Below are 55210 nucleotides of genomic sequence, written 5' to 3'. Positions count from 1 at the left end.
AGTTCCGCCGTCAGGGCTTCCGTGCCTGCACCGGTCCCGGATTCGGCCCCGGATGCGCTGGCGGCTGCTGAGCCGGCGAGCTCGACGACTGAGAAACGCCCGCTGGCCAGTTCCAGCACCGCGACACCGAAGCGGTTCCCGTCCTCGGCCACGGCGCACAGCAGGTTCTCGCGGCGTTCATCCAGCAATGCCTCATCGGTGAGGGTGCCGGGGGTCACCACCCGGACCACCTCACGGGCGACGGGACCCTTGCTCTTTGCCGGGTCGCCGATCTGCTCGCAGATCGCCACCGACACACCCAGGCGTACCAGTCGCGCCAGATAGCCCTCGGCGGCGTGATAGGGGATGCCCGCCATGGGGATCGGCTTGCCCGCGGACTGCCCGCGCCGGGTCAGCGTGATGTCCAGCAGTCGCGCGGCCTGCTCGGCATCGCCGAAGAACAGTTCGTAGAAGTCTCCCATGCGGTAGAACAGCAGCTTGTCCGGATGATCCGCCTTGATCCGGAGGTATTGCTGCATCATTGGCGTGTGCGATTTTTCGCCGTCAGCGGGCGACCGACGTTGCTTGCCTGGGGTGTCCTTGTTCATGGGCGCAGTATACGGCAGGGCCGCGCTGCGCTTTAAGTAGACGCTGATTTATTGGCCTCCTGGCCAAAAATCAGCACGAAACCTGAAAACGTGGTTTCCAGGTTTCTTCATTTTCAGCGGCTTAGGCCGCTGAAAATGGCGGGGCGTCCTGCCCCGCGCAGCAAACGCTAGCTAAATCAGCGTGACCCTAAGGGGCGGGGAGAGGCGCTCTTCGTGTTGATGGGGGTGCGGGTTTGGCGGACAACGGCGGCCGCTGCGTCTACAATGCACCCATGATGAATCTCAAGATCCCACGCAGCTACAAGTTGATCCTGTCACTGGCCCTGGTGGCGGGCCCCTTTACCTGGCTGGTGCTCACGGAGGACGGTCAGCGCCGCAGTGACCTGTTCCTGCTGCAGGTGACGGGGCATCCCAGCTTCAACATCGCCTACGACCACCTGAATCAGCATGTGACCCAGAGCGACTTCGAGACCTTGTTCCCGAAGGTCCGGTTCCAGTGCGAGGCGCGCGAAACCGCATTCGGCGAGCGCGTCTGCGCCGCTGAGATCGCGTCCTTCAACGGCATGCCCGCCCGCACCGTGCGGTTGTACTACCGCGGCGATCTGCTGACCTCGATGCATCTCAACTACCGCGAGCGCTACCACGAATTGCTGGAGGCCAGCCTGCGCAACGGCCTGGGCGATCCGTTGCAGCCGGTGGGTGCTGGCGTGCTGCTCTGGCGGCTGCCCGAAGGGGTTGTGATGCTGGCGGCGGCGCCACCCGAAACCCCCGGCGATGCGGCGTTGCTCTGGTTGTCGCCGGGCATGGCCGTGCGCTACGGGGCCACCTGATTCCGTCCTGCCAAGACCGGTCGACGCACAGACGCACAGAGCCCTATGGACACCGAGTCCGTCGCCGCAGAGGCCATACGCATCCTGGTGGTGGAGCAGGACGCCACCACCCGGAGCTGCCTTTCCGGCCTGCTGCGGGAGCAGGGCTATGCCGTCGTGGCCTGCGCCCGGGCCGCCGATCTGGCGGATGTGGCCCGGTCTGCAGACCTGGTGCTGCTGGATGCGGCAGCGCCGGACGATGCTGGCTTCGAGGCCTGCCAAAGCCTGTGCGCCGGGACCGATACCCGCAGGGTGCCGGTACTGCTGCTGATTGCCGACGCCGAGCCCAGGCGGGTGGCCCGCTGTTTCGACGTCGGCGCACAGGACTATCTGGTCAAGCCGGTGGACCCGGCGCTGCTGCTGGTACGGGTGCGGACCCAGGCGCAACTGGCGTGGCTGTCGCGGCAACTGGAAGAGCAGACCGAGCTGTTGCGTCAGGCCAATCACCGGCTGCGCGGGCTGTCGGTGGAGATGGCGCGGGTTGAAGAGCAGCAGCGGCGCCTGTTTGCGCGTCAATTGCACGACACCACGCTGCAGCAACTGGCGCTGTCGCGCATCCTGCTGCAGGGTCATGCGCCTTCGGCAGAGCGCGATCAACGGGTGCTGGCGTTGCTGGACGAGTCCATGGGCCAGTTGCGAACCCTGCTGTTCGAACTCAGTCCGCCGATCCTGGAACAGGAGGGCCTGTGCGTTGCCCTGGAATGGCTGGGTGCACGGCTGGGCGCGCAATGGACGCTGCAGGTGGTCTGCGACTGCATCGGCGACATCCGACCGTTGCCTGAACTGCTGGAGCAGATCCTGTTCCAGGGCGCCAGGGAGCTGCTGGTCAATGTCGGCAAGCACGCCGACGCCGCCAGCGCCCTCATCACCGTGCGCTTCGGCCCGGATTGGGTTGCCCTGTCGGTCAGCGATGACGGATGCGGCTTCCATGCGCCGATGCCGACGCCGTCGCTGCAATGCGAGCCGGCATCTGAGCAGGCGTCCGAGCAAGAACGGGAACAGGAACAGACCGGTCCCCAGCCTGGGATCGGCGATCCGGCGGCACTGACAGGCGGCGGATTCGGCTTGCGTCAGTTGCAATCTCGGGTGGAACTGCTGGGAGGTGTGTTCAGACGCGAGAACCAGCCGAACGGCGGCGCTCTGGTGACGCTGGAATTGCCGGTGCGGGCGGTGCCCTTGCGGGAGCCGCTTCAGGAATCGATGCAGGAACCGCTCAAGGAGCCGGCGCAGGAGTGCAGGTATCGCGCCGGCGGATCCTGTAGAGCTGGCGGACGGGCTGACGAGCGATCCCGTGTCCGGAATATGTCCGTCAGGCGTTGAGGAGATGCCGACGGCGGGCTTTGGCGGGTCGGAAGAGGATTATCTGGAGAAACAATGCATATCGAAGTCAGCGGTCTGTTCGGGCTGATCTGGTTGGTTCTGATTGTCTACGCCATGATTCGCATCGTGCAGAGCAACGCCGGCACGGGCAGCAAGGTGATCTGGGTGGTGCTGATCCTGTTGCTGCCGGTGGTGGGGTTGATCCTGTGGTTGCTGTTCGGGCCAAAGGGCTGACCGGAAGGCGGCCGACAAGAGATGTTCGATGAAAATAACGTGCCCCGGCGCTGGCGTGGGCGGTCTCCGGCTGCCTGTTCCGCGATCAGAAAGTGCACGAAGGGCGGAGGAGCGACAACATGCGGATTACACAACGGCTGGTGGCCATTCTGACGACACTGCTCGTCTGGGGGCTGGCCGGCACCGTCTTCGGAGGGCTGTTCATCGGTCTTTACCAGGTCTTGTCGGTGCTCGGGCTGGCGGGCTGGCAGCCCGTGCTGCTGGGCGCCGTTGCGGCGGCCATGACCACGGCGGCCTTCTACAGCGCCATGCAGCTTGCACTGGTGGGCGCCACCGCGGGCGTGGTGGCCTCGGTGGCCTATCTCATCGTGTTCGGCCCTCAGATCGAACTGGCCCTGATCGCCGGCCTGGCAGGGGTGGCGGGGATCGTGGCGGGTGCCGCATTTGCCTGGATCGGGCGTCGCAATGCGCGACCGCTCGCGGAGACCCTGACCGGCCTCATTGCCGGTCTCGGCGCAGGCATCGTCCTGATGGTGCTGCTGCAGGTCTATCCGCAGCCCATCGGCCCCCTGGTCATGGCCGCCGGGGTGGTGGCCCTGGTGGGCGCGCTGTTCCAGCTCAATGAGCATTGGATGTTGCAGGCCTGTCACGGCTGGCTGCCGGCCGGCCTTGCGGCACCGCTGGTGGCGGGGCTGATCGCCGCGGTGGTGGGTGCGGGCATCTGGGTGATCAGCGGTACCACCATTGCGGCGCTGGACATGGCCACGCGCGGGGCGGTCGACCAGGTGCTGGGGGATGTCCCCTACGGCATGCTGGGCGGCTTGCTCGGCGGTGCGGTGACAGGGCTGGTGCTGGAACTGCTGGGCTTTCGCATCGAAGAACGGGCGGCGGACTGATCGCGGCAGGTACCAAGGATGACCTGCCGCTCGCGCAGGTCCAGCAGCAGCCTGGCGCCGGCGCTGACGACCGCATCCGGGTCGGGGTGGTCCAGTTCGGCGGCGATCTGCTCCAGCAGCGCACGGCCGTTTGTGGTTGTGGGTTCCTGCAGCAGCTGGATCAGGCGCTGGGTGAGCGCGTTGATCTGCAGAAAACGGACCCGATCTCCCTGATCGCGCCAGACGAGCAGGCGCGTGGGCGGGGTGCCCGGTGCGCCGTCCGGGGTTGCATCAGCTGCCCTGCCTGGCGCCGGGTCTGGCGAAGGGCTTGGCGGCAGCCGGTAGTCCGGGCCGATGCGGTGGACCGGGAAGCGATAGCACAGGTTCCATAGCAGCGGCGTCAGCAACGGGCGGCCAGACAGCAGATCACCCTGCGCATCCGCCAGTGCCGGGTCTGGGTCCTCGTCACTGACGCTCAGGGCCAGTTCCACCCACTCGTAGTGCGCCAGTTCCAGCAGAAAGGGCGGATCCTCCGCTGCCGGTGTGCGCTCGTTGCCCAGGTAGTCCAGAAACTCCTGCGCCAGCTCCAGGAACAGGGGGGTGTGACAGCGGTGGCAAGACAGGAAGTCGCGCACCAGGGCCTGCCACTGTGACGCCGACAGCAGGCGCCGGAGCACCGGAAAGCTGCCTGCCAGCAAGCCCGACAGGGTGTTGAGCACCAGATCGCGGTAGACGGCCATCCGTTGCGCGTCGATTCCGTCCGGCGCTGGGCAGTGCGCCGGATCGCGCAGATGGCGCGCGAACTCACGCTGAGTCTGTGCAAGCCCGGCTTTGTCCATGTCTGCCCCGAAAACTGTCCCGGAGGCTGTTCCGAACGACGCCCCCGAGCACATGGCCGGGTCAACCGCGGGCGCGGCCATGGACTGGGGCAGGGTCATGGGCTGATGCGTGCGGGGTGGCGTCATGGCCGCAGGCTGGAACGGACCAGGGGTCAGCATCCGGCATCATGTCGGACTGGAAACCCGCCGCTTCGCCGGACGGCCGTGCATGGCGTTGCTGCAACTGCGCGATGCGCGCGACCTCAGGGACCAGTTGCGCCAGGGGCGGGATGTTGAAGTCGCGTTCCAGCAGGGTAGGCAGCGGACCGAAGCGGCTGTAGGCGAGGTCCAGCAACTGCCAGACGGGTTCGATGACATCGGCGCCATGGGTGTCGATGCGCAGATCCGGCGCCTCGACGCGATGGCCGGCCACGTGGCAGTAGGCGATGCGCTCGCCGGGCAGGCGTTGCAGGAAATCGGCGGCATCGTAGCCGTGGTTGACGCTGTTGACGAAGAGGTTGTTGACATCCAGCAACAGGTCGCAATCCGCCTCGTCCAGCACCGCCAGCAGAAAGTCGAGCTCCGTCATGTCGCGGGTCGGTACGGCGTAATACGAGGCGTTTTCCAGCGCAATGCGCCGGCCGAGCAATTCTTGTACCTGGCGCACGCGCCCGGCCACATGCCGCACGGCCTCGGCGGTGAAGGGGAGCGGCAACAGGTCGTACAGGTGTCCGCTGTCCGAGCACCAGCTGAGGTGCTCGCTGTAGTGGTGGATGCCGTGCCGCTCGAGAAAGGCCCTGATATTCCTCACCAGATCGAGATCCAGCGGGTCTGTCGAGCCGATCGATAGCGACAGCCCGTGGCAGACGAACGGATGCCGCTCTGTCATGGCACGCAACAGCCGGCCGAACCGGCCGCCAACATCGATCCAGTTTTCGGGGGCGACTTCGTAGAAATCGACCTCCGGCGGGGGGTGCCCGGCCGCGGCGGCGATGAAGCTGCGCCGCAGACCGAGTCCGGCGCCACTGACGCAGCGATTGGACGGATTCATGGTGTGTCGCACCACGTGAAACCCTTTGGCAGCCGGGTGGTTGCCAAGATGCTGCCAGGTCTGGTGGGTGGCGGCCGGAGGCCGGGTGCTCGTCAGCTGCTGCTGCCGCAGGTCCCTTCGCCGCACTTGCCCTCGCCGCATTTTCCTTCGCCGTCCTTGCCGTCGTCACCCTGACCACCACCGCACTTGCCTTCGGTATCGCCGGTGGCCAGCAGCATGTAGCCAGATGCAAGGGGGGTTGCCTCGAAGAGGTCGTCGCGGACCAGTTCTGTGCCGGACAGCGCTGCTTGAGAGGCTTCCGGCTGGAACAGATCTGTCGACCGTTCTGCGGCCAGGGCGGCGGACAGGCTGCCCGCCAGGGTGGCCCCGACCAGGGTTGCAACGGGTGTAATCGGTTTCTTTGTCATGCGAGAATCTCCTCCGGGAGGATGGTGATCGATCATCGGCGCCCCGGGCCACGGACAGGGGTCCGGGTGAGGTCCGTACGCATACCGAAGCAGGCGTTGGGCGTTTAATGGAGACGCCCCGGTTAAAACCAACCGTTCAAAATCTGCTGGATTGATTGGTCTTGGTGGACGAACAACTGGTGGCCGCCGTCTGCCGGCATGATCAGTCGCGCTGGCGCTTGCCGCCGCCGCGTTTGCGGATGCATTTGAGCAGGGCCTTGCTGTTGAACGCACGGCCGTGGCGCTGCACCTGCCAGATGGCCTCGGCCAGGCATTCCAGCATCCGGTGCTCGGCGTCGTGCACGTCGCCCAGGCAGTTCTCGATCATCTGTCGGTACAGCTTGCGCATGCCTGGTGGATTGTCGGTGGTGACCTGTTCGTACAGGGCCAGGTGCAGTCCCATGTGCAGGAAGGGATTGGTCTCGCCGCCTTCGGGCAGCCAGTCGCGGTCGAGCATGTCGCTGTTGTCGACGATGGCGTGGTACTCGGGATGCTGGCTGATGATCTGGACGATCTGCTGTTCCAGGGGTTGCAGCGGTTCGCCGGTCTTGCTCTTGCGCCAGGCCTCCAGGAAAGCCTGGCGGAATGAATCTCGGTCTGTGGTGTACATGGACTGGTTCTGGAATATCCGTTCTAGGAAATGCTGATTTATTTAGCATTTCTCGCGCAGGGCAGGATGCTCCGCCATTTTTAGCGGCGTAAGCCGCTGGCAATGAAGCGATTCGGAAACCGCGTTTTCGAATCGCGCACTGATTTTGGCCAGGATCGGATCAGGCAGGCCAATCAATCAGCGTCTCCCCGGGCGAGACTGTGGTCGATGGCTGATCGTGGTTGACGCTACTCGTTGTCAGGCCGTGCTGTCCTCATGGGGCAGGCGCTGCGGTTGCCTCCGGCGCGGCCTTTGGTACGGCCTCTGGTGCTGCAGCCGCTGCTGTCTTGTCCGGATATTCGCACAGATCGGCGATGGGGCACTGGCCGCAGCGCGGCTTGCGTGCCGTGCAGATGTAGCGCCCATGCAGGATCAGCCAGTGGTGAGCATCCTGCAGGAATGCCTTGGGCACCAGCCTCAGCAGGGCCTTTTCCACCGCCAGTGGGGTCTTGCCCCGGGCGATGCGGGTCCGGTTGGACACCCGGAAGATGTGAGTGTCCACGGCCATGGTTGGTTCACCAAAGGCGGTGTTCAACACGACATTGGCGGTCTTGCGGCCGACCCCGGGCAGGGCCTCGAGTGCTTCGCGCGCCCGTGGCACCTGACTGCCGTGCTGCTCCACCAGGATGCGGCAGGTCTGCATGATGTTGCTGGCCTTGCTGTTGAACAGGCCGATGGTGCGGATGTGCTGCTTGAGTCCGTCTTCACCCAGGTCGAGGATGGCCTGGGGGGTGTTTGCCTGCGCGAACAGGCCGGCGGTGGCGCGGTTCACGCCCTTGTCGGTGGCCTGGGCGGACAGGATCACGGCGATCAGGAGCTCGAACGGGCTGCTGAAGTGCAGTTCCGTGGTGGGGTTGGGGTTGATCGCCTGCAGGCGGCTGAAGATCTGGGTGCGCTTGTCCTTGTTCATCGGCGATAGCGTACAGCGCAGGGCATTTGGCTGCCAGCGGTCGGCAAACTTCTGCCGGCCGGCTTTCATTGAGTCCGGCATTGCACGGGCTCGCCGGTTCGCGTCGGTTGGCCGTCGATCGAGACGAAGCGCCCGGCCTACGGCTTGCTTGTCTGCAATAGCTGTCTATAATGACAGTTTTTCAGTGAGGCAGCATCAAGGCGCGTCGGGGCGAGCAGCATGTCCAATAAGTCCAGAGCACGGTTGACGGGGCAGCCCACAGGCGGTTCGACTGCCCAGCTGACACACCGGCAACAGCAGATCCTGGACCTGATCCGGCGTCACATCCGCGAGACCGGTTATCCGCCCACCCGGGCGGAGATTGCCGAGGCCTTCGGCTTCAGGTCGGTGAATGCGGCGGTGGATCATCTGAAGGCGCTGGAACGGCAGGGTGTGATCACCTTGCAGCCAGGGGCCTCGCGGGGCATCCGGCTGCTGGAGCAAGTGGAGGATACGGCGTTGCTGCCGGTGATCGGCCGGGTTGCCGCCGGTAGTCCGATCCTGGCGGAGGAGCATGTCGAGGACCGCTATGCGGTGGATCCGTCACTGTTTCGGCCGCGGGCGGATTATCTGTTGCGGGTGCAGGGCGCAAGCATGCGTGACGCGGGCATCCTGGATGGCGACCTGTTGGCGGTACACCGTTGCCAGGAGGCCCGGAACGGGCAGATCGTCGTGGTGCGTATCGATGACGAGGTGACGGTGAAGCGCTTTCGTCGCCATGCCCGTTGGCCCTATCGCGTGCAGTTGTTGCCGGAGAATCCGGACTTCCAGCCCATCGCTGTGGATCTGCGCCGGCAGCCGCTGGTGGTGGAGGGGCTGGGTGTAGGGGTGTTGCGGCTGACGGCGACCGGGTCATGCAGCTCGAGCAACTGCTGAGCCGGCGCCCGGATATCCGGAGAGGGTCGGGTCTCAGGTCGGGCGGCGCGCGTTCCGGAGCGCTGGCTGGCGCTGCTGCGCGAGCGCAAGGAGCGCGTGCCGTTACCCGCCCAGTGCTGGCCATCGGGCTGCTCAGCGAGGGGGCCGTGGCCCGCGACTACTCCGTGGCCATTACCGTGGAGGGGGGGCGGTTGTGGATCTGTCGCGACATGCGGGGAGAGCGCCGCTGGTATCTGCATAGTGTGTAAGATGCCTGATGCAAGGCGTCCGTGACCGGCAAGCACCATGGTTTCCATGCAACAGACTCGCACAAAACCTGTCGCGGTTGCGGTATTCTGCCGCAGGCCCGGCAGACGGACACCGACACTTGCCTGCATGGAAACCGCTGGATCGTCAGCGTTGCATTTATTAAAAGTACACACCATGAAGAGGCTCCGAATGAAGCTACTCCCCTTTGCCGCCCTCGGTCTGGCAGCTGCCATCTCGGCCCCGGTTGCGCTGGCCGACGATCCCGTCGTGATCAAGTTCTCCCACGTCGTGGCGGAAAACACCCCCAAGGGCCAGATGGCCAACCGGTTCAAGGAACTGGTTGCCGAGAAGACGGGGGGCGCTGTCGTGGTCGAGGTCTACCCCAACTCGCAGCTGTTCGGCGACGACAAGGTGCTGGAGGCCATGCTGCTGGGCGATGTGCAGATGGCCGCCCCGGCACTGTCGAAGTTCAGCCGCTACACCGATGTGCTGGCGCTCTATGACCTGCCCTTCCTGTTCCAGGACCTGGATGCCGTGGACCGCTTCCAGCAGAGCGAACAGGGACAGGCGATGCTCGACTCCATCAGCCGCAAGGGTCTGATCGGACTGGGATATCTGCACAACGGCATGAAGCAGTTGTCGTCCAGCAAGCCGCTGCGCACGCCGGAAGATGCCGCCGGGCTCAAGTTCCGCATCATGTCCTCCGAGGTACTCGAGGCTCAGTTCAAGGCGGTTGACGCGGCGCCACTGAAAAAGCCCTTCTCCGAGGTCTTCACGCTGCTGCAGACCCGCGCCATCGATGGTCAGGAGAACACCTGGTCGAACATCTACTCGAAGAAGTTCTTCGAGGTGCAGCCCTACATCACCGAGTCCAACCACGGCCTGCTGGACTACATGGTGGTCACCTCCAAGGAGTTCTGGATGGGCCTGCCCGACGAGCAACGCGCCCAGGTCAACGCGGCCCTGCGCGAGGCGCTGGACTTCGGCAACCAGATCGCGCGAGACAAGGCCATCGAGGACAAGGGCCTGATCGCCGAATCCGGTCGCAGTGAGATCCTGGAACTGACCCCGGAGCAGCGGGCGCAATGGGTCGAGGCGATGAAGCCGGTGTGGAAGAAGTTCGAGAAGGAGATCGGCGCAGACCTCATCGACGCAGCCTATGCGGCCAACACGACCGACAACCAGGTGGCAAGCGCGACCGACGGCCAGTAACCCAAGGCCAATAGAACAGGCAATCCCGGCCTCCGGTATCGCCGGAGGTCCGGGGGACAGCGGAGAGGGGAGCGGATGTTCTTTCGAATCGTCAATCGGGTGGAGGAGGCGATCATCTCGTTGCTGCTGGTGGCCATGACGCTGCTGGTGTTCTGGGAGGTGATTCTGCGTTTCGGCTTCAGCACCGGCGTCAGCTGGGGGCAGGAGGCCACCCTGCATCTGTCCGCCTGGTTCGTGCTGTTCGGCGCGTCCTACGGGCTCAAGGTCGGCGCCCATATCGGCGTCGATGCCTTCCTGCGGCTGTTCGCGCCCCTGGGTCAGCGGCTGCTGACCGGGGTTGCGCTGATCCTGTCCCTGGCCTATTGCGGCCTGTTCATCTACGGCTCCTGGGTGTACCTGGCCAAGATGCACATGATCGGCATCGAACTGGAAGACATCCCGGTGCCGGCCTGGCTTGCCCACGGCATTCTGCTGGTGGGTTTCGTATTTTTGGGTATTCGGCTGCTGGAACTGTTCTGGCGGGTCATCGTTGGCCGCGCGACAGGTTTCGCGATGGTGGATGAGGCCAAGGAGAGCATGCAACTGGCCGATGAACTGCGTGCCGAGTCCGCGCCTGCGGCAACCGACGGAGGTGCCCGATGACCACGGCGGTCCTGTTCCTGCTGTTGTTTGGCTGCATGCTGCTGGGCATGCCCATCGCCATCGCGCTGGGTTTTTCCAGCATCGTGACCATCCTGCTGTTTTCCAGCGACTCCCTGGCCTCCGTGGCGCTGAAGCTGTTCGAGGCGGTGTCGGCGCACTACACGTTGCTGGCCATCCCGTTTTTCATCCTGTCATCCCAGTTCCTGTCCACCGGTGGCGTCGCCAAACGGCTGATCCGCTTCGCCGTCGACGTGGTCGGACACATCAAGGGCGGCCTGGCCATGGCCTCGGTGCTGGCCTGCATGCTGTTTGCGGCGGTGTCCGGCTCGTCTCCCGCCACCGTGGCGGCCATCGGTACCATCGTCATTGCCGGCATGGTGCGCTCTGGGTATCCCAAGGCCTTTGCCGCCGGCGTCATTGCCAATGCCGGCACCCTGGGCATCCTGATACCGCCGTCCATCGTCATGCTCGTCTATGCTGCGGCAACGGAGGTCTCGGCGGCGCGGATGTTCATGGCCGGCTTCATCCCGGGCATCATGATGGGGGGGTTGCTGATGCTGGCCATCTATGTGGTGGCGCGGATCAAGCAACTGCCGTCGCAGCCCTGGCCGGGCCTGCGCGAGGTGATGTCCGCCGGTTTCAGCGCCTCCGGCGGGATCCTGCTGATCGTCATCGTCCTGGGCTCCATCTATGGCGGCATTGCCAGCCCGACCGAGGCGGCGGCGGTGTCCGCGGTCTACGCCTTCCTGGTGTCGGTGATCGGCTATCGCGACATGGGGCCGCTGAAGGCGACGCCCTGGCGCAAGACGGGCGAGGGTGCTGCGGCCATGCTGGTGCGCAACGGCTGGCAGGTGCCGCTGGCCATCATGCGCAGCGTTGGTGACGACGAGGTGCGCAAGACCGTGCTCGACGGCGCCAAGGTCAGCATCATGCTGCTGTTCATCATCGCCAACGCGATGCTGTTTGCGCATGTATTGACCACCGAGCGCATCCCGCACCAGATCGCGGAGACCATCGTCGCCTACGGCATGGAGCCCTGGATGTTCCTGATCGTGGTCAACCTGCTGCTGCTGGCGGCGGGGAATTTCATGGAGCCATCCGCGATCCTGCTGATCATGGCGCCGATCCTGTTCCCGATCGCCACCCAGCTCGGTATTGACCCCATTCACCTGGGCATCATCATGGTGGTGAACATGGAGATCGGCATGCTGACGCCCCCGGTTGGGCTGAACCTGTTCGTCACCTCCGGCATCACCGGCGAGTCCATGGGCTGGGTGATCCGCGCAGTACTGCCCTGGATGCTGCTGTTGCTGGTGTTCCTGCTGCTGATCACTTATGTCCCGCAGATCTCGCTGTTCCTGCCAGAATACCTGGACAAGCTCCAGGGATACCGTTGAACACCAATCTTGACCGATCACGCATGGCACCCAGAGACCAGAGCGCATGTCAGACGAACTGAAAAAAAACGCCCTTGAATATCACCGCTTTCCGAAGCCGGGAAAACTCGAGATCAAGGCCACCAAGCCGCTGGCGAACCAGCGTGACCTGGCGTTGGCCTACTCCCCCGGTGTGGCGGCCGCCTGCGAGGAGATCGTTGCCGATCCGCTGACGGCGGCGCACTACACCGCCCGCGGCAACCTGGTGGCGGTGATCAGCAACGGCACCGCCGTGCTGGGGCTGGGCGCCATCGGCGGGCTGGCCTCGAAACCGGTCATGGAAGGCAAGGCGGTGCTATTCAAGGAGTTTGCCGATATCGATGTGTTCGATATCGAGATCGACGAGCGCGATCCGCAGCGGCTGATCGACATCATCGCCGGGCTGGAGCCGACCTTCGGCGGCATCAACCTTGAAGACATCAAGGCGCCGGACTGCTTCATCGTCGAACAGGCGCTGAAGGAACGCATGGGCATCCCGGTGTTCCACGACGACCAGCACGGCACGGCCATCGTCGTTTCGGCGGCCATCCTCAACGGGTTGCGCGTGGTGGGCAAGGACCTGTCGGAGATCCGGCTGGTGACCGCCGGCGCCGGTGCCGCGGCCCTGGCCTGCCTGGACCTGCTGGTCTCGCTGGGATTGCCCCGGGAGAACATCCTGGTCACCGACATCGCGGGCGTCGTCCACGTCGGGCGCACCGAGGAAATGGACCCCTACAAGGCAAAATATGCCGCCGATACACCGCATCGGACCCTGGAGCAGGCCCTGGACGGGGCGGACGTCTTTCTCGGCCTGTCTGCGGCCGGGGTGCTCAAGGCCGACTGGCTGCCGCGGATGGCCGACCGGCCGCTGATCATGGCACTGGCCAATCCGGTGCCTGAGATCCTGCCGGAACTGGCGAAGGCCGCCCGACCGGACGCCATCCTGGCCACCGGACGCACGGATTATCCCAACCAGGTCAACAATGTCCTGTGCTTTCCGTTCCTGTTCCGCGGCGCGCTGGATTGCGGTGCCACGGAGATCAACGAGCCCATGAAGCGGGCCTGCGTGGAGGCCATCGCCGATCTGGCGCGGCAACAGCCCTCGGACATCGTGCGCCAGGCCTATGGTGGCCAGGAATTGCGCTTCGGCGAGAACTACCTGATCCCCAAGCCGTTCGATCCGCGCCTGATGGAGCATGTGGCGCCGGCCATCGCCAAGGCGGCCGCGGAATCCGGCGTCGCCACCCGGCCCATCGCCGATCTGCAGGCCTACCGGCAATCGTTGCACCACCGCGTGTTCCGCACCGGCATGACCATGAAGCCGGTGTTCGATCAGGCGCGCACCGCGCTGCAGCGAGTGGCCTTCGCCGAGGGCGAGGACGATCGCGTGCTGCAGGCGGCGCAGCAGGCGGTGGAGCAGGGCATTGCGCGGCCGTTGCTGATCGGGCGTCGCGAGGTCATCGAGGCGCGCATCCGGGCGCTGGGCCTGTCGGTCTCGCCGGAGCGTGATCTGTCGATCCTGGATCCGCACCACAATCCCCGGCACGAGACCCATGTGGCGGCCTTCCTGCAGCGCGCCAAGCGGCGGGGCTATGCGCCGTCCGAGGCGCGGGAGCATCTGCGCAACAACAGCACGGCGCTGGGCGCCGTGCTGTTGCGCACCGGTGACACGGATGCCCTGATCTGCGGCGCGGTCGGGCGCTACAACCACCACCTCGAGCAGATCGAGACCGTGATCGGGGCCGCCACCGGCATCCATCGGCTGGCGGCCATGAACGGGGTGGTGCTGCATCAGGGCACGCTGTTCATCGCCGACACCCATGTGCAGGTAGAGCCTGATGCCGAGGCCATTGCCGAGATCACGCTGTTGTGCGCGCGGGAGGTCCGGCGCTTTGGCATCGAGCCCCGGGTGGCCTTGCTGTCGCACTCCAATTTCGGCACCCACCAGGACGCGGAGGCCAGCAAGATGCACCAGGCGGTCCGGCTGATCCGGCTTGCCGAGCCGGAGCTGGAGGTGGACGGCGAGATGCGTGCGGATCTTGCGCTGTTGGAGTCGGTGCGCGACGAACGTTTTCCGGGCTCCCTGCTGAATGGCAGTGCCAATCTGCTGATCATGCCCAACCAGGGCGCCGCCAATATCGCTTTCAACCTGCTCAAGGTGCTTGGCAATGCCGGGGGCGGCGGCACCACCATCGGTCCGCTGCTGGTGGGCGCGGCCCGCTCCGCCCATATCCTGACCCCCGGCACCACCGTGCGCGGCCTGTTGAATATGACCGCACTGGCTGCGGTGCGGGCTCAGTGATTCCTGCCGGGGCCCTGCGGTGAACCTCAATGACCCCTTCGGGCGCCTGCACCGGCGTGACGCATCGGCATATCAGCACCCGGGCCGGGAGCAACCCGAGCAGGAGCCATCCGGTGGCACACATCCCTGATGGCGTGCTCAGCGCACCGGTGCTGGTCACCGGCGCCGCGGTGTCCGTCGGACTGCTGGCACTGGCCTTGCGCCGGCTGGACGACCGCCACATCCCGCAGGCGGCGGTGCTGTCGGCGGCCTTTTTTGTCTCGTCCCTGGTGACGGTGCCGGTGGGACCGAGCAGCGTGCATCTGCTGCTGAACGGGCTGATGGGGCTCATCCTGGGCGTCACTGTGGTGCCGGCGCTGGCGGTGGCCCTGTTGCTGCAGGCCCTGATGTTCGGCTACGGCGGCGTGACGGTGCTGGGTGTCAACCTGATGAATCTGGCGCTGCCGGCGCTGCTGTGTGCCTTCCTGCTGCGGCCCTGGCTGGCGCGTGTGCCACCGCGTCGGGGCTGGCTGCCGGGGGCGGCGGCCGGTGCCCTGGGGGTGCTGGGTACCGGCGCGCTGGTGGCCGGCAGCCTGGCGCTCAGTGGTGAGGCCTTCGTGCCGGCGGCGGGGATCATCGCCATCAGCATGGTTCCGCTGGCGGTGGTGGAGGCGTTGATCAGCGCCGTCATCGTCGGCTTCCTGTTGCGGGTGGAACCGGGGCTGCTGCGGCCGGAGCACATGTAACGGTTCGGGCTGCCCGGGCCACGGCAGCCCTGGTCCGAAAATCGACGGACGCCGGGTCTATACTGGAAAGGCCGATTGCCGGTTCATGCTCCAGCCCCACACGAGTCCGCCATGACAGACACCGCCCTCCGCCCGGATCAGCTCTATCAGCGTTGCGATCCGCAGGATCTGGATTTCGACACCACGGCGGAGCTGACCCCACTGGACGGGTTCATGGGTCAGCAGCGTGCGGTGGATGCCTTGCAGTTCGGCATCGGCATGCGCCACAAGGGCTACAACCTGTTCGTGCTTGGCCCGTCGGGGATGGGCAAGCATGCGCTTGTGCGGCGCGAGGTGGAACGGCGCGCGGCAGAGGAGAAGGTGCCGGCGGACTGGTGCTATGTGTTCAATTTCGACGACATGCACCGACCCCGGGCGCTGCGTCTGCCACCGGGGCAGGGCGTCGAGCTGCAGCGTGACAGCGAGCAGCTGATCCGCGACCTCGGCGACGCCATCGTCGGCGTGTTCGAAAGCGACGAGTACCGCACTCGCGTGCAGTCCATGCACGAGGCCCTGGAAGAGCAGCAGGAGCAGGCCTTTTCCGAGATCCAGCAGCACGCCGAGGAAAAGGACATCGCGTTGTTGCGCACCCCCACGGGCATCACCCTGGCGCCACTGCAGAAGGGCAAGCCGCTGGGGCCACAGGAGTTCCACAAGCTGCCGGAGGAGGACCGCAAGCGCATCGAGCAGGACATCACCGCGCTGCAGGAAGACCTGCGCAGGGTGCTGCACCAGCTGCCGTTGTGGAAGAAACGCACCGACGAGCAGGTGGAGGCGCTGAACCACGAGCTGGCGAGCACGGCCATCGCGCACTTGTTCGAGGTCCTGGCGGAGAAATATGCCGAGCTGGAACCGGTGACCGCGCACCTGCAACAGGTGCAGGCCGATGTCATCGAGCACTATCGCGCCTTTCTGCCTGACCAGGACAACAAGCCGGCACTGCTCGGCCTGCAGCTGCAGCGCAACGAGGGGCCGCCCTGGCAGCGCCGGTATCAGGTGAACCTGTTGCTGGCGCACGACCGTGACGGCGGCGCCCCGGTGGTCTATGAGGACCTGCCGTCGTACAACAACCTGGTCGGGCGGGTCGAACACCGGGCCAACATGGGTGCCCTGGAGACGGACTTCACCCTGGTGCGCGCCGGTGCCCTGCACCGTGCCAACGGCGGCTATCTGGTGCTGGATGCGCTCAAGCTGCTGCTGCAGCCGTTTGCGTGGGACGGCCTGAAGCGCGCCCTGCAGGCGGGCGAGATCCGCATCGAGTCTCTCGGCCAGATCACCAGCCTGATCAGCACCCTGTCGCTGGAGCCGGAGCCGATCCCGCTGACGGTGAAGGTGGTGCTGATCGGTGATCGGCGCATCTACTATCTGCTGTCCATGCTCGATCCTGAACTGGACACCCTGTTCAAGGTGGCGGTGGACTTCGAGGACCGTTTCGAGCGCGATGCCGAGAGCACGCACCTGTATGCGCGGCTGATCGCGTCGCTGGTGCAGCAGGAGCGACTGCGGCCGTTCGACCGCGCCGGCGTGGCACGCATCGTCGAGCAGGGCGCCCGCCTGGCGGAGGACAATCAGCGCCTGAGCGGACACATGCGCTCGCTGGCGGATCTGGCACGGGAGGCTGATTACTGGGCCGGCCAGCACGGGCGGGCGCAGGTGGGCGCGGCGGAGGTGCAGCGGGCCATCGATGCGCAGATCGGCCGCGCCGATCGCATCCGTCGCCGTATCCAGGAGGAAATCGAGCGCGGCACCATCCTGATCGACATCGACGGCAGCCAGGTGGGCCAGGTGAACGGACTGGCGGTGATCGCCCTGGGCGGCTTCCGTTTCGGCCATCCGTCGCGCATCACCGCGCGCACCCGCCTGGGCGACGGCGAGGTGCTGGACATCGAGCGCGAGGCCAAGCTGGGCGGGCCGATCCACTCGAAGGGGGTGCTGATCCTGCAGGGCTTCCTGTCCGGTCGCTACGTGCCGCAACATCCGCTGTCACTGTCCGCCAGCCTCGTGTTCGAGCAGAGCTATGGCGGCGTGGAAGGTGACAGTGCCTCGTCGGCGGAACTCTACGCCCTGTTGTCGTCCCTGGCCCAGACCCCGATCCGGCAGGACCTGGCGGTGACCGGGTCGGTGAACCAGCAGGGCCAGATCCAGGCCATCGGCGGCGTAAACGAGAAGATCGAGGGCTTCTTCGACATCTGCGCCGCCCGGGGGCTGACCGGCACCCAGGGGGTCATCATCCCCAGCGCCAACGTCAAGCATCTGATGCTGCGGCAGGACGTGGTGGAGGCGGTGGCGCAGGGGCGGTTCAGCGTCCACGCCGTCTCCAGCGTCGATCAGGGCATCGCCCTGCTCACCGGGCTGCCGGCGGGCCAACGGGACGCCGACGGCGGCTTTCCACCGGACAGCCTGAACGGTCGGGTCGAGGCCCGGCTGATCGGCTATGCCGAGCGTTTGCAGGCGCTGGCGGCGGCGCGGAACGGGCGGTTGTCGGACCAGGCCCCGAATGATGCCCCGCATCAGGCGCCAGCCCTGGGGCGGCGCGGCAGTGGCGGTGAAGAGACGCCGTCGTGAACACCACCACCGCCCGCGTGCTGCCACGCCGGATCAGCGTGGTGCTGGATGCCGATGACCAGGACCCGCGGCTGCTGGGGCTGATCGCCGGCATGGCCGCCGCCCTCGAGGCCGAACTGGAGGGGGTGTTCGTCGAAAACGACCTGCTGTTGCGGGCCGTCGGTCTGCCGTTCGTGCGCGAATTCCGGCTCACCACACGCGCCGAAGCGGGGCTGGACGCCGCACGGCTGCAACAGGAATTGCGTGCGGTGGCGCGACGGGCGCGGGCATCGCTGCAGGCGTCCGCCCAGCACATCGGTTGCGCCTGGTCGTTCCGGGTCTGGCGCGGCGATGTGGAGGGAGAGATCCTCAGCGCCGTGAGCACGGCGGAGATGTTCCTGCTGACGCCGCGAGGGCGCTTTGCGCCGTCTGTCCGCGGGGCGGTGCCCCCGTTGCGCTTGCGGCCGGATTGGCGGTTGGGCCCGCGATCCGGATCACGGGCGGGCGCCATGGCTGGCGCGCAGGCAGAGTGGCCGGACCCGCGTGGACCACGCATCGGTGTGCTCTTCGATGGCTCCGCGGGGGCGACGCGGGCGCTGTCTGCGGCGGCGCAGATGGCCCGGCAACGTCCGGTGCGGCTCGAGGTGTTGCAGCAGGCGCAGGACGCCGAAGACGCCGAACGCCAGCGCCGGCAGGCCCGCACCACCTTGGGTGAACTGGCGGATGACGTGGAGATGGTGCCGCTGGTGTCTGCCGACACGGCCTCCATCCCGGGCGGCGGCACGGGGCGGAACTACGATCTGCTGATGCTCGACGCCGACAGTCAGCTGCTGCAGCGCGAGCCGCTGTGGCAGAGCCTGGCGCGGCTGCATTGTCCGCTGCTGATCGTGCGTTGAGGTCGCCGGGAGACAGCCTGATGCGTATCGCCTCGACCCTGGCCCGGTTGCGCAACCTGTTCCTGCAGGGCATTGCGCTACTGGCGCCGCTGGCCATCACCCTGGCGCTGCTGGTCTGGCTCGGCCGGTCCGCCGAGCAATGGATGGGTCAGCTGTTGCGGCAGCTGTTGCCGGAGGCCTGGTATCTGCCGGGCATGGGGCTGGCCGTCGGCATCGGCATCACCCTGGCGGCGGGGCTGTTGGCCAATCTGTTCCTGGTGCGCTGGCTGCTGGGACTGGCGGAACGTGTCATCGACCGCATCCCGCTGATCAAGACCTTGTTCCAGGGGCTGAAGGACGTGGCACGGTTTTTTGGCCGAAACGGCGATCGGCAGACCCTGGGGCGGCCGGTGGTGGTGGAGTTGCAGGGGGCGCGCCTGGTGGGCTTCGTCATGCAGGAGCCGGCACACCTGCCGCTGTCGGGGCAGGAGCAGGACGCGGACCACGGGCAAGGCTGCATCGCCGTCTACCTGCCCATGAGTTACCAGGTAGGCGGCTACACCCTGTATCTACGCCCCGACCAGGTCAGCCGGCTGGATGTACCCACGGACCAGGCCATGCGGGCGGTGCTGACCGGCGGGCCCCTGAGCGGTTCGCGTACGGCCCGGCGCGCCGGTTCGGCGAAGGATCAACCGGGGTCTTGAGCCTGCCGGACCTGCGGCGAGGCCAGCAGCACGTAGAAGGCCGGCACCACGAACAGGGTGAACAGGGTGCCGATGCCGAGACCGGTGGCAATGACCAGCCCGATGTCGAAGCGGCTGACCGCCCCCGGTCCGCTGGCGGTGAGTAGTGGGATCATCGCCACCAGCATGGCCAGCGTGGTCATCAGGATCGGGCGCAGGCGGATCCGGGCGGCGCGTTCCACTGCGGCACGCCTGTCCAGTTGCTCGTGCTGGCGCACCTGATTGGCGAATTCCACGATCAGGATGCCGTTCTTCGCAATCAGGCCCACCAGGGTGATCAGCCCCACCTGGGTGTAGATGTTGATGCTGGAAAAGCCGAGGAACAGGAATACCAGCGCCCCGGCAATGGACAAAGGCACCGACATCAGGATCACGAACGGATCGCGCCAGCTCTCGAACTGGGCGGCCAGGACCAGATAGATCACCAGGATGGAGAGGAAGAAGGTGGCCTCCAGCGCGCCGCCCTCGGCGCGGAACTGGCGCGATTCGCCCATGTAGTCCCAGCGCACGTTGCGCGGAAACAGCTCACCGCTGGTCTGCTCCAGGTAGTCCAGGGCCTCGCCCAGGGCCAGGCCTGGCGTCATGACGCCGCTCAGGGTGATGGAGTTCAGCTGCTGGAACTGGGTGCGCTTGGACGGGACAACGTCCTGCCGGATCTGCACCAGGGTCGACAGCGGCACCAGTTCGCCCTCGGCATTGCGCACGTGGTACTGCTCGATGGCGGTCATGTCGTTGCGCGCGCTCTGGTCCACCTGGGGGATCACCTGGTAGCTGCGCCCCGCCAGGCTGAACCAGTTCACCCGGTCCTGGTTCAGCATCACCCCCAGGCTGCGGCCCAGGTCCTGCATGTCGATGCCGAGGTCACCGGCCAGATCGCGGTTGATGTCGATGGTGATGCGCGGACGGGTGTAATCGATGTCTTTTTTCAGGAACAGGAACTTGCCGCTGGCCATGGCGGTGCCGACCAGCTGGTCGGCATAGCCGTCGAGCTCCTCGATCTCGAGGTCGGACACCAGCACGAACTCCACCGGCATGCCGCGCCCCGGCGATGGCAGGCTCGGCCGCGGGAAGACCACGGTCTGCAGCCCTGGTACCTGGTCCAGGGCCACCTGCAGCTGTGGCTGGATCTCCGTCTGCGAGCGCTCACGCTCGGACGGCTGGGCCATCTTGAAGCCACCGAAGGTCGCGGTTGTGTCGCCGCCCATGCCGGCGACGATGAAGCTCTCCTGGTATTCGGGAAACTGCTCGAACACCTGCTGCAGCTGCTGCACCGCCTCGACGCTGTAGTCGATGCTGGCGGTCTGCGGCGCGGTGCCGATGAAGAACAACACGCTCTGGTCCTCGGTGGGTGCCAGCTCCTTCTTGGTCATCCCGTACATGGCATAGATGCTGCCGATGACCACCACCGCCAGCAGGAGGGTGATGCCGGGGTACCTCAGCCAGCCGTGCAGGGCCTTGCCGTAGATGGTCGCCAGGCGTTGGAAGAACCGCTCCACGGCCTGCTCGAAGCGGCCCTGCTCCTTGCCGGCGTGCAGCACGCGCGCAGAGATCATCGGCGACAGGGTCAGTGCCACGATGCCGGAGATCAGCACCGCGGCGGCCAGGGTGAAGGCGAATTCCACGAACAGCGAGCCCACCAGCCCGCCCATGAAACCGATGGGGGCATAGACGGCCACCAGGGTCGTGGTCATGGCCAGGATAGGCAGACTGAGCTCGCGGGCAGCGTCGATGGCCGCCTCCAGGCCGGACTTGCCCATCTCGAGGTGACGGTGGACGTTCTCCACCACAACGATGGCATCGTCGACCACGACGCCGATGGCCAGCACCATGGCGAGCAGTGTCAGCAGGTTGATGGAGAAGCCCATCCACAGCATCAGAAAGCCGGCGCCGACGATGGACAGCGGCACCGCCACCGACGGCACCACCGCGGCGCGGATGGAGCCCAGGGACAGAAACACCACCAGCAGCACGATCAGCACCGCCTCGGCCAGGGTCTGGAATACCTCGCGGATGGATTCGGCGATGAATTCGCTGGCATCGTAGGGGATGTTTACCTCCAGACCTTCGGGGAACTGCCCGCGCAGGTCTGGCATCAGCGCATGCACGCGCTTGGCCACGTCCAGCGGGTTGGCACCCGGTGTCTGTTCCACCGCCAGGAAGATGGCGGGGATACCCTTGTACAGCGTGGCGGAGTCGTAATCCGCGGCGCCGAGTTCCACGTCCGCGATGTCGCTGAGGCGCACCAGGATGTCGTCCTCGGTGCGCACTACCAGGTTTTCGAAATCCCGGACGCTGCTGACATCCGTGGTGGTTTTGAGATCGATCTGAACCCGGTCGCCGCGCAGCTGGCCGATGCCGGCCAGGTAGTTGTTCGCCTCCAGTGCGCGGGAGACGTCGTCACCGGAGACCCCCAGCGAGGCCATGCGCGCCGGGTCGAGCCAGATGCGCATGGCAAAGGTCTGGTTGCCGAACAGCTCCGCCTTGGCCACCCCTTCCAGTGCCTGCAGTTGCGGCTGCACCACCCGGATCAGGTAGTCGGTGATCTGCGGCAGCGCCATGTCGCGGCTGTAGAAGGCCAAGTACATCAGCGCCGTGGCATCGCCGGTGGTGGAGTCGATGACCGGGTTCTGGGCCGCCTCCGGCAGCACGTTGAGCCGGCTGGCCACCTTGGCCTGGATCTCGGCGACGGCGGCATTGGGGTCGTAGTTGAGGCGCATGTTGGCCTCGATGACCGAGACCCCCTGGCTGCTGGTGGCGGTCAGATAGTCGATGCCGTCGGCCTCGGCGATGGCCTGCTGCAGCGGGGTGGTGATGAAGCCCTTGACCAGTTCGCTGCTGGCGCCGGGATAGACGGTGGTGATGGTGACCACCGTGTTCCTGGTCTCGGGATATTGGCGGACCTCCATACCGGCCAGGGCACGCAGGCCGAGGATGAAGATGAGCAGGCTGATGACGCTGGCCAGTACCGGCCGGCGGACGAAGATATCGGTGAACCTCATGGTGCCGGCGCCCCGGCGGGGGCCGGCGCCTGGTCGGCCGGTTTGTCGTCCTCGGCGATGCGCACCTGGTCACCGTTGCGGAGCTTCACATGACCCACTGCCACCACCCGTTCGCCGGCCTCCAGGCCGTCCAGGATCTCGATGCGGTCGGCGTGCACCTCGCCGGTGCGGATCTGCCGCCGCTGGACCTGCAGTTGGGGTTCCGTGTCGGTGTCCTTCTGCTGGATGACGAAGACGCTGTCGCCATAGGTGTTGAAGGTGATGGCCTCGCGCGGCAGGGTCAGCACCTGGTCGCGCGCGGGCAGCAGCGTCTCCACCTGGGCGAACATGCCCGGGCGCAGCTGCCGCTCGGGGTTCTGCAGCAGTGCGCGTACCCGGACATTTCGGGTGTTGCGATCGAGCGTCGGATTGATGGCCTGGATCTGCCCCTCGAACATCTGCCCCGGGTAGGCGGTGACGGTGATCCGGACCGTCTGGCCGGTGTGCAGCCTGGCCAGGTGCCGCTCCGGCAGCGCGAAGTCGACGTACACCGGGTCCAGGGCCTCGAGTTCGACGATGGCGGACCCGGCGGGCAGGAACTGGCCCAGGTCCACGCGCCGGATGCCCAGCTGGCCGTCGAACGGGGCGCGGATGGTCTTCTTCTCGATCAGGGCGCGCTTGGCCTGCACCTGGGCCTTGGCCTGGGACACCTGGGCACTGATCTCGTCGAAGTCGTCCTGGGACACGGCGCGGTCACGCAGCAGCTTCTGGTTGCGCTTGAGCTGGGTCTCGGCCAGCTCCAGCGACGCCATCAGGCCCGCCAGATCGGCCGCATCCACCTCGGTATCCAGTTGCACCAGGGGCTGTCCGGCCTGCACCAGGTCACCGGACTCGAACAGGATGTTCTGCACCTGTCCGGCGACCTGGTTGTTAACCAGCACGCCCTGGGCGCCCTGCACATCGCCGACGGAGTGCAGCCGCGGTTGCCAAGTGCTGGTCTCGACCCGGGTCGCCAGCACGGTCTTGGGCGGTGCCGGTTGCGAGAACAGGGCAATCTGTCCCTGGATCTGCTGGAACTTGAGGTAGCCGAGACCGGCGAGCAAGGCGGCGAGAAACAGCAGGACGAGGAGAAGGCGCTTGATCATGGTGTGTCGGTTCGAGACTGGGTTCTAGACGGGGTTCGAGACGGTATGACCGACAGGGGGTTGAGTGTCGCAAAATCTCATATTGTGACATGAGCCGCACCAGTACGACGCGACATGGATCAACCCGACAGTACTGAGGCAGCGCTTGGCCAGTTCGAGTCCAGTTCTGGGCGGCCGCCGCCCCGGTGGCTGGGCGGGCCTTGTTACCGATGGGCGCGGGGTCAGCGGGCGGCGGGATCCGGTTCCAGCGGAGCGAAGCGGGTGAATGTCGGCGGCTGGTCGATCAGGCCGGCCGCACGCAGGGTGCGGACGCTGTCGTCGAAGGCGTCCGGGTCCAGCGCGCCGGCCTGTTGTGCCGAGGCCCTTGGCGGGAAGATCGCCTTCAGCATGTGCGTGAGCATCCAGCGCTCATGCGGGCGATTGGCCGGAATGCCGGCATCCCGGGCCTGTGCCAGCACGAGGTCGATGGCCTCTTCGGGGTGCGTCCGGGCATGGGCCCAGCCCGCCAACGTTGCCTGGCGCAGGGCGAGCGCCTGCTCCGGATGCCGTGCGATCCAGTCGGCGCGTGCGTACAGGCCGTCTTCCGGAAAGCCGAAGCCGAAGTCGCGCATGCGAAAGCGGGTAAGCTTGTCGTAGTCCACGCCCGCCTGCCAGATGTGGTGCAGCTCGTTGTATTCCATGGCCGCGCAGGCGGCTACGCCCTGATCGAGAAACAGGTTGATGGAGCCATGTTGGGGGATCACCTTCGGCTCGACGCCCTGAGCGTCGAAAAAGGCCGCGAAGCTGGCGGAAAAGGCGCCCTGCCAGTGGCTGACCAGCCGGCCGTCGAGGTCCTCGGCCTGTTCGATGCCCAGCCCTTTCCAGGCCACCAGCATCAGGTTGGAGTACTGCACCAGTTGCGCCACCTGCGCCAGGCCATTGGTGTCCGGCGTGTCAGCGGCGGCGATCAGGGCGTCGGCGAGAAAGGCGGTAGCCAGGTCCGCGTCACCGGACTGCAGCAGTTGCAGCGAGGAGCGCTCGCTGTCGGCGTGCAGCAACCGGACGTCGAGCCCGGCCTTGGCATACAGGCCCCGGGCCTGGGCGACATAGAATCCGGCAAACTGACTCTGCGGTGTCCACTGAAGGGCCAGTTGCAGGGGCGGGGGTGAATTCGATGGTGAACCCGATGCAGCGGTGTCGGCGAGGACCGCCGGCCAGCCCGGTATGAGCAGCAGTAGCAACAGCAGCAGTTTCATCGTGGTTTCGGCAATCGGAACCGCCAAAATGAAAAGGCCAGCGTAGCCTGTGGCTGCGCTGGCCTTGGTGGCCGCACGAGCACGGGGTCGGTCGGATCCCGGGCCAGGCAAGCTGGCCACGGGACCCGGGCGGCCCCGGCCTTTCAGTGCTTACCAGCGGCGACCGCCGCCGCCACCACCGCTGCGCGGACCGCGGTCGCTGCGCGGCTTGGCCTGGTTGACGCGGATCGGGCGGCCTTTCAGCGGCTGCTCGTTCAGGGCCTTGATGGCCGCGTCGGCCTCGCTGTTGTTCGGCATCTCGACGAAGCCGAAGCCTTTGGACTCGCCAGTGAACTTGTCGGTGATCAGATTGGCGCTCTCGACTTCGCCGAAGGCGGCAAAGGCCTCGCGTAATTCGTCCTGGGTAACGCCGTAGGCCAAATTGCCAACATAGATATTCATCAGATTAAGGTCTCTCTAGGAAAGCACGCATCGTAGGAACAGTGAAGTCCCAGCCCGACCGATGCGCCAATCGGGCATGGGATTTGCGGAGGCGACGAATCGCCTGCCGAAATCGGGAATAAAACCGTGGGGATGTCCTCGATTATTCTTGCCGTGACGTCTGGTTCACGCCACCTTGATTTTCGTACAGCATACAGACATGACGGCGGCAGTGAAAGCGAAATCATCAACACCGTTTGATTTTTTTTGATCGCGCATCGCTGGCGTCTTTCCGTCAAGCCAGATGCGGCCGCGCGAGATACTGCCGCGACTGCATCTCGATCAGGCGGCTGCGGGTACGCTGGAATTCGAACGCCAGATCGCGGCCCTGGTACAGGGTCTCGGGCGGTGCCTCGGCGCTCAGTATCAGCTTGACGTTGCAGTCGTAGACCGCGTCGATGAGGCTGATGAGCCGATGCGCGATATTGGTGTGCTCGTCGCCGAGCCGGCGCACATGCGACAGCAGCAGGGTATGAAAACAGCGCGCGACTTCCACATAGTCCAGCTTCGAGCGCGGGATATGGCAGATGACGTCGAAGTCGAACCAGACCACGCCGTCGTCCCAGGCGACCGCGGGAATCGCCCGATCATTGATGGTGACCGGCTCCCCACGCCGGCGGCGTGGCGTGCTGAGGGCGTCGAACTGCCGCGCCAGCGCCTGCTCGGCGGCGTCGTTCAGCGGGCTGAGGTAGGTGGAGGCCTGCTCCAGCTGACGCAACCGATAATCCGTGGGGCTGGCCAGTTCCAGCACCTCGCAATGGCGCTGCATGAGGTCGATGGCCGGCAGGAAACGGTCGCGCTGGAGTCCGGCCCGGTAGAGGCCGTCCGGCGGGATGTTGGATGTGGTCACCAGAGTGACTCCATGGTCGAACAGGGCCTTCAGCAGTCCGGCCATGATCATGGCGTCGGTGATGTCATTGACCTGCATCTCGTCCAGGCACAGTACCCGACAGCGGCTGGCGGTCTCGGCGCCGATGATGCGCAGCGGGTCGGGCTGGCCCTTGAGCCGGTTGAGGTCCGCGTGAACCCCCTGCATGAAGCGGTGGAAATGGACCCGTCGCCTGTCCGCTGAGGGCAGGGCGGCGACGAACAGATCCATCAGCCAGGTCTTGCCGCGACCGACGCCGCCCCAGAGGTACAGCCCCCGGACGCCGGATGGCTCGTCGGCCTGCCGGCGGCGCAGCAGGCGCGCGAGCCGACCGGGCGTTGCCCTCGATGCCGACGGCTGCTTCAGCAGTGCGTCATAGAGCCGGCTCAGACGCTGCGCCGCCGCAGCCTGGGCCGGATCCGGCTGAAATGCCCCGTCGGCGATGGCCGCCTGGTAAGCGGATGCCGGATCAATGGCCGCGGAGGGCCCGACCGCTGACGTCATGGCCGGCTGGCCGGGTTGCTTGGCGAGGCGCCTGGCGTCGGTGCAGCGGCGTTGCTGTCGCCGCTGCTGCTGTCGCCGGTGCGACAATCCGGCGGCAGGCCGTTGGCCAGTCGCTCGTTACGGGCCACATCGAGGAACAGGCGGATGTCCCGCTCCCGGCGCTCTTCGGTCAGCGGGCGCCCCTTTACCGACTCCCAGGCGGCCGCGATGCGCGGATAGAGCACCTCCGCCGCGGCGATGTCGCCCTGATCGCGCAGAATGGCCGCCTGCAGCAGCAGCGCCTTCTGGGCGTTGTGTTCGGTGCCCCGGGCGATGGCGTTGTCGGTCATCTGCAGGGCTTGGTCGTGACGGCATTTTCCCAGGGCCAGCAGGGCCATGCGGTTGTCGGCGCCCAGGGGGTCATCGCCGCAGCCTGTCAGCAGCAGGCTGCCGCCAAGACCGAGGCCGATGACAAGGAGCAAGGATCGGGTGGGGGAGTGCATGGGGTTCGGGTCCTTTGGCTTGGAGTCCTTCGGCAAATGGGCGGGCGCGACGGGATCGGCTCGGGTCAGTCCAGTTGCGAGGCGGCCCAGAGCCGGCCGCGAAGGCCGGCGCCGGTGCTGTAGCCGGGGCTGGTGAAGCGGATCTCGCCGGCGCCGTCGAGGATGAAGCTCGCCGGCACGGCATGCACGCCCCAGGCGCTGGCGATGGCGCCGGACGGGTCCGGGATGGTGGCGAACCGGAGTCCCTGCTGCTGCAGGTAGGCATCCACCTCCGTCCGGCTGCCGGACTGCATCGCCACGGTGATCACGGCATGGTCCTGGCTCACCGCCTCGATGGCGCCGGCCTGGAGCTTGCAGACCGGACACCAGACGGCCCAGAAGTGCACCAGCACCGGCTGCCCGCGCCAGTTGCGCAGGTCGAACGACTCGCCGGCCAGCGTGGTCCCGCGCAAATCCGGGGCGTCATCACTGGCCATCGAGCGTGACTGATACCATTGTATGCCGAAGTAGACGACGATGACGATCAGCAGATTGATGAGCCATCCGCGGGCGCGCTGCCAGCGCCGCGGGGTGGGTGTGGTGCTGGAAGGGGTCATCGGCCGGCTGCCATTCCATTTGGCGGAGCGGAGAACAAAACAGGAGGAGGGGCATGAAACGCATACATGATGTCTGGCTGCTGTCGCTGCTGATGGGCGGCTGGACCGCCGCGGTGCAGGCGGCGGATCCGTCGGATGGCGTGTTCGATCTGGAGCGGCTGGATGTTCGCATTACCGAGTCGCTGTCGCATCTGACCGTCGAGCATGCCGGCGAATCGGTGCTGTTGATGCGTCATCAGGACCCGGGGCACACCATCCAGCCGCCCTACGGCCTGACCTCGCGGGCCTGCCCGCCGTTCTGCATCCAGCCGATGCAATTGGCGCCGGGGGTCGAAACCATCGGCGAGCTGGAGCTGATCGGCTTCCTGCGCCGCGCCGGCGACGGGGATCAGGGCGTGCTGGTCATCGACTCACGCAGTGCCGAAGAGGTGGCCCGGGGCACCATTCCCGGCAGTGTCAACATCCCCTATAGCAGTCTGGACCCGGCCTATGCGAGCGCAGAGCAGATCGCCGAGTTGCTGCAATTGGAGTTCGGTGCCGCCCGTGGCGATGGTATCTGGAACTTCGACGGCGTCAAGACGCTGGTGTTCTTTTGCAACGGCCCCTGGTGTGGTCAGTCGCCCACCAACATCAAGGCCCTGACGGGCATGGGCTACCCGGCCCATCGGCTGAAATGGTATCGGGGCGGCCTGCAGGCCTGGGAGTCCCTAGGATTGACCACGGTGCGCGCGGGGGCAAACGCAGCGCAGTAGATCGCCGCCCGGCCCGGGCACGCCCCGCCGGGGCTTCAGGCCCCCGGCAGCACCGGCGTGGTGGCGCCTTGGGCGGGGTCGCGGGTGGTGGTGAACCAGCCCAGCTTCTCCCGTAGCTTCACCACCTCGCCCACGATCACCAGCGTCGGCGGCTCCGGCGGGTCTGCCTGCACCCGTTCGATGATGTTCGACAGGGTGCCGGCGTAGATCTTCTGCATGTGCGTGGTGCCTTGCTGGATCAGGGCCACGGGCATGTCCGGCGACACGCCGTGCTGCTGCAGTCGGTCGACGATGATCGGCAGGCCGACCAGACCCATGTAGAAGACCACGGTCTGGTTGGGCTGGGCGAGCTGCGGCCAGTTCAGGTTCATGCTGCCATCCTTGAGATGGCCGGTGACGAAGGTGACCGACTGCGCATGGTCGCGATGGGTCAGCGGGATGCCGCCATAGCAGGCGCAGCCGCTGGCGGCGGTGATGCCGGGGACCACCTGGAACGGAATGCCCTCCGCAGCCAGGGTGTCGATCTCCTCGCCGCCCCGACCGAAGATGAAGGGATCGCCGCCCTTGAGCCGTAGCACCCGATGTCCCTGTTTCGCCAGGCGTGCCAGCAGCCGATTGATCTCTTCCTGGCGCATGGTGTGCTGGTTGCGCTGCTTGCCGACATAGATGTGCTCGGCGTCGCGCCGCACCATGTCGATGATCGGCTTGGCCACCAGGCGGTCGTACACCACCACGTCGGCCTGCTGCATCAGGCGCAGGGCGCGGAAGGTCAGCAGGTCCGGATCGCCGGGGCCGGCGCCGACCAGGTAGACCTCGCCCATGTCGGTTGGATCACCGTCCGCGGCCAGGGCCCGCTCCATGGCTGCATCGGCCTCTTCGAGATGGCCGGAGAAGACGCGCTCGGCGACCCCGCCTTGCAGCACTTGGTCCCAGAATCGGCGCCGGTCACGCTGGCGCACGAAGCGGTCCTTGACGCGATCGCGATAGCGGCTGCACAGGTCCGCCAGCCGGCCATAGCCCGCCGGCACCAGGGACTCGAGCCGGGCCCGGATCATGCGCGCCAGCACTGGCGATGCACTGCCGGTGGACACTGCCACCACCACCGGCGAGCGGTCGATGACCGAGGGCATGATGAAGGTGCAGTCGGCGGGCTGATCGGCCACGTTCACCGGCACGTTGGCGGCCCGCGCCAGGGCGCCGATGCGCCGATTCACGTCGCGGTCATCGGTGGCGGCAACAGCCAGGCGGACGTCGTCGAGGTCGCTGTCCTCGAACGGCCGTTGATGCCAGTCGATCTGCGGCAGTCCCACCAGCGGCTCCAGTTCCGGCACCAGCCGGGGCGACACCAGGCGGATGTGCGCGCCGGCCCGGCGCAGGTTCTCCAGCTTGCGATGCGCAATCGGGCCACCGCCGGCCACCAGGCAGGGCTGATTCTTCACGTCGAGGAAAATGGGTAGGTATTCCATGGGTTCGGGTCACCGATTTCGGGCAATGGGGCAATCGGCCCCGCCGCACTGGTGCGGGGCATGGCGCGGGAGCCTGGGCGCGAGGCCCGGGAGCGAGGCTGGGCGCGAGGCCGAGGGGTGTTTTCTCGCCGCCGCGACGATGCCACGCTTGCCGTCTCTGTCACGACTCATTAATATACTGAAATACTTGGCTAAGGGGTAGTTCATCTAGTGGTCAACGAGATCGATTCCGAAACCCTTCAGGCGCGGCTCGCGGCGGGCGAGGATCTGCTGCTGGTGGATGTGCGGACCGCGGCCGAGGTCGCCCAGGGCGCGATCCCGGGGGCGATGCACATCGAGATGCATCTGCTCCCCCTGCGGGCCGCGGAACTGCCGAAGGACAAGGACGTGGTGCTGTACTGTCGCAGCGGCGCGCGATCCCATCACTGTTGCCAGTTCCTGGAGCAGCAGGGCATCGGCAACAGTCTGAATCTGCGCGGCGGCATCATCGCCTGGGCGCGGCACGGCTACCAGATCGGCCGGCTTGACGCGGCCTGAGCAGACGTCGCCCCACGCTGGCAATGGGCTCATCGCACGAGCCCGGCTTGCGCCCATGTTGCGCCCGCCTTGCACTCGGCTTCCGTTTGGCCTATAACCCAGACCCTTTGCCGATGCCCCGCTGACGGCGTGGTGTCGGCGTCTTTCCACAAAAACGCCGGAGGTTACACGACATGGCAGACTTCGATCAGGAACTGGATGCAAGCGGTCTGAATTGCCCACTGCCCATTCTGCGGGCCAAGAAGACCCTCAACGGCATGGAGGGCGGTCAGGTGCTGCACGTCATCGCCACTGATCCCGGGTCGGTGAAGGACTTCGACGCCTTTGCCAAGCAGACCGGCAACGAGCTCATGGAGTCGAAGGAAGAGGGCGGCAAGTTCCACTTCCTGATCAAGAAGAGCTGATCCAGAAGGGCTGATCAAGAAAAAAGCCGATCAGGACACTCTGACCAGGCGCTGGAACATAATAACCGGACTCCGCCCGGTCGGGGTCCATCAGGAGGCACCGATGGATGAAAAGAAACTGGCGATCATCGCCACCAAGGGCTCGCTGGACTGGGCCTATCCGCCATTCATTCTGGCGTCCACGGCCGCGGCCCTGGGCTACCAGACGCAGATCTTCTTCACCTTCTACGGCCTGCAACTGCTGAAGAAGGATCTCACGCTGGAGGTCTCGCCGCTGGGCAATCCCGGCATGCCCATGCCCATGGGCATGGACAAGTGGTTCCCGGTGCTCGGCACGGCGCTGCCTGGCATGCAGTCCGTGATGACCAAGATGATGAAGCAGAAGATGAAGTCAAAGGGCGTCGCCAGCGTCGAGGAGCTGCGCGAGCTCTGCCAGGAGGCCGAGGTGAAGTTCATCGCCTGCCAGATGACGGTGGACCTGTTCGACATGGACACCTCGGCCTTCATCGACGGCATCGAGTATGCCGGAGCGGCGGCCTTCTTCGAGTTCGCCGGCGACAGCGATATCTGCCTCTACATCTGAACAGGCGCGTTGGTTCGGTCTGCACGGTCGGTCTGCTTCAACCGTCAGAGCGATCCGACAGCATGCCCCGCCTGATCGATTGGTCCTGCTCGAAATCATTCGGGCGCCTGCCGCTGATTGGTCGTCGCCGAGCGCAGAAAAAAAGGCCGCCCAATGGGCGGCCTTGAAGGTTGCGCGACGGGCGTCGCGCGTTGGGGGAATCGGGGCCGGCGTCAGAACAGATCGAACCGCTTGCTCACCTCGAGGCCGACCAGGTGGGCATGGGCCTCGTACTTGCCGGCCACGGCATCGGTGCCGTTGATCTCAGGGCCCGCGCCGGCATAGGGCCGGCTGCCGCGGACGTCTCGCTCCGAGATCATCACGTACATATAGCCGGCCTCCACCTGCCAGCCATCCTGCAGCGCGTGGCTGACGCCAAGGCTGAACAGGTGACGATCGTTGTCCGGGATGCGGGGGCTGAAGTAGTCGTCTTCTTGTCCGGTCTCGTCGTAGGAGTAACCAAATCGCAGCTGCGTCTGGTCGGTGAGCTGATAGGTGGCACCCAGACGGTAGGCGTTGGCGTCGCTCCAGTCGTTGGTGTCCTGCACGATGGTGTCGCCGTTCAGGTCGCCGATGACCTTGATCTCCTTGAACTCGCTCCAGCCGGTGCGGGTCCAGTCCACTTCAACCGCCAGTTGTGGCGTGACCTCGTAGCGGATGCCGAGCTGCAGCCGCCAGGGCAGGTCCAGGTCCAGTTCGCCGCTCTGGCTGGGGGCGCTGAACTGGGTGGCGACCAGGTTCGAATCGAGCACGGAATAGGTGCCGTCCAGTTCGACGGTGGCGGCGGAATGGAAATTGATGCCAAGGCTCAGGGCATCCTTGACATACAGGGCGCTGACATTGAAGCCCAGGCCCGTGCCGTCACCCTCGAGCTGAGTGATGGACGAGTTGAGCTGCGCCGACTTGCCCCAGTAGATGTCCGCGCCGGCGGACAGCGCAAGATGCTGGTTGACCCGGTAGGTGGCGGTTGGGTTGATGTCCACGATCTCCAGCTCGCTGGCAGTGGGTTGCGGGCTCAGCGGGATCGTGTTGCCAGCAGGGAAGGGCGGACTCGGCAGTGGCGCGGAGTTGGTCAGCGCCGGAAAGGTGCCTGTCTCCCAGCGCGTCTCCAGGCCGAAGGGGGCGGTGACGCCCAGGCCCACCGACCATTGATCGTTGATGCGCAGGGCGGCCTGCAACATGGGGGCGGCCAGCCAGTCGGCGCCGGCGCTGTCGTGGCTGCCGCTGTCGGTGCGCACGCTGAAGTCCGGGCCGATCATCAGGGCACCGACGGCCAGGGAGCTCTGGTCGTGGAACGCCATGGCGGCGGGGTTGTAGACAAAGGCGCCGATCTCGTCCGGGTTGGCGACCATGGCATTGGCGGTGCCGAGGCCGGCGACCGAGGATTCAGGCACCGCAAACCCGGACGCCTGTGCCGCGGGACCGGCTGCGAGGGCGGTGAGCAGAGCCGCCGGAAGAGCGGCGCGGCGAAAGCGTCGATGCGTTGTCAAGGGAGGTCCTCCTCGTCGTGGTCGGGCTGGTCGCTGCGGCCCGGGGCCTGCCGCGTCCGACGGTTGTTCTGGTGCTCACGCTGGAGCTCGCTCTCGGGCGTGGTAACTATACGCCAGTTTGTTGTTGATTTTCAAGCGATGTGGTGCTTTTCAACAAAAGGCGTTGTATTTGCGACATTTCTGCCGTCACAGGCCAGCAGCACCCTGCGGGAGCTGAACGGGTCCTGGGCTAAACCCGCGTGAAAGTCGATGAAACCCCCCGGAGGTCTGGGCGTTGTGCTATAAGCTCCGCTTATCGAGACCAAGGCGAGGGGGTGGTGCATGGCAGACCGCAGACTGCAGGTGTTCTATACCGTGGCGCGGCTGTTGAGTTTCACCAAGGCGGCCGAGACCTTGCACATGACGCAGCCGGCGGTGACCTTTCAGGTGCGCCAGCTCGAGGAGCACTTCAACACGCGGCTGTTCGACCGGACGCACAACCGGATTAGCCTGACGGATGCCGGGCGGCGGGTGTTCGAGTACGCCGATCGCATCTTCGAGCTCTATGCCGAGATGGAAAACGGCGTGCGCGAGCTCACCGGCGAGATCAGCGGCGCGCTGACCATCGGCGCCAGCACCACCATTGCCGAATACATGCTGCCGACGCTGCTGGGCGACTTCAACAACCGCTACCCGGAGGTGTCGATCCACCTCAAGGTGTCCAACAGTGAGGGCATCGTGTCGATGGTCGAGAACAACGCCATCGACCTGGGCGTGGTGGAGTCGCCGGTGGGCAACAAGAACCTCGTCGTCGAGCCCTGCAAGCAGGATCAGCTGGTGGCCATCGTGCCGCCGGGGCATCCGTTGTCCGGGCGCGGCCAGATCCCCTTCCACGATCTGCTGGAATACCCGTTCATCTGCCGCGAGGAGGGGTCTGGCACCCGCGAGGTCATCAACGACTACCTGGGGGCGCTGCCAGACTGCGCCGCCGGTCTGAAGGTGGCGATGGAACTGGGCAGCCCGGAGGCGGTCAAGGGGGCGGTGGAGGCCGGTATGGGCGTGTCCGTGGTCTCCCGGGCGACGGTTCAGAAGGAACTGCGACTGCAGACGCTGAGTATCCTGACGCTGGACCCGCCGCTGTTCCGCCCGTTCTCTTTCGTGCATCAGAAGCAGAAGTTCAAGCTGCGGGTGATGGAGGAACTGCTGGAATTCGCCCGCGCCTACTGCAAGTTGCAGACAGACTAGCCCGCCCGCCGGGGTCGATGCGACGCCCCGCGCGCCCGCCAGTCGGTGTCCCGCGACGGCCGACACCGAAGCCGCGAAAACCGACATCGCATTTGCACCACTCATGAGCTTCTGCAGGCCAGGCCATGCTTCCTGACATCCGCTCCAACGCCGAGCGCAGGCTCGGCAAGCTGTTCCGCGCCCTGGACGGGCCGAATCGCGAGACCCTGTTGGCGTTCGCCGAGTTTCTGGCACAGCGTGCGTCCGCCTCGTCCCCGGTAGAGGTGCAGCCCACCACGCCGCGGCCGGAATCGCGGCCGGCGGAGGAAACCGTGATCGCCGCCATCAAGCGCCTGCGGCGCACCTACCCGATGCTCGACGGGGGTACAATGCTCAGCGAGACCTCGACGCTGATGGCGGCGCATGTGCTGCACGGGCGAGACGCCCAGGCCGTGATCGATGAACTGGAGCAGCTGTTCGCGTCGCGCTTCGATGCGCACGACAGCGGCAACGGCGCGCCGGACGACCCGTCGGGGACCTGAACAAACCGGAGTGCGGAAACCGCGCCGATGCAGATCCTGACCCAGTGGTTCCGTCGTTACTTCTCGGATCCGCAGATCGTCTTTCTGGCAGTCTTCCTGCTGATCCTGTTCGCCGTGCTCGCCACCATGGGGCGCATGCTCACGCCGGTCCTGGCCAGCGTCGTCATCGCCTACCTGCTGGAGGGCATCGTCGGGCTGCTGCAGCGGCGGGGCCTGCCGCGACTGCTCAGCGTGACCGTCGTGTTCGTGCTGTTCCTGCTGTTCGTGGCGTCCGTGTTGCTTGGGGTGCTGCCGCTGGTGTCGCGCCAGGTGTCGGAACTTGTGCAGCAATTGCCGTCGATGCTGGCGGAGGGGCAGAAGGCGCTGGTGGCGTTGCCGGAGCGCTATCCGGAGCTGATCACGCTGGAACAGATCGACGAGGTCATCGGCGCCATCCGGCGTGAGATCGGCAACTTCGGACAGCAGCTGCTGTCGGTCTCCCTGTCGTCCGTGGTGGGCATCATCACCATGCTGGTCTATCTGGTGCTGATGCCGCTGCTGGTGTTCTTCTTTCTCAAGGACAAGGACCTGATCATCGCCTGGTTCCGCCGCTACCTGCCCCGGCACCGGGGCATCGCCGGGACCGTCTGGCGTGATGTGGACCGGCAGATTTCGAACTATGTGCGCGGCAAGTTCTGGGAGATCCTGATCGTCTGGGCGGTCAGCTTCGTGGCCTTCACCCTGTTCGGGCTCAATTACGCGATGCTGCTGGCGCTGCTGGTGGGGTTCTCGGTGATCATCCCGTACATCGGTGCCTCGGTGGTCACCATCCCGGTGGTGCTGATTGCCTGGTTCCAGTGGGGCTGGGGTCCGCAGTTCGTCTGGCTAACCATCACCTACCTGATCATCCAGATGCTGGACGGCAATGTTCTGGTACCCTTGCTGTTTTCCGAAGTGGTGGATCTGCATCCGGTGGCCATCATCGTCGCCATCCTGGTCTTCGGCGGCATCTGGGGCTTCTGGGGCATCTTCTTTGCCATTCCGCTGGCGACCCTGGTGCAGGCCATCCTCGGCGCCTGGCCGCGGAAGGCGCCGGATGACGCGCCCCGGGATGCGTCGGAAGACACGGTCGCGTCGCAGGCCTGAAAACCCTGCAGCCGCTGATCTATTGGGCTTCCTGATTGGAACCAGGGTCCGGACCAGGGCCAATAATCAGCACGCCACCATCCGTTATTGTTCAAAACTGAGCGGGAGATTCTTCGATGCTGCTCCTCGTCCTTGGGCTGGTCCTGTTTCTGGGCTCGCATTCCGTGTCGATCTTTGCGCCTTCCGTGCGCGCGCAGCTGGTGGGGCGCATCGGCGTGCTGCCGTGGCAGCTGCTGTATGGCGTCGTCGCGCTGGTTGGGCTGATCCTGATCGTGCAGGGCTATGCTGCGGCACGACAGGTGGCGGATCCGGTGGTGCTGTATTCGGCGCCGACCTGGATGCGGCATGTCGCCCTGTTGCTGTTGTTGCCGGTGTTTCCGCTGCTGCTGGCCACCTATCTGCCGGGCCGGATCGCGCGTGCGGCCAGGCATCCGATGCTGCTTGCGGTCAAGTTCTGGGCGCTGGCCCACCTGCTGGCAAACGGCACCCTGGCAGACGTGCTGCTGTTCGGCGGCTTCCTGGCCTGGGCGGTGGCGGATCGCATCTCGCTGAAACGGCGGGCGGGGCCGCCGGTGCCCGGTGCACCGGCGGGGCGCTGGAACGACCTGCTGGCACTGGTGCTTGGCCTTGGGATCTATGTGGCGTTCATCCTCGGCCTGCACCAGTGGCTGATGGGGGTGGCGCCGATCGGCTGACGGAGTGCGATGGGCCCTGCGCCAGCCTCTGCGCAGGCCTCGATTGCTTCAGCGCCGGCCGCGAAAGCGGTCCAGGCGCTGCAGCAGATCGAGCAGCGGATGCCGCAGGGTCAGGCGGGGGCGGGCGAAGTCCAGCACCGCGTTGATCTGCGTGCGCATGGACTTGCTGTAGCAGTCATTGTCGCATTCGTCGCAGCAGGACTTGAGCTCGCCGATGACGCAATTATCGAGTCGCTGAAGGGCGTACTGCAGCAGGTGCGTGCACTGCGCACACAGGCGCTTGCCCGTACTGTCCCCCGGACCCGAGAGCGGGGCGTGGTGATGCCGACAGTAGATGCCGAGCATCGCCTCCATGGTGCGCTTTTCACGGCGAATGCGCGGCCCGTTGTTGGGCGGTCGCAGGCGCCGAGCCCGCGCAGGTTCTGTTGGCATTTGCATGCGGGTATTATGCGGACCCGGATCAGATTTGGGTTGATGATTGTCAATTGAATCCGGCAAGAATCCATGGACCATGCTGTCACATGATCCGTCGCCTGCTGTCCGCCCTGTGTGTCGTCCCGGGTGCCGTGCTCGTGGTTGCAGGATGCGCCCAAAAGTCGGCCCTGTCGGTGCCCGAGGACAGGCCGCAGGACGCGAATGGATACCAGAATAGCCTGCAGCCTGGTGTTTCCGCGTTCGGGGCAGCAACGCCGATGCCGGAAGCGCTGCAGCCCGGTGGCGACGAGCCACCACCGGTGTCGCAGGCGGTGATCCCGCCGCCGCCGGAGCCCAGGCAACTGCCGCCGGCGGAACAGCGCCACCTGGAGCTGCATCTGGCGGCGCAGCGTTTCGTCTACTTTGAAGACGGACGGCCGGTCTGGAGCGGTCGGATCTCGTCGGGCGCCGACGCCCATCCGACTCCTCGGGGCCGGTTCCGGATCACCGCCAAGGATGCGGACAAGCGCTCGGGCAGCTACACGAATTACTTTGACCGACCCACGCCGATGCCCTATGCCATGCAGTTCCACGGCCCGTACTGGCTGCATGAGGGCTATGTCCCGCACGGTGCGGCCTCCCACGGTTGCGTGCGCCTGCGGCACGAAGACGCCCGGTTCCTGTTCGCGCGCATGCGTGTCGGTGATCCGGTCACCGTGGTTGAATGACCGGTCGCCTGGGCGATGAATGGCGACCTGCACCTGTATGATGGAGAACACTGATGTTTGCGACCAACCTGGTTTTGCTGCTGGCCTTAATCGCGATGATCGCCGGTGCCGTCTGGCTATTCCGCGACGGGGAGGGGACCGGTCCGAAGGCGCCGATTCAGTTGTACGACAACGACAAGGACAAGGACGGCGAGCGCGAAGGCGCCCAGCAGGTCCGTGTGCGCAGCGACGATGCGCAGGGTCCGGATGAATCCGGACGCGGCTGAGCCCCCTCTGATGCCCCCGGAAGCCGGCACTGGTGCGCGCAACCATTCGTGCCGGCATCTGTGCCGTCCATCGATCAGAGACAATTCCAGACTGTCCCCGCGCAGGCCGGTCGGGTAGAATTCCTGCGCCATGGATCTGAACTTTCTCCCCTTCGAACAACCCGTCGCCGAGCTCGAGGCCAAGATCGACGAGCTGCGGCACGTCGGCGATGACAACGAAATCAACATCGCCGAGGAGATCGCCCACCTCGAGACCAAGAGCCGGGCGCTCACGCAGCAGATCTTCTCCGCGCTGACACCCTGGCAGATCTCGCAGCTGTCGCGGCATCCACAGCGGCCGTATTTTCTCGATTACGTGCGCCGGGTGTTTGACGATTTCCAGGAGCTGCACGGCGATCGCGCCTTTGCCGACGACCCAGCCATTGTCGGCGGGCTGGCCCGGCTCGACGGGCGGCCCGTGATGATCATCGGCCACCAGAAGGGCCGCGATACCAAGGAGAAGATCGTCCGCAACTTCGGCATGCCTAGACCCGAAGGCTACCGCAAGGCCCTGCGGCTGATGCAAATGGCCGAGCGCTTCCGGTTGCCCATCTTCACCTTCATCGACACCCCGGGGGCCTATCCCGGCGTCGGTGCGGAGGAACGCGGCCAGAGCGAGGCCATTGCGCGCAACCTGCAGGTCATGGCCGGGTTGCGGGTGCCCATCATCGTCACCGTGACCGGGGAGGGCGGCTCCGGCGGTGCGCTGGCCATCGGCGTTGGCGACCGCTTGGTGATGCTGCAGTACAGCACCTACTCGGTGATCTCGCCGGAGGGCTGCGCGTCCATTCTCTGGAAGAGCGCCGAGAAGGCCCAGCTCGCCGCCGAGGCCATGGCGATCACCTCGGACCGGCTGTATGAGCTGGATCTGGTGGACGTGGTGGTGCCCGAGCCCCTGGGCGGTGCCCACCGCGACGTCGACACCATGGCGGCGATGCTGAAGAAGGTGCTCATCGAATGCGCCGCCGAGCTGGATCCCATCCCGCTGCCGCAACTGCTGGAGAGCCGCTACGAGGCCCTGCGCGGTTACGGTCGATTCAAGGATTGACCCGGCCGGCGGACGCCTTCTCACCGCGGGCCTTGCAGCCCATCCTGGCGCCCTGGCTGGTTTCGCCGCCGGCATCGCCAACAACGGCCCCGCGGCTGTGGGTCGCGTTCAGCGGCGGACTGGACTCCAGCGTGCTGCTGCATGCGCTGGCGGCGCTGCAGACCGAGCTGAATGGCGAGTTGGACCCCAACCGGACCTGGACCCTGCAGGCGCTGCATCTGGACCACGGTCTGCAACAGGTGGCGGCGGACTGGAGCCGCCATTGCACCCGGGTCTGCGCCGCGCTGGACATCCCGCTGACCCTGCGCAAACTCCACCTGCGACCCGTGCCCGGCGAGAGCCTGGAGGCCCTGGCCCGTGCCGCCCGCTACCGGACCTTTGCCGAGCTGCTGGCGCCGGGTGATCTGCTGGCTACGGCGCAGCATCGCGATGATCAGGCAGAGACGCTGCTGCTGGCGTTGTTGCGTGGCAGCGGCCCCCATGGTCTGGCGGCCATGCCCCTGGCTGTACCTCTGGGTGCCGGCACCCTGTTGCGGCCATTGCTCGGCTTCAGCCGCGCCAGCCTGGCGGACTATGCCCACCGCGAAGGCATCCGCTGGATCGACGACCCGAGCAACGGCGATCCCGCCTTCGACCGCAACCGGCTGCGGCAGCAGGTGATGCCCCTGCTGCGGGCGCGCTGGCCGGCGCTGGATCGGACCCTGGCCCGCTCAGCGGCCCACTGCGCCGAGGCTGCGGGGCTGCTGGATGCATTCGCCGACGACGCCCTTGCGGAACTGGCGGGCAGCCGCCCGGGAACCCTTCACATCGACGCCGTCGCGGCCCTGCCGGGGCCACGCGCCCGGCTGGTGTTGCGCCGCTGGCTCATGCGCGACGGCTTCCGCCCGCCGGGGCAACGGGTGTTGCAACGCATCATCGACGAGGTGCTGCCGGCGCGGCCGGACCGTTCGCCGTGCGTCGCCTGGCCCGGGTGCGAGGTGCGGCGCTACCGCCACGACCTGTTCGCGTTGCCGCCGTTGCCCCCGCTGCCCGAGCCTGTGCTGTGCTGGCAGGCGGGACGGTCCCTGCGGCTGCCGGATGGCCTCGGCGAGCTACAGCTCCCGCGGGCTGTTGGCCGGATGGACAGGCTGCAGGTGTGTTTTCGCCGAGAGGGTCTGCGCTGCCGCCAGGCCAACGGGCCGAGCCGGGCGCTGAAGCAGGTGTTCCAGGCCGCCGGGGTGCCGGCCTGGCTGCGTCCCTGGGTGCCACTGGTGCTCATCGACGGCCAGCTCGGCGCTGTCGCCGGCGTGAGCCAATGCGACCCGTGTCTGCAGGGGCTTCGCTGGCAGGGGCATCCGTGGGAGCGGTTCGGCCTGCTGGTCAGTGACTGACGGCGGCCTCGGCCAGGTCGCGGAAGCGGCGACAGCTACCTGCCAGATCATCGCCATGGGCATGCAGATCGCCGCCGATCAGCAGCATGCAGTCACGACCATAGAAGCGCACCAGCTCGTCGATGCGGTCCAGGCGCATGCCGCCTGCGGGCACCGGAAAGATCGGCGCCATGCCGCTGGCGCCCGCCGCGCCGTTTTCGGCTGCCGTGCCCTCCGGCGCCATGGCTTGCGTGCAGCCGCGGACGATGTCGCGACAGTCCGCCTCGGCGTAGGCAAAGCGGCCGCCGAAGTGCGGGAAGATGGCGGCATCGGCCCCGGCCAGCCGGTTCAGCAGGCCGAACAGCACCCGGTGTGACAGACCGGCCTCTGGCGACACCGCCAGACTGCCCTGGAAGGCCGGATGGCTCAGGATCGGCAGCGCCAGGGTGTCGTCGTCGGCCAGGCTACGCATGCTGTCCAGCCCCGCCAGGCCCGGGCAGAACAGCAGGCCGCCAGCCCCGGCCCCGCGGGCCAGATGCGCGCGTCGGGAGATGTCCGCGAAGGGGCCGGTGACGTTGGGCAGATACAGGGCCTGCTGCCCGGTCTCGCGGTTGGCCCGCGACACCGCCTCGGCACACCGCTGGACGCGCTCGTCGAAGCGGCAGAAGGGCTGATCCGCCAGGCCATGGTCGTCCTTGATCAGGTCGATGCCGCCCAGGGCCAGCCGGTAGGCCAGGTCCGCCAGTTGCGCCGGCGACAGGCCCATGGGCTTGATGGCCGTGCACAGCAGCGGTCGCTGGTGCACGCCCAGCCGCTCGCGCAGACCCGCGATGCCGAAGCGCGGCCCGCGATAGCGCCTGAACAGCCCGGGGGATAGCGTGAAATCCATCAGCCGCACCCCGGGCTGGATGCTGACGTTGCCGAACAGCACATTGATCAGCTGTGTCAGCTCATCGCCGGCCACCTCCAGCGGGTAGCGGATCACCGCCCGATAGACGCCCTGGTCGGCGGCCTGCAGGTCCGCGATCTCGCCGACGATCTGGCGGCGGATGGCCGCCTCCGGGATCAGTGGCTCCGGAAACTCCACAGTCTGCTCCAGACAGATGGCCCGGGCCCGCGCCTCGGCCTGTGTCGGACCCTCGGCCCGGATGTAGTAGACAGCGGCGAATCGCTCGCCGCTCAACTGCAGTGCTGATGTCATGGCCGCGGCCCTTGTTGTTGCGGAAAGACCACGAGATGGTCCGCCTGCAGCCGAACGCCGATCTCGTCGCCGATGGCGTGGCGGTGGTGGCTGGGCACCAGGCACAGCACCCGGGCGCCGCTGTCCAGGCGCAGGGTGTAGAGGAATTCCGCGCCGCGAAAGGTGCGTTCCACCACCACCGCCCGAAGCGGGCTCGACTCGTCGTAGAGCATGTCGTCCGGGCGGATCAGCACCTCTGCCGCGCTGCTGGGCGCCAGGCCGTGGGGCCGTGCGCCGGCGATATTGCCCAGCTCGGTGCGAACCTGGATCGTGTCGAGGACCGTGGCCGGCAAGAGCACCCCCTGGCCGATGAAATCCGCCACGAAGCGGTCCGCCGGCTCGTGGTAGAGGCCGAAGCCGGTGCCCCACTGGCGAACCTCGCCCTGTCCCAGCACACCGATGAGATCGGCCATGGCAAATGCCTCGAGCTGGTCGTGGGTGACCAGGATCGCGGTGACGCCCTCGCGCTTGAGCAGGTCGCGCACCTCTCGCGCCAGCTGTTCGCGCAGTTCCGCATCCATGCTGGAGAAGGGTTCGTCCAGCAGCAGGATCTCCGGTCTCGGCGCCAGCGCGCGGGCCAGGGCCACGCGCTGCTGCATGCCGCCGGAGAGTTCGTGCGGATACTGCCGGGCCGCGTGGCGCAGGCCGACCAGGTCCAGCAACCCGTCCACGCGCGTGTGGCGTTCCCGCGCCGACAGGCCGCGCAGCCCGAAACCCACGTTCCGGGCCACCGACAGGTGCGGAAACAGGGCAAAGTCCTGAAACACCATGCCGATGCGCCGCCGCTCCGGCGGCACCGTCATGCCCGGCCGCGACACCTGCTGGCCGTGCAGCAGGATCTGGCCCCGGCTGACCGCCTCGAACCCGGCGATGGCCCGCAGCAGCGTGGTCTTGCCGCAGCCGCTGGGGCCGAGCAGACAACCGATGCTGCCTGTCTCGAGTACGAAACTGACATCCCGCACCACGGGGGTGTCGCCGTAGGCGACGCTGACGTCGAGGACCTCAAGCTGATTGGACATGACGGGAGCGGGTAATGGAGCGGCTGAGCAGGATCACGGGGAGCAGACCGGCGGCGACGATGCTCAGGGCCGCCGGTCCCGAGTCGGCCAGGCGTTCGTCGGCGGCCAGTTCGTAGGCACGCACGGCCAAGGTGTTGAAGTTGAACGGGCGCAGGATCAGGGTGGCCGGCAATTCCTTCAGCACGTCCACGAACACCAGCAGCAGCGCCGTCAGCAGGCTGCCGCGCAGCATCGGCACATGGATGCGGCGCAGCACCTGACCCGGCGACAGGCCCATGGAGCGTCCGGCCTCGTCCATGGACGGGCGGATCTTGCCCAGCCCGGACTCCACGGTCTGCAGCGACACGGCGAGAAACCGCACCAGGTAGGCGAACACCAGGGCCACCAGGGTGCCGCTGAGCAGCAGCCCGGTGGAGAGACCGAAGCTGGCGCGCATCCAGGTGTCGACGCTGTTGTCGATCCAGGCGAACGGAATCAGCACGCCGACGGCGATCACGGTGCCGGGCACGGCATAGCCCATGCCGGCAATCCGCACCGCGGCCCCCACCCGGCGCGATGGCGACAGGCGCCGGCCATAGCCCAGGACCAGGGCCAGCAGCAAGGCCACCAGGGCGGCACCGGCGGCCAGAGCCAGGCTATTCAGCGCCAGGGTGAGGAATGCGGCGTCGAAGCTGGTGCGGGCCACGGTCAGGCTCCACCAGCCCAGCTGTGTTGCCGGCAACAGGAAGCCGAACAGCAGCGGCAGCAGGCAGAAGCCGAACGCCAGTGCTGCGCGCCAGCCGGTCAGGGACAGGCGGCGGATGGACGACTCGCGCTGGCTGGTGTGGTGGTAGCGGGCGTCGCGTCGAGACCAGCGCTCGAGCAGGATCAGCGCAAACACGAAGCCCAGCAACAGCGCGGAGAGCTGGGCCGCGGCGGCGGCATTGCCCAGGCCGAACCAGGTGCGGAAGATGCCGGTGGTGAAGGTGGACACGCCGAAATACTGCACGGTGCCGTAATCGGCCAGGGTCTCCATCAGCGCCAGCGACAGGCCGGCGACGATGGCCGGACGCGCCAGGGGCAGGGCCACGGCAAAAAAGGTCCGCCAGGGACCGTTGCCCAGCGTGCGGCTGACGTCCAGCACGCACAGCGACTGGCTGAGAAAGGCCGCCCGCGACAGCAGGTAGACGTAGGGGTAGAGCACCAGCGACAGCATGACCGCCGCGCCGGGTAGCGAGCGGATCTCCGGGAACCAGTAGTCGCCGTAGCCCCAGCCGGTGAGGTCGCGCAGGGTCGTCTGCAGCGGCCCGGCGTAGTCGAGCATGCCGGTGTAGGTGTAGGCGATGATGTAGGCCGGCATGGCCATGGGCAGCAGCAGTGCCCACTCGAACAGCCCGCGACCGGGAAAGCGGCACATGCTGACCAGCCAGGCGGTGCCGACCCCGCCCACTAGGGTACCGCCTGCGACGCCCAGCATCAGCAGCAGCGAGTTGGTGACATAGTCCGGCAGCACCGTGTCCGCTAGGTGGCGCCAGACATCGCCCGCGGGCACGAAGACGAACCCCACCACCACCAGCACCGGCAGCGACAGCAACAGCGCGATGCCGAGCACGCTCCAGTCCCACCAGGCGCGCGATCGGCGGCCGGGGTTGGCGCCGGTTTGATCAGCGGTCTGGTCGCCGGGCCGGTAGCGGGCCGGGTCGGGGTGCAGAGCGCCGGACTGAGTGGTCGGGGTGGAGGCAGTCAAGCCGCGAAAACCGAGGTTACATTTGTAAACCGCGTATTGAACCATGAACCGGCGGTTTGCGGTACGGCGCTTCCTGTCGCGCGCACAAGGATTTAAGATGTCGCCTTTCCAGCCTGTCGTCCAGCCTGTCGTCCAGCCGGGCTCCAACCTGATACCTATCCGCCGGCTCCGACAACCCAAGCCGTACGCCGTCAACTTCGATGCCAAACTCCCCCGATCCGCTGTCACCCGCCGACGATCCGCGCTCCCTGTCGATCGTGATCCCGATGTACCAGGAGGTCGACAACGTCGAACCCTTGTTGTCGCGGGTGCACGAAGCCTTGGCGGGCTATAACGCGCCCTGGGAGCTGATCCTGATCGACGACGGGAGTCGCGACGGCACCGGGCCGCGGCTGGTGCAGCAGGCGGAACGCCACGGCCCGCACGTGCGGGTGATCCGCTTTCGGCGCAATTTCGGTCAGACCGCGGCCATGCAGGCCGGCTTCGATGCGGCCCGCGGCCGGCTCATCGCCACCCTGGACGGCGATCTGCAGAACGACCCGGCGGACATCCCGCGCATGGTGGACGAGCTGCTGGAGCGCGACCTGGACCTGCTGCAGGGCTGGCGCAAGGACCGCCAGGACGCACTGCTGCTGCGCAAGATTCCCTCGCGCATCGCCAACCGGCTCATCGGCCGGGTCACCGGCGTCGATCTGCACGACTACGGCTGCAGCCTGAAGATCTACCGCAGCGAGGTCATCAAGGAGGTGCGCCTGTTCGGCGAGATGCACCGCTTCATCCCGGTCTGGGTGGCCGGGGTGACGGCACCGGAGCGCATGGGCGAGACCGTGGTGCAGCACCGGGCCCGTGCGTTCGGCAGCTCGAAGTATGGCATCTCGCGCACCTTCCGCGTGCTGCTTGATCTGCTGGCGGCCTTCTATTTCCTGCGCTTCGGCGCCCGGCCCGGACACTTCTTCGGCTCCATCGGCCTGGTCTTCGGCATGCTCGGTGCGCTGATGATGAGCTGGCTGATGGCGGTGAAGTTTGTGCTGGGAGAGGACATCGGTCAGCGTCCGTTGCTGTTCGTCGCCATCCTGTTTCTGGTGGTGTCGATCCAGTTGCTCACCACCGGCGTGCTGGCCGAGGTGATGTCCCGGACGCTGTTCGCCTCTGGCGAGCGCACGCACCATTGCATCTGCTGGCAGAGCGATCCGCAGCAAGCCGGCTGGATGTCGGCGACGTGACGGCGCCGGCCCCGATGGAGCGGCCCGCAATGCCGCGCTCCGCTGTCACCGCGCTGCTGACGTCGCCCTGGTTCCTGGTGGCCGTGGTGTGGCTGGCCTTCTTCTGGCAACTGGGTGCGGTGCCGTTGTACGACCTCGACGAAGGGGCCTTCACCGAGGCCACCCGCGAGATGCTCGACAGCGGCAACTTCATCACGCCCCACCGCGACGGCGAGCCGCGCTACGACAAACCGGTGCTGATCTACTGGCTGCAGGCGGCCTCGGTCTCCGTGCTGGGCCTGAACGAATTCGCGCTGCGGCTGCCGTCGGCCATTGCCGCGACGGCCTGGCTGCTGGCGTTGTGGGGGTTCGTGCGGCAACGCCTGGATGTGACCACCGCCACCGTGGCCGGACTGGTCATGGCGCTGGCGTTGCAGGTGAGCATCATCGCCAAGGGTGCGGTGGCAGATGCGCTGCTCAATCTGTTCATCGCGCTGGCCTTCTTCGACATCTACCGCTACCGGCTGAAGCCCGCCCGAGGCACCCTGCTGCGGGTCTACCTGTGGCTGGGGCTGGGCTTTCTCACCAAGGGGCCGGTGGCGGTCTTCTTTCCGCTGGTGGTCAGCCTGCTGTATTTCGCGTCCTGCCGCGACCTGCGCACCTGGGGCAGGGCGGTGTTTGCGCCTCTGGGCTGGCTGGTGTTTCTGGCGGTTGCCGGTCCCTGGTATCTGGCGATCCTGCTGGACGACGGCGTCGGTTTCTTCCGCAGCTTTTTCCTTGATCACAATCTGGGGCGCTATGGCGGCGTCAAGCATGGGCATGCGGGCTTTCCGGGCTACTACCTGGTCATGCTGCCGGTGGTGCTGCTGCCCTTCACCGGCTGGTTCCTGCGGCTGCTGCCAGCCGGGCGGCGCCTGTGGGCGGATGCGCTGGACCGCTTCCTGGTGCTCTGGTTCGTGACGGTGTTCGTGTTCTTTTCCTTTTCCGACACCAAGCTGCCGCACTACCTGGTCTACGGCATCACGCCGCTGTTCATCCTGATGGCGCGGCATCGGGCGCTGCTGGTGAACCGCTGGCTGGCGCTGCTGCCGCCGATGCTGTTCATGGCGCTGCTGGTGGCGCTGCCGGACCTGTTGCCGCTGTTCCAGGCCCAGGCCGAGCGGCTGCATGAGCAGGCGCTGTTTGCCACGGGCAGCCAGGTGCTGGACGCGCGCTACCGTGTCGCTACCTGGCTGGGTTTGCTGGCGCTGCTGGGGCTGTTGCTGTGGCGTCGGCCGCCGCCTTGGGAACGGCTGGTGCTGGCCGGTGTGATCCAGTCGCTGGTGGTCTTCGGCGTGCTGGTGCCGCGGGTATTTCAGGTGATGCAGGCGCCGGTCAAGGAAGCGGCCCTGGTGGCGCGCGAGCTGGATCTGCCGACGGTGGTGTACCAGACCAGCATGCCCAGCTTCAGCGTCTATCGCCAGGCCATCACGCCGCAGGTTGCTATGCCGCAGCCGGGGCAGCTGGTGTTCCTGCGCATCGACAAGCTGGAGCGTCTGGAGCGTCAGGTTGCGCAGTCAGGGGGCGTGCAATTGCTTCAGCGCTACCGCCGCGGACCAGTGGCGCTGGTCCAGGTGGTCGTGGACAACGGGGGCTGAGATGCCAGCTGACATGCCCCGTGAAGTCTCCGGTGGAGTGTCTGGCAAGGCGACTGGCGGTCTTTTGGGTCGTCTGCGAGACGATCTGAGCGAGGCCCTGGTGGCCGGTGCCGCCCGCACCCCCGCGGTGTCGCCCGGCGGTACCCTCTGGCTGACGCGCTGGGCCGTCGCCGTCGCGGCTGCCGGACTGAGCCTGTACCTGCTGGTGGGCTATCACGCCGGCTTCAGCCAGCTGAACAGTGCCGCGGCTCTCGCCCCGGACTGGCTCTGGGCGTGCCTCACCGTGCTTGGCGACGAACGCGTCGCCTTTGCGCTGGCACTGTTGCTGGCCCGACGCTGGCCGCGGGTGTTCTGGGCGCTGATCTGTGCCGCGCTGGTGGCCACGGCCTATTCCCGCGGCCTGAAACCGCTTTTCGATGCCGCACGGCCGCCGGCGGTCCTGTCCGCAGAGGCCTTCAACCTGATCGGTCCCGGACACAAGCGCCACAGCTTCCCCTCCGGGCACAGCGTGACGGCGGCAGTGTTCTTTGCCGTGCTGGTCTATTACGCCCGCACGGTGCGCTGGCGGACGCTGTTCCTGCTGCTTGGGGTGGCCGCCGGTCTGAGCCGCGTGGCGGTGGGCGTGCATTGGCCGGTCGACGTGGCCGCCGGGCTGGCCGGCGGCATCGCCGCCGCCTGGGTCGGCACCTGGCTCGCCCGGAAAAGCCCCTGGGGCGTGCTGGACGCAAGCGTGCATCTGGCGTTTGTGGTCGTGGCCGCGGTCATGGCCCTATCCCTCTGGCACGACAATGGTGGCTACGCAGAGGCCACCCTGTTCCTGCAGGCCCTGTCCGTGGTCGCCCTCGGATATGCCGCACTGGCCTACCTGCTGTGGCCGCTGTGGCGGGCCATGCGCCAGCAGCCAGCGGTGAGCAGTTACTAGCCGCCGGTTAGCAGTAAGCCGTCGCTATGGCACCGGCAGCCAGCCCAGGTCTGAGCGCTGAGCGCCTATCTTTTGCCGCGCCTGACGGGCAAATCACCGACTGGCCATTGAGCCGCACCAAGCCCTGGATTATCATGATTTCACAAGCTCGGTCGGGACCAGGCCTCCAGTCCCGACCACCACGCTGGCGTAGCTCAGTTGGCAGAGCAACTGATTTGTAATCAGTAGGTCGTCGGTTCGAATCCGTCCGCCAGCTCCATTAAAAACAACGGCTTAGCTCTAAAAAGGCTAAGCCGTTTCTCGTTGAGGGTCCTTCGGGGTAACGCTGGGGGTAACATTTCGGCAGCGTTAGCGGCCCTGTCGGCGGGCTTTCCCGTTACCGTTTCGCGACGAAAGGCCAGGCTGATCGCAAAAAAAAACTGGCGCTGGGTCTGTCGATTGGCGATGGACAGGCGTGGCGTTCGGGAGCTAATCAGGGTGCTACGCCGCGCTTGTGCGTCTAGCTCGCTAGTGCAGCACTGTTAAAATCCTGAGACCATTTCGAGGTTCCTGTATTATCATTCTGATCAGCATTGATTCACTGATCAGAGGATTTTCGCTGATGCCGCTTTGCACTGCCGCTCCTGTGTTCGTTTCAGACCATGATCGCGCAGCCCTGCAAGCGCTGGTGCGCCAACACAGTGCGCCGCAAGCACTGGTGATGCGTGCACAGATCATTCTGCTGGCCGATCGCGGCGTCGGTGTGCGTCCAACCGCTGAGCGCCTGGGCATTGGGCGAGCGACGGTGCAGCGTTGGCGCCGGCGTTGGTCGCGCGCCTCGGCGAGGGAGTCGGCCCTGGAGCGGTTGGTTGACGCACCACGCCCAGGCACGCCGGCAACGTTCTCGCCAGAGCAGATCTGCGCGATCCTGGCGCTGGCCTGCGAGCCGCCCGAGCGCGACGGGCGTGCGCTGACGCACTGGACCCACGCCGAGCTGGCCGCCGAGGCGATCGCCCGCGGCATCGTCACCTCGATCTCGCCGGACTCGATCGGACGCTTCCTGCGCGAGGCAGACCTCAAGCCGCACCGGGTGCGCGGCTGGATCAACACACCGCGCGACGCGCAGTTTGATGAGAAGTGCCGGGATGTTTGCGAGACTTACCGCTTGGCACCCGAGCGCGCCGCGGCTGGCATCGAGACACGCAGCATCGATGAGATGACCGGGGTGCAGGCGCTCGAGCGTGCGGCCGCGACCTTGCCGCTGCGCCCTGGGCGGATTGAACGGCGCGCGTTCGAATACATTCGCCATGGCACCCTGACGCTGATCGCCGCCTTCGATGTGGCGAGCGGAAAGTGACCTACCACCTCGGTCCCACACGCACCGAACAAGACTTCGCGCAGTGGCTGAGCGCTCTGCTGGCCCAGCGCAGCGCCACCACTGGCTGGCACCTGATCATGGACAACCTCAACATGCATTGCTCCGAGGCCGTCGTGCGCCGCGTTGCCGAGGCCTGCGGGCTCGCCATGGATCTCGGCATCAAGGGCAAGCACGGCATCCTGAAGTCCATGGCCACCCGCGAGCGCTTCCTGCGTGATCCCAGCCACCGCAACGTCTTCCACTTCACCCCCAAGCATGCCTCGTGGCTGAACCAGATCGAGATGTGGTTCTCGATCCTGGCGCGCAAAGTCATCCGTCGAGGCAACTTCAGCTCGGTCGATGATCTGCGAGCGAAGATCACCGCCTTCATCGATGTCTTCAACGAAACCCTGGCTAAGCCGTTTCGGTGGACCTATACCGGAAAACCGCTGGCTGCCTGAGTCAAAACCGGTATCAGGTTTTTCAAAGTGCTGCACTAGGGTGTTCGATCCGGTGGTGGTTGTCAAAATTACCGAGCATGGGGTTCAAGCGCCCAGGGGTGCAGACGATCAGCTCGGCGCCCGGTGCCGGCTCGGCGTACTCCTCTGACTGCAACCGATAGTCGGCCGTTGCGCCGCGAACCGTCGAGAACTGGCCCGGGAAGTCGGCGGCAGCCTTCGCAATCCGCTCTAGATTCTCAGCCTGCTTGTTGGTCAAGGCGCGCGGCAGGGCGTCCAGCAGGATCTGGGCGCCGCTACAGCTCTTGCCTGACTTGGTCGGTGCGGCGACGAAGATGCTCAGCTGGCCAACCCAACGCCGCCGGAGACTAAGATCTGAGCGCGACGTGGATGGACGCGAAGCCGTTGCTCATGGATCGCAAGCCAAGCCTCAAAGCGCTGAAACAACTCTGGGGATTCTCCAGCCTGTAACGACCGATATCCTAGGCGATTTAGGAAGTGCTTACGAGCGACCCCACCATCGAATCGGGGCTCGTTCGGGGCGATCGAACAGTAATACTTCATAGTCATGCCCAGAATTGCACCATACGAATCTGAGTCAGATGTTCTTGAAATATCGAACACTGGAACAAATGCACAGAATTTAGATGGCGCAAAGAGCCCGACCGATGATCGTAAACGAAATAAGTCGGATAGGCTGTCGGAGCGGGACGCGGCAAGCCGCGCGCCTGCATCTGCGCGACCAGCCAGTCATAGGCGATCAGATTTCTATCGAACAGACCTTCCTCCATCAGCCAGGAGTCCGCATGCTCCAGAGGGTAGGAGATGAACACACCGCGATCGAGCAGCATGTCGTAGATACACATGGGCTGGATAGTGTAGAGACGCATGTGGTTCCTTATCAGTGGGGTGATTGGACGCGAGGGCGTGCCCCGCCGGGCCGATTGCAAGGCCCGCACGCGGGTGTCGTCTGGGGCGCAGCGCTGACGTAACGCCGCACGCCAGGCCAGCCAGGTGCGACTCTGCAGGCGAGAAGACGTTCTTACTGAACGTCGTCGACCTCCAGCGGCAGGGCAGTGAGTGTGCCGCTCCTGAAGGCGCCGGTGTCGATGCCGATGCGGTGGTTCGTCCGCTCGATCCTGAAGTCCTTCGTGATGCTATGGCCATGCACGACGATATAGGGCAGTCCGTGGTCCCGGCTCAGGAAGGGCTCGCGGATCCAGATCAGGTCCTGCTCATGCTGCGCCTCGAGTGGCACTCCCGGACGCACGCCGGCATGGACGAACAGATAGGGTCCGCGAATGGCATACAAGGGGAGTGCCTCGAACCAGGCCCGGTGTTCGCGCGCGAAGGGCAGCAGAGCCAGGTCGCCCCCGTTCCAGAGCCAGAGATCGAGGGTGTGCTCATCCGGATCGGGGTCGATCACCACATCGAGCAACATGTCCTCATGGTTGCCGCGCAACACGGTGACTCCGGCCAGGCCATGGGCATCGGGATCCGCCTGCAGGGCGAAAACCTGCTCGAGCACGGCCTGATCGCCGCCGGCCTCCGGGGCCCGATCGACGAGATCGCCGAGAAAGATCAGTTCTGCACCGGAGCCGAGCCAGGGTTCCAGCGTCTCCTGCAGCAGGTGGGCGCAACCGTGAACGTCACCGATGGCAACAATGGTTCGGGGCATGCTGACTCCTTGATGAGCGATGCGTGTTTGTGAGCATTGAACGTCCGCTTGTAGACATTCGGTGCGTCATGGGGTGTCGCTGGCGATCATGCTGGATGCCTTGCGGCAGGATGCGCCGCATCCGGCAGGGCCGTCCTGGTTTCGATCGTCCCCGACCGCATTGCTATTCAACCACTCTGATGCGTCAGTTTCTGTCGCGCATGGGCCGCGGCAGCGATCGCTGCGCCTTCGCGCGCAGGGGTCACGCGGCATCACGCTTGTGCTGGCCGGCGGAGTGCAGGGCCGCGAGGTACTCGCCGCGGCGCCAATAGCGCCTGCGCTTGATGACGATCGGCTGGGGGATGATGCCCTTGCGCAGCCATCGCCAGAGCGTCATGTCGGAGATGCCGCCGGCCAGGCGACGGGCCTCGGCGGCGGTAATGAGCGCGTCGCCCTCAACGGCGTTGGCGGGCAAAGCCGTTCGATGCGGGTCGGTCGTCATGTTGCGTACCTCGTTGAAAAAGATACGAACATGGTACGGGAGCGTTTCTGCCGTTTTCGGCGGAATGCGAGGCCTATGGATGAGCTTTCGACGAAAAATTGCTTTTTTGCAGGGAGGGGGTCGAATCGATCTTCCGCCATGCCCCGGGGCCGGAAATCCGGAGTCCGGCAGTCGCTGCTGCCGGTTGCGTTCGGGGCGTCTTGGCGGTACCGCGAGCGCCCATGTCCGATACCTGTAGCGGCCTGCAAACATTCGCCCCCCGACCTGCAAACATCGCCATTTCCGGCTCGGATTATCTGCAAACACCCGAATGCCAGGGATGCCACCCCCATCAGACCGGCAACCCGGCTGCGAGCAGCTGCGCATGCAGCTCCTGGGTCCGCCCCGGCGCCAACTGGCCATGCAGGAAGGCGCGCACCTCCGCCGGTCGCACGTTGAACAGCTCGGCCAGGGCGCGGGCGCTGTAGCCGTTCCTGGTCAGGGTCGCCTCCAGGGCATCGAGGTCCGCGGCCAGCACGTTGTCGATGATCTCCACGGTGATCGGATGTGCGCCCACTTCGTACCCGGCCTCGAAGGCGAGGGTCAGGGATTGCTCGATCTCCAACGGCGTTGCGAGCGCGCCCGCCCGCCAGGCGGTCGACGGCCTCGTCGGTGAGGATCTCGGTGCCGTCGTCCTTGGTGCATTGCGCGAGCAGCCAGTCGATGTAGGCGCGCTCTTGGCCCTTGATGCCTTCGAGGGTGAACAGCGCGGTGCGTGCGGCTCGGAACGGTGCTGCATGCCGTTGTAGTGGACCAGGAAGCGCAGCAGCCAGTCGTTCGCCTCGTCCTCGGTCTCCGGCTCGTGCAGGTGGTAGAGGGGCTCGTGCATCTCCTTGACGGTGCGGAACGGCCGCTCGACCTTACCCTTGCTGCGCGCCGTCGTTCGGCGCCCGTCGCTGCCCCGCGGCATGTGCCGGCGCACCTCGATGCCGAGGTAGTCCATCACCTTGTTGAACACCAGGCTGCGAGCGATGGGGCCGTTGTCCATGTAGATGATCCGCGGCCGACCCTGCAGGGGCAGCTCTTCAACGGACTTCGGTGCCATGGCGTTGAACAGGAAGCGCAACGCCGCCTCGACATCCTCGCCGTAGACGCCGTGGTACTCCTGGTAGGCCATGCCGCTGCGGTCATCGACCACGCTGTAGAGCATCAACAGCGGATGGCCGCGGCCTGCCTCGAACCAGGCCGGGCGCTTGACGTGCTTGAGGTCCGACGGGCGCAGATCGAAGTGCCAGCAGTCGTTGCTGCGCCCGGCCTGGAAGCGCACCGCCGGCGGCTCCCGGCGCAGGGTCCGATGATCGACGCCCCAGAGCTTGAGGGAGCGGTTGACGGTGCTGCGCGCGAGCACACCGGTCGGTGCCCGCAGCAGGCCGTCCGGGGTCTCGATCCCGTGCTCTTCCAGAAGGCGAATCGCCTCGGGCGTGGACAGGTGGCGTCCCTTCTTAATTGGTGGTGCGGACCTTCAGCGCGGCGATGACCTCGCAGTAGCGCTCCATCTGCGCCGGCGCCATCACCCGCGGCTGCCCACGGTCGGCGCGGTGGAAGGCCTTCGGCCGCGCACGCTCGCGCAACGCCCGATAGACCGAGCTTTCCGACAGGCCGTAGAACTCGGCGGTCTCGCGCATCAATGCCCGCCGCTCGGCGCTGCGCGGGGTGAGTCCGTCGAGCACCGGCCGCTCGGCCTTGGCGCCGCTGACCACCTCTTGGAGCACCTTCTCGCAACCGGCCTGGCGCAGGGCATCGACCTGCAGGTCGACGCTCTGCTCCCGCGTGCTGACGCGCGCCTAGCCGATCTGCATCACCTCTCCGGCGATCATTTGGTTCGACGTACTCGACGGAGTTTAGGAAATCCGGACCTTGATTGCTAGAACGGGTTTTTCGGACTGGGCAGCACGACTCCTTGGCCTACCTGGAGGGCCTGAGAGATCAGTCCGGGAAAACGTTCGTTTTTTCGAACTGACAAGCGCAGGAGCCAGCGCTTCTCCACTGGGCCTTGGGCACTCAGGCGATCGCTTGAATTCCCTTCTTGTCGATGACGGTCAGGAGTCGAAGTGCTGGCCCGCCGGGACGCTTCACCCCTCGCTCCCAGTCCGAGACCAGATTCTTGCTCACGTTGAGATAACGGGCGAAGACCGGCTGAGAAAGATGCTCGCGCTCGCGCAGAGCGCGGATGGCTTCGGGAGAAAGGGATTCGACCGGCGTCAGGCAGGCATCGTCGAACTGGCGCATGGTCTGCTTGTCGATGGCGCCCACCTCATGGAGGGCCTCCATGGTTTCGTGGATTGAGGCCATCGCATCGCTACGATACTGTTTAGCCATCGTGTTCAACCTCCGTAAATTGTCCGTTCTGGATCAGCGCGCAGAGTTGCTCCTCCGTCATCTCAAGGACGTGCTGCGCCGCCTTCTTGAATTCGGCGACTTCCTCGTCGCTGACGTTGGTCTGCTGGCTCTTGGCGAACCCGTAGACGAAGAAGGCTCGATGACTCTGGCGATACAAGATCAAGGTCCGGTAGCCTCCCGAGCGACCTTGCCCGGGACGAGCAACGCGCTGTTTGATGACGCCTCCACCGAGATCGGCATCGATCAGACCCTGTTCTGCGCGACGGATCGCTTCGCATAACATCCCATCCTGGATCTTCTGTTTTCGCGCGAAGCGCTCGAACCAAGCGTTCTTGAAGATCCTCACGTGCCCTTGCGCTCCAACTTTATATAACACTAAGTGTTATACACATAGGTCGTCGAAGTCAAGGCGGTAGGACCCCGGCATCAACCCGCCGGTCGATTGGCAAATAATCTGGGCCGACCCGCATGTTTGCAGGCTATTGGCAGCTAATCTGGGCCGTTGGCGAAACAATGTGGGCCGGAAGCCCCAGATATTGTCAGCGAATTCGGGCCAGCATCGGCGATGTTTGCAGGTCTGACGGCCGATGTTTGCGAGCCGTTACAGCTAGCGACCTCCTGGCACCTGCCACTTTCCCTCCTGGCCAGGCGACGCCCCGCGTTCATCCCCCCACCCACGCATCCACCCGACCGCGGGCTGATCAGGGATTCGAACCCAAGCGAGTCCGTCCGAGGCAGCGGCCC

54 protein-coding genes, 1 tRNA gene and 2 pseudogenes (1 of these 57 cut by a window edge) are annotated in these 55210 nt (G+C 66.1%); 31 read left to right on the top strand and 26 right to left on the bottom strand.

What is annotated here, in order from left to right:
• Window positions 1-521 carry the start of a DNA mismatch repair protein MutS gene (gene mutS, locus F2Q65_RS13450; protein WP_150093931.1) on the bottom strand. 2206 nt of this gene lie to the left of the window's left edge, so only the first 521 of its 2727 coding nucleotides appear in the window; the start codon lies at window positions 519-521; its stop codon lies off the left edge, out of view.
• Window positions 522-862: 341 nt separating this feature from the next.
• Between mutS and F2Q65_RS13445 the strand changes: the two genes are divergently transcribed.
• The 4 genes from F2Q65_RS13445 to F2Q65_RS13430 all read left to right on the top strand — a co-directional run bounded on the left by F2Q65_RS13445 (window position 863) and on the right by F2Q65_RS13430 (window position 3906).
• On the top strand, window positions 863-1417 hold the full coding sequence (locus F2Q65_RS13445; protein ID WP_150093930.1) for a hypothetical protein: 555 nt from the start codon (window positions 863-865) through the stop codon (window positions 1415-1417).
• 45 nt (window positions 1418-1462) lie between these two features.
• On the top strand, window positions 1463-2776 hold the full coding sequence (locus F2Q65_RS13440; protein WP_150093929.1) for an ATP-binding response regulator: 1314 nt from the start codon (window positions 1463-1465) through the stop codon (window positions 2774-2776).
• Window positions 2777-2830: 54 nt separating this feature from the next.
• The gene (locus tag F2Q65_RS13435) at window positions 2831-3010 is read left to right on the top strand and encodes a PLDc N-terminal domain-containing protein (RefSeq protein ID WP_150093928.1); all 180 of its coding nucleotides are present in this window, start codon (window positions 2831-2833) and stop codon (window positions 3008-3010) included.
• Window positions 3011-3129: 119 nt separating this feature from the next.
• Complete coding sequence (locus F2Q65_RS13430) at window positions 3130-3906, top strand: spermidine synthase (protein WP_150093927.1); 777 nt, start codon at window positions 3130-3132, stop codon at window positions 3904-3906.
• On the opposite strand, the gene F2Q65_RS13425 is transcribed toward F2Q65_RS13430, so the two are convergent.
• From F2Q65_RS13425 to nth, 5 genes are all read right to left on the bottom strand, one after another.
• Window positions 3813-4724 carry an HvfC family RiPP maturation protein gene (locus F2Q65_RS13425; protein ID WP_150093926.1) on the bottom strand — a complete coding sequence of 304 codons (912 nt, stop codon included), beginning with the start codon at window positions 4722-4724 and terminating at the stop codon, window positions 3813-3815. The two genes, F2Q65_RS13430 and F2Q65_RS13425, sit on opposite strands and share 94 nt — an antisense overlap.
• Before the next feature lie 61 nt (window positions 4725-4785).
• The gene (locus tag F2Q65_RS13420) at window positions 4786-5754 is read right to left on the bottom strand and encodes an HvfB family MNIO-type RiPP peptide maturase (protein ID WP_150093925.1); all 969 of its coding nucleotides are present in this window, start codon (window positions 5752-5754) and stop codon (window positions 4786-4788) included.
• A 92-nt stretch (window positions 5755-5846) separates the two neighbouring features.
• Window positions 5847-6161, bottom strand: a complete 315-nt coding sequence (locus F2Q65_RS13415; RefSeq protein ID WP_150093924.1) for an HvfA family oxazolone/thioamide-modified RiPP metallophore — start codon at window positions 6159-6161, stop codon at window positions 5847-5849.
• Between the two features lie 202 nt (window positions 6162-6363).
• Window positions 6364-6810, bottom strand: coding sequence for a DUF1841 family protein (locus tag F2Q65_RS13410; RefSeq protein ID WP_150093923.1), 447 nt, complete (start codon window positions 6808-6810; stop codon window positions 6364-6366).
• A gap of 253 nt (window positions 6811-7063) precedes the next feature.
• Window positions 7064-7759, bottom strand: coding sequence for an endonuclease III (gene nth / locus F2Q65_RS13405; protein WP_150093922.1), 696 nt, complete (start codon window positions 7757-7759; stop codon window positions 7064-7066).
• 219 nt (window positions 7760-7978) lie between these two features.
• On the opposite strand from nth, the gene lexA reads away from it, so the two are divergent.
• The 9 genes from lexA (at window position 7979) to F2Q65_RS13360 (ending at window position 19381) form a co-directional block, all read left to right on the top strand.
• The gene (lexA, locus tag F2Q65_RS13400; RefSeq protein WP_150093921.1) at window positions 7979-8674 is read left to right on the top strand and encodes a transcriptional repressor LexA; all 696 of its coding nucleotides are present in this window, start codon (window positions 7979-7981) and stop codon (window positions 8672-8674) included.
• A gap of 438 nt (window positions 8675-9112) precedes the next feature.
• The gene (locus F2Q65_RS13395) at window positions 9113-10135 is read left to right on the top strand and encodes a TRAP transporter substrate-binding protein (protein ID WP_150093920.1); all 1023 of its coding nucleotides are present in this window, start codon (window positions 9113-9115) and stop codon (window positions 10133-10135) included.
• A gap of 75 nt (window positions 10136-10210) precedes the next feature.
• Window positions 10211-10777, top strand: a complete 567-nt coding sequence (locus tag F2Q65_RS13390) for a TRAP transporter small permease (protein ID WP_150093919.1) — start codon at window positions 10211-10213, stop codon at window positions 10775-10777.
• Window positions 10774-12174, top strand: a complete 1401-nt coding sequence (locus F2Q65_RS13385) for a TRAP transporter large permease (RefSeq protein ID WP_150093918.1) — start codon at window positions 10774-10776, stop codon at window positions 12172-12174. Before F2Q65_RS13390 ends, F2Q65_RS13385 begins: the two co-directional genes overlap by 4 nt.
• A 46-nt stretch (window positions 12175-12220) precedes the next feature.
• Window positions 12221-14494 (top strand): NADP-dependent malic enzyme, encoded by a 2274-nt coding sequence (locus F2Q65_RS13380; protein ID WP_150093917.1) that lies wholly within the window; start codon window positions 12221-12223, stop codon window positions 14492-14494.
• A 113-nt stretch (window positions 14495-14607) separates the two neighbouring features.
• A complete protein-coding gene (gene cbiM / locus F2Q65_RS13375) occupies window positions 14608-15219 on the top strand; it encodes a cobalt transporter CbiM (protein WP_150093916.1) in 612 nt (203 codons plus the stop codon).
• Between the two features lie 111 nt (window positions 15220-15330).
• Window positions 15331-17823: a Lon protease family protein gene (locus tag F2Q65_RS13370; protein WP_150093915.1), complete on the top strand. Its 2493-nt coding sequence runs from the start codon at window positions 15331-15333 to the stop codon at window positions 17821-17823.
• Window positions 17820-18698 carry a universal stress protein gene (locus F2Q65_RS13365; protein ID WP_150093914.1) on the top strand — a complete coding sequence of 293 codons (879 nt, stop codon included), beginning with the start codon at window positions 17820-17822 and terminating at the stop codon, window positions 18696-18698. The genes F2Q65_RS13370 and F2Q65_RS13365 overlap by 4 nt, the downstream gene beginning before the upstream one ends.
• Before the next feature lie 20 nt (window positions 18699-18718).
• A complete protein-coding gene (locus F2Q65_RS13360) occupies window positions 18719-19381 on the top strand; it encodes a DUF502 domain-containing protein (protein WP_150093913.1) in 663 nt (220 codons plus the stop codon).
• Here the strand turns inward: F2Q65_RS13360 and F2Q65_RS13355 are convergent.
• The 7 genes from F2Q65_RS13355 to F2Q65_RS13325 form a co-directional block, all read right to left on the bottom strand.
• Window positions 19366-22419, bottom strand: a complete 3054-nt coding sequence (locus F2Q65_RS13355; protein WP_150093912.1) for an efflux RND transporter permease subunit — start codon at window positions 22417-22419, stop codon at window positions 19366-19368. The genes F2Q65_RS13360 and F2Q65_RS13355 overlap by 16 nt on opposite strands.
• The gene (locus tag F2Q65_RS13350; RefSeq protein ID WP_150093911.1) at window positions 22416-23543 is read right to left on the bottom strand and encodes an efflux RND transporter periplasmic adaptor subunit; all 1128 of its coding nucleotides are present in this window, start codon (window positions 23541-23543) and stop codon (window positions 22416-22418) included. Before F2Q65_RS13350 ends, F2Q65_RS13355 begins: the two co-directional genes overlap by 4 nt.
• Window positions 23544-23764: 221 nt before the next feature.
• Window positions 23765-24778, bottom strand: coding sequence for an ABC transporter substrate-binding protein (locus F2Q65_RS13345; protein ID WP_150093910.1), 1014 nt, complete (start codon window positions 24776-24778; stop codon window positions 23765-23767).
• Window positions 24779-24928: 150 nt separating this feature from the next.
• Complete coding sequence (locus F2Q65_RS13340) at window positions 24929-25219, bottom strand: RNA recognition motif domain-containing protein (protein WP_150093909.1); 291 nt, start codon at window positions 25217-25219, stop codon at window positions 24929-24931.
• A 274-nt stretch (window positions 25220-25493) separates the two neighbouring features.
• Window positions 25494-26630, bottom strand: a complete 1137-nt coding sequence (gene zapE, locus F2Q65_RS13335) for a cell division protein ZapE (RefSeq protein WP_150093908.1) — start codon at window positions 26628-26630, stop codon at window positions 25494-25496.
• Complete coding sequence (locus F2Q65_RS13330) at window positions 26627-27112, bottom strand: hypothetical protein (protein WP_150093907.1); 486 nt, start codon at window positions 27110-27112, stop codon at window positions 26627-26629. Before F2Q65_RS13330 ends, zapE begins: the two co-directional genes overlap by 4 nt.
• Window positions 27113-27177: 65 nt before the next feature.
• Window positions 27178-27708 (bottom strand): protein disulfide oxidoreductase, encoded by a 531-nt coding sequence (locus F2Q65_RS13325; protein WP_150093906.1) that lies wholly within the window; start codon window positions 27706-27708, stop codon window positions 27178-27180.
• A 53-nt stretch (window positions 27709-27761) separates the two neighbouring features.
• Here F2Q65_RS13325 and F2Q65_RS13320 point away from each other — a divergent pair, with 53 nt between their 5' ends.
• Complete coding sequence (locus F2Q65_RS13320; RefSeq protein WP_150093905.1) at window positions 27762-28460, top strand: rhodanese-like domain-containing protein; 699 nt, start codon at window positions 27762-27764, stop codon at window positions 28458-28460.
• Window positions 28461-28495: 35 nt separating this feature from the next.
• Here F2Q65_RS13320 and cysG read toward each other — a convergent pair whose 3' ends face one another.
• Window positions 28496-29926, bottom strand: a complete 1431-nt coding sequence (cysG, locus tag F2Q65_RS13315) for a siroheme synthase CysG (RefSeq protein ID WP_150093904.1) — start codon at window positions 29924-29926, stop codon at window positions 28496-28498.
• A gap of 210 nt (window positions 29927-30136) precedes the next feature.
• Between cysG and F2Q65_RS13310 the strand changes: the two genes are divergently transcribed.
• The 3 genes from F2Q65_RS13310 to dsrE2 all read left to right on the top strand — a co-directional run bounded on the left by F2Q65_RS13310 (window position 30137) and on the right by dsrE2 (window position 31450).
• Window positions 30137-30463, top strand: a complete 327-nt coding sequence (locus tag F2Q65_RS13310) for a rhodanese-like domain-containing protein (RefSeq protein WP_150093903.1) — start codon at window positions 30137-30139, stop codon at window positions 30461-30463.
• Window positions 30464-30636: 173 nt separating this feature from the next.
• Window positions 30637-30867, top strand: coding sequence for a sulfurtransferase TusA family protein (locus F2Q65_RS13305; RefSeq protein ID WP_150093902.1), 231 nt, complete (start codon window positions 30637-30639; stop codon window positions 30865-30867).
• A 103-nt stretch (window positions 30868-30970) separates the two neighbouring features.
• Window positions 30971-31450 (top strand): sulfur carrier protein DsrE2, encoded by a 480-nt coding sequence (gene dsrE2 / locus F2Q65_RS13300; protein WP_150093901.1) that lies wholly within the window; start codon window positions 30971-30973, stop codon window positions 31448-31450.
• Between the two features lie 212 nt (window positions 31451-31662).
• Here the strand turns inward: dsrE2 and F2Q65_RS13295 are convergent, their stop codons facing one another.
• On the bottom strand, window positions 31663-32979 hold the full coding sequence (locus F2Q65_RS13295; RefSeq protein WP_150093900.1) for an OmpP1/FadL family transporter: 1317 nt from the start codon (window positions 32977-32979) through the stop codon (window positions 31663-31665).
• 321 nt (window positions 32980-33300) lie between these two features.
• Here F2Q65_RS13295 and F2Q65_RS13290 point away from each other — a divergent pair, with 321 nt between their 5' ends.
• The 4 genes from F2Q65_RS13290 (at window position 33301) to F2Q65_RS13275 (ending at window position 36544) form a co-directional block, all read left to right on the top strand.
• Entirely contained in the window at window positions 33301-34203 is a 903-nt protein-coding gene (locus tag F2Q65_RS13290; RefSeq protein WP_150093899.1) for a selenium metabolism-associated LysR family transcriptional regulator, read from the top strand.
• 125 nt (window positions 34204-34328) lie between these two features.
• Window positions 34329-34724, top strand: a complete 396-nt coding sequence (locus F2Q65_RS13285; protein WP_150093898.1) for a hypothetical protein — start codon at window positions 34329-34331, stop codon at window positions 34722-34724.
• 27 nt (window positions 34725-34751) lie between these two features.
• Window positions 34752-35849 (top strand): AI-2E family transporter, encoded by a 1098-nt coding sequence (locus tag F2Q65_RS13280; protein ID WP_150093897.1) that lies wholly within the window; start codon window positions 34752-34754, stop codon window positions 35847-35849.
• Window positions 35850-35965: 116 nt separating this feature from the next.
• On the top strand, window positions 35966-36544 hold the full coding sequence (locus F2Q65_RS13275) for an NnrU family protein (RefSeq protein WP_150093896.1): 579 nt from the start codon (window positions 35966-35968) through the stop codon (window positions 36542-36544).
• Between the two features lie 48 nt (window positions 36545-36592).
• On the opposite strand, the gene F2Q65_RS13270 is transcribed toward F2Q65_RS13275, so the two are convergent.
• A complete protein-coding gene (locus F2Q65_RS13270; protein WP_170265703.1) occupies window positions 36593-36982 on the bottom strand; it encodes a nitrous oxide-stimulated promoter family protein in 390 nt (129 codons plus the stop codon).
• Between the two features lie 254 nt (window positions 36983-37236).
• Between F2Q65_RS13270 and F2Q65_RS13265 the strand changes: the two genes are divergently transcribed.
• The 4 genes from F2Q65_RS13265 (at window position 37237) to tilS (ending at window position 40409) form a co-directional block, all read left to right on the top strand.
• Window positions 37237-37686: a L,D-transpeptidase gene (locus tag F2Q65_RS13265; RefSeq protein ID WP_170265701.1), complete on the top strand. Its 450-nt coding sequence runs from the start codon at window positions 37237-37239 to the stop codon at window positions 37684-37686.
• 53 nt (window positions 37687-37739) lie between these two features.
• Entirely contained in the window at window positions 37740-37952 is a 213-nt protein-coding gene (locus F2Q65_RS13260) for a hypothetical protein (RefSeq protein ID WP_150093893.1), read from the top strand.
• Between the two features lie 130 nt (window positions 37953-38082).
• Entirely contained in the window at window positions 38083-39039 is a 957-nt protein-coding gene (locus F2Q65_RS13255) for an acetyl-CoA carboxylase carboxyltransferase subunit alpha (protein ID WP_150093892.1), read from the top strand.
• Window positions 39036-40409, top strand: a complete 1374-nt coding sequence (tilS, locus tag F2Q65_RS13250) for a tRNA lysidine(34) synthetase TilS (protein ID WP_246156213.1) — start codon at window positions 39036-39038, stop codon at window positions 40407-40409. Before F2Q65_RS13255 ends, tilS begins: the two co-directional genes overlap by 4 nt.
• Here the strand turns inward: tilS and F2Q65_RS13245 are convergent.
• From F2Q65_RS13245 to F2Q65_RS13235, 3 genes are read right to left on the bottom strand one after another with little or no spacing between them, the layout of a single operon-like run.
• On the bottom strand, window positions 40399-41589 hold the full coding sequence (locus F2Q65_RS13245; RefSeq protein WP_150093890.1) for a RuBisCO large subunit C-terminal-like domain-containing protein: 1191 nt from the start codon (window positions 41587-41589) through the stop codon (window positions 40399-40401). The genes tilS and F2Q65_RS13245 overlap by 11 nt on opposite strands.
• Window positions 41586-42647 carry an ABC transporter ATP-binding protein gene (locus tag F2Q65_RS13240; protein WP_150093889.1) on the bottom strand — a complete coding sequence of 354 codons (1062 nt, stop codon included), beginning with the start codon at window positions 42645-42647 and terminating at the stop codon, window positions 41586-41588. The genes F2Q65_RS13245 and F2Q65_RS13240 overlap by 4 nt, the downstream gene beginning before the upstream one ends.
• Window positions 42631-44238: an ABC transporter permease gene (locus tag F2Q65_RS13235; protein ID WP_246156215.1), complete on the bottom strand. Its 1608-nt coding sequence runs from the start codon at window positions 44236-44238 to the stop codon at window positions 42631-42633. Before F2Q65_RS13235 ends, F2Q65_RS13240 begins: the two co-directional genes overlap by 17 nt.
• A gap of 335 nt (window positions 44239-44573) precedes the next feature.
• Here F2Q65_RS13235 and F2Q65_RS13230 point away from each other — a divergent pair, with 335 nt between their 5' ends.
• The 6 genes and pseudogenes from F2Q65_RS13230 to F2Q65_RS13205 all read left to right on the top strand — a co-directional run.
• The gene (locus F2Q65_RS13230; RefSeq protein ID WP_150093887.1) at window positions 44574-45596 is read left to right on the top strand and encodes a glycosyltransferase family 2 protein; all 1023 of its coding nucleotides are present in this window, start codon (window positions 44574-44576) and stop codon (window positions 45594-45596) included.
• Between the two features lie 29 nt (window positions 45597-45625).
• Entirely contained in the window at window positions 45626-47212 is a 1587-nt protein-coding gene (locus tag F2Q65_RS13225; protein ID WP_150093886.1) for an ArnT family glycosyltransferase, read from the top strand.
• Window positions 47213-47225: 13 nt separating this feature from the next.
• Window positions 47226-48134 carry a phosphatase PAP2 family protein gene (locus F2Q65_RS13220; RefSeq protein WP_150093885.1) on the top strand — a complete coding sequence of 303 codons (909 nt, stop codon included), beginning with the start codon at window positions 47226-47228 and terminating at the stop codon, window positions 48132-48134.
• Window positions 48135-48317: 183 nt separating this feature from the next.
• Window positions 48318-48393 (top strand) — tRNA-Thr (locus F2Q65_RS13215).
• Window positions 48394-48735: 342 nt separating this feature from the next.
• On the top strand, window positions 48736-49470 hold the full coding sequence (locus F2Q65_RS20000; RefSeq protein ID WP_246156212.1) for an IS630 family transposase: 735 nt from the start codon (window positions 48736-48738) through the stop codon (window positions 49468-49470).
• Window positions 49467-49812 (top strand): annotated as a pseudogene (locus tag F2Q65_RS13205) (transposase); the annotation flags it as partial. The gene F2Q65_RS20000 and the pseudogene F2Q65_RS13205, both read left to right, overlap by 4 nt.
• A 141-nt stretch (window positions 49813-49953) precedes the next feature.
• On the opposite strand, the gene F2Q65_RS13200 reads toward F2Q65_RS13205, so the two are convergent.
• From F2Q65_RS13200 to F2Q65_RS13170, 7 genes and pseudogenes are all read right to left on the bottom strand, one after another.
• Window positions 49954-50187 carry a hypothetical protein gene (locus tag F2Q65_RS13200; protein ID WP_150093884.1) on the bottom strand — a complete coding sequence of 78 codons (234 nt, stop codon included), beginning with the start codon at window positions 50185-50187 and terminating at the stop codon, window positions 49954-49956.
• 307 nt (window positions 50188-50494) lie between these two features.
• Window positions 50495-50818, bottom strand: coding sequence for a hypothetical protein (locus F2Q65_RS13195; protein WP_150093883.1), 324 nt, complete (start codon window positions 50816-50818; stop codon window positions 50495-50497).
• Window positions 50819-50970: 152 nt separating this feature from the next.
• Window positions 50971-51606, bottom strand: coding sequence for a metallophosphoesterase family protein (locus F2Q65_RS13190; protein WP_150093882.1), 636 nt, complete (start codon window positions 51604-51606; stop codon window positions 50971-50973).
• A gap of 241 nt (window positions 51607-51847) precedes the next feature.
• Entirely contained in the window at window positions 51848-52087 is a 240-nt protein-coding gene (locus F2Q65_RS13185) for a helix-turn-helix transcriptional regulator (protein WP_150093881.1), read from the bottom strand.
• Between the two features lie 751 nt (window positions 52088-52838).
• A pseudogene (locus tag F2Q65_RS19995) lies at window positions 52839-53826 on the bottom strand (transposase family protein); the annotation flags it as partial.
• A gap of 301 nt (window positions 53827-54127) precedes the next feature.
• Entirely contained in the window at window positions 54128-54445 is a 318-nt protein-coding gene (locus tag F2Q65_RS13175) for a helix-turn-helix domain-containing protein (protein WP_150093880.1), read from the bottom strand.
• The gene (locus F2Q65_RS13170) at window positions 54438-54812 is read right to left on the bottom strand and encodes a type II toxin-antitoxin system RelE/ParE family toxin (RefSeq protein WP_150093879.1); all 375 of its coding nucleotides are present in this window, start codon (window positions 54810-54812) and stop codon (window positions 54438-54440) included. Before F2Q65_RS13170 ends, F2Q65_RS13175 begins: the two co-directional genes overlap by 8 nt.
• Window positions 54813-55210 lie beyond the last annotated feature (398 nt).

The sequence above is a fragment of the Thiohalocapsa marina genome (genome assembly GCF_008632335.1).
Classification (GTDB): Bacteria; Pseudomonadota; Gammaproteobacteria; order Chromatiales; family Chromatiaceae; genus Thiohalocapsa; species Thiohalocapsa marina.
This window is presented reverse-complemented; position numbering and strand designations above follow the sequence as displayed.

Excerpts from the sequence above, each read along its gene's own strand:
- F2Q65_RS13325 (WP_150093906.1), bottom strand. The coding sequence starts at position 27,708 with ATGACCCCTTCCAGCACCACACCCACCCCGCGGCGCTGGCAGCGCGCC.
- F2Q65_RS13195 (WP_150093883.1), bottom strand. The coding sequence starts at position 50,818 with ATGCGTCTCTACACTATCCAGCCCATGTGTATCTACGACATGCTGCTC.
- F2Q65_RS13385 (WP_150093918.1), top strand. The coding sequence starts at position 10,774 with ATGACCACGGCGGTCCTGTTCCTGCTGTTGTTTGGCTGCATGCTGCTG.
- F2Q65_RS13305 (WP_150093902.1), top strand. The coding sequence starts at position 30,637 with ATGGCAGACTTCGATCAGGAACTGGATGCAAGCGGTCTGAATTGCCCA.
- F2Q65_RS13270 (WP_170265703.1), bottom strand. The coding sequence starts at position 36,982 with ATGCAAATGCCAACAGAACCTGCGCGGGCTCGGCGCCTGCGACCGCCC.
- F2Q65_RS13395 (WP_150093920.1), top strand. The coding sequence starts at position 9,113 with ATGAAGCTACTCCCCTTTGCCGCCCTCGGTCTGGCAGCTGCCATCTCG.
- F2Q65_RS13245 (WP_150093890.1), bottom strand. The coding sequence starts at position 41,589 with ATGACATCAGCACTGCAGTTGAGCGGCGAGCGATTCGCCGCTGTCTAC.
- F2Q65_RS13225 (WP_150093886.1), top strand. The coding sequence starts at position 45,626 with ATGCCGCGCTCCGCTGTCACCGCGCTGCTGACGTCGCCCTGGTTCCTG.
- nth (WP_150093922.1), bottom strand. The coding sequence starts at position 7,759 with ATGAACAAGGACAAGCGCACCCAGATCTTCAGCCGCCTGCAGGCGATC.
- F2Q65_RS13440 (WP_150093929.1), top strand. The coding sequence starts at position 1,463 with ATGGACACCGAGTCCGTCGCCGCAGAGGCCATACGCATCCTGGTGGTG.
- F2Q65_RS13190 (WP_150093882.1), bottom strand. The coding sequence starts at position 51,606 with ATGCCCCGAACCATTGTTGCCATCGGTGACGTTCACGGTTGCGCCCAC.
- F2Q65_RS13255 (WP_150093892.1), top strand. The coding sequence starts at position 38,083 with ATGGATCTGAACTTTCTCCCCTTCGAACAACCCGTCGCCGAGCTCGAG.
- F2Q65_RS13420 (WP_150093925.1), bottom strand. The coding sequence starts at position 5,754 with ATGAATCCGTCCAATCGCTGCGTCAGTGGCGCCGGACTCGGTCTGCGG.
- F2Q65_RS13260 (WP_150093893.1), top strand. The coding sequence starts at position 37,740 with ATGTTTGCGACCAACCTGGTTTTGCTGCTGGCCTTAATCGCGATGATC.
- F2Q65_RS13370 (WP_150093915.1), top strand. The coding sequence starts at position 15,331 with ATGACAGACACCGCCCTCCGCCCGGATCAGCTCTATCAGCGTTGCGAT.
- F2Q65_RS13380 (WP_150093917.1), top strand. The coding sequence starts at position 12,221 with ATGTCAGACGAACTGAAAAAAAACGCCCTTGAATATCACCGCTTTCCG.
- F2Q65_RS13185 (WP_150093881.1), bottom strand. The coding sequence starts at position 52,087 with ATGACGACCGACCCGCATCGAACGGCTTTGCCCGCCAACGCCGTTGAG.
- dsrE2 (WP_150093901.1), top strand. The coding sequence starts at position 30,971 with ATGGATGAAAAGAAACTGGCGATCATCGCCACCAAGGGCTCGCTGGAC.
- F2Q65_RS13415 (WP_150093924.1), bottom strand. The coding sequence starts at position 6,161 with ATGACAAAGAAACCGATTACACCCGTTGCAACCCTGGTCGGGGCCACC.
- cysG (WP_150093904.1), bottom strand. The coding sequence starts at position 29,926 with ATGGAATACCTACCCATTTTCCTCGACGTGAAGAATCAGCCCTGCCTG.
- zapE (WP_150093908.1), bottom strand. The coding sequence starts at position 26,630 with ATGACGTCAGCGGTCGGGCCCTCCGCGGCCATTGATCCGGCATCCGCT.
- F2Q65_RS20000 (WP_246156212.1), top strand. The coding sequence starts at position 48,736 with ATGCCGCTTTGCACTGCCGCTCCTGTGTTCGTTTCAGACCATGATCGC.
- F2Q65_RS13355 (WP_150093912.1), bottom strand. The coding sequence starts at position 22,419 with ATGAGGTTCACCGATATCTTCGTCCGCCGGCCGGTACTGGCCAGCGTC.
- F2Q65_RS13265 (WP_170265701.1), top strand. The coding sequence starts at position 37,237 with ATGCCGGAAGCGCTGCAGCCCGGTGGCGACGAGCCACCACCGGTGTCG.
- F2Q65_RS13275 (WP_150093896.1), top strand. The coding sequence starts at position 35,966 with ATGCTGCTCCTCGTCCTTGGGCTGGTCCTGTTTCTGGGCTCGCATTCC.
- F2Q65_RS13430 (WP_150093927.1), top strand. The coding sequence starts at position 3,130 with ATGCGGATTACACAACGGCTGGTGGCCATTCTGACGACACTGCTCGTC.
- F2Q65_RS13390 (WP_150093919.1), top strand. The coding sequence starts at position 10,211 with ATGTTCTTTCGAATCGTCAATCGGGTGGAGGAGGCGATCATCTCGTTG.
- F2Q65_RS13340 (WP_150093909.1), bottom strand. The coding sequence starts at position 25,219 with ATGAATATCTATGTTGGCAATTTGGCCTACGGCGTTACCCAGGACGAA.
- F2Q65_RS13240 (WP_150093889.1), bottom strand. The coding sequence starts at position 42,647 with ATGTCCAATCAGCTTGAGGTCCTCGACGTCAGCGTCGCCTACGGCGAC.
- F2Q65_RS13285 (WP_150093898.1), top strand. The coding sequence starts at position 34,329 with ATGCTTCCTGACATCCGCTCCAACGCCGAGCGCAGGCTCGGCAAGCTG.
- F2Q65_RS13345 (WP_150093910.1), bottom strand. The coding sequence starts at position 24,778 with ATGAAACTGCTGCTGTTGCTACTGCTGCTCATACCGGGCTGGCCGGCG.
- F2Q65_RS13360 (WP_150093913.1), top strand. The coding sequence starts at position 18,719 with ATGCGTATCGCCTCGACCCTGGCCCGGTTGCGCAACCTGTTCCTGCAG.
- F2Q65_RS13290 (WP_150093899.1), top strand. The coding sequence starts at position 33,301 with ATGGCAGACCGCAGACTGCAGGTGTTCTATACCGTGGCGCGGCTGTTG.
- F2Q65_RS13280 (WP_150093897.1), top strand. The coding sequence starts at position 34,752 with ATGCAGATCCTGACCCAGTGGTTCCGTCGTTACTTCTCGGATCCGCAG.
- lexA (WP_150093921.1), top strand. The coding sequence starts at position 7,979 with ATGTCCAATAAGTCCAGAGCACGGTTGACGGGGCAGCCCACAGGCGGT.
- F2Q65_RS13330 (WP_150093907.1), bottom strand. The coding sequence starts at position 27,112 with ATGCACTCCCCCACCCGATCCTTGCTCCTTGTCATCGGCCTCGGTCTT.
- F2Q65_RS13445 (WP_150093930.1), top strand. The coding sequence starts at position 863 with ATGAATCTCAAGATCCCACGCAGCTACAAGTTGATCCTGTCACTGGCC.
- F2Q65_RS13350 (WP_150093911.1), bottom strand. The coding sequence starts at position 23,543 with ATGATCAAGCGCCTTCTCCTCGTCCTGCTGTTTCTCGCCGCCTTGCTC.
- F2Q65_RS13220 (WP_150093885.1), top strand. The coding sequence starts at position 47,226 with ATGCCCCGTGAAGTCTCCGGTGGAGTGTCTGGCAAGGCGACTGGCGGT.
- F2Q65_RS13230 (WP_150093887.1), top strand. The coding sequence starts at position 44,574 with ATGCCAAACTCCCCCGATCCGCTGTCACCCGCCGACGATCCGCGCTCC.
- F2Q65_RS13435 (WP_150093928.1), top strand. The coding sequence starts at position 2,831 with ATGCATATCGAAGTCAGCGGTCTGTTCGGGCTGATCTGGTTGGTTCTG.
- F2Q65_RS13410 (WP_150093923.1), bottom strand. The coding sequence starts at position 6,810 with ATGTACACCACAGACCGAGATTCATTCCGCCAGGCTTTCCTGGAGGCC.
- F2Q65_RS13175 (WP_150093880.1), bottom strand. The coding sequence starts at position 54,445 with ATGGCTAAACAGTATCGTAGCGATGCGATGGCCTCAATCCACGAAACC.
- F2Q65_RS13320 (WP_150093905.1), top strand. The coding sequence starts at position 27,762 with ATGAAACGCATACATGATGTCTGGCTGCTGTCGCTGCTGATGGGCGGC.
- F2Q65_RS13425 (WP_150093926.1), bottom strand. The coding sequence starts at position 4,724 with ATGGACAAAGCCGGGCTTGCACAGACTCAGCGTGAGTTCGCGCGCCAT.